43 protein-coding genes and 8 pseudogenes are annotated in these 51,828 nt (G+C 68.3%); 20 read left to right on the forward strand and 31 right to left on the reverse strand.

Annotated features, from left to right (window positions below; translation table 11 throughout):
• Nucleotides 1-63: 63 nt before the first annotated feature.
• Both ACTWQC_RS32755 and ACTWQC_RS32760 read right to left on the reverse strand, forming a co-directional pair.
• The gene (locus ACTWQC_RS32755; RefSeq protein ID WP_443319498.1) at nt 64-711 is read right to left on the reverse strand and encodes a hypothetical protein; all 648 of its coding nucleotides are present in this window, start codon (nt 709-711) and stop codon (nt 64-66) included.
• A 170-nt stretch (nt 712-881) separates the two neighbouring features.
• On the reverse strand, nt 882-1,286 hold the full coding sequence (locus ACTWQC_RS32760; RefSeq protein ID WP_443319499.1) for a hypothetical protein: 405 nt from the start codon (nt 1,284-1,286) through the stop codon (nt 882-884).
• 355 nt (nt 1,287-1,641) lie between these two features.
• Here ACTWQC_RS32760 and ACTWQC_RS32765 point away from each other — a divergent pair, with 355 nt between their 5' ends.
• The 3 genes from ACTWQC_RS32765 to ACTWQC_RS32775 all read left to right on the forward strand — a co-directional run bounded on the left by ACTWQC_RS32765 (nt 1,642) and on the right by ACTWQC_RS32775 (nt 5,301).
• On the forward strand, nt 1,642-2,568 hold the full coding sequence (locus ACTWQC_RS32765) for an SDR family oxidoreductase (RefSeq protein ID WP_443319500.1): 927 nt from the start codon (nt 1,642-1,644) through the stop codon (nt 2,566-2,568).
• Nucleotides 2,569-2,857: 289 nt separating this feature from the next.
• Complete coding sequence (locus tag ACTWQC_RS32770) at nt 2,858-4,729, forward strand: hypothetical protein (protein WP_443319501.1); 1,872 nt, start codon at nt 2,858-2,860, stop codon at nt 4,727-4,729.
• Entirely contained in the window at nt 4,711-5,301 is a 591-nt protein-coding gene (locus tag ACTWQC_RS32775; protein ID WP_443319502.1) for a hypothetical protein, read from the forward strand. Before ACTWQC_RS32770 ends, ACTWQC_RS32775 begins: the two co-directional genes overlap by 19 nt.
• On the opposite strand, the gene ACTWQC_RS32780 is transcribed toward ACTWQC_RS32775, so the two are convergent.
• From ACTWQC_RS32780 to ACTWQC_RS32800, 5 genes and pseudogenes are all read right to left on the reverse strand, one after another.
• Nucleotides 5,245-5,955, reverse strand: coding sequence for a Tn3 family transposase (locus ACTWQC_RS32780; RefSeq protein ID WP_443319503.1), 711 nt, complete (start codon nt 5,953-5,955; stop codon nt 5,245-5,247). The genes ACTWQC_RS32775 and ACTWQC_RS32780 overlap by 57 nt on opposite strands.
• A 1,075-nt stretch (nt 5,956-7,030) precedes the next feature.
• Entirely contained in the window at nt 7,031-7,297 is a 267-nt protein-coding gene (locus tag ACTWQC_RS32785) for an Hsp70 family protein (protein WP_443319504.1), read from the reverse strand.
• A 65-nt stretch (nt 7,298-7,362) separates the two neighbouring features.
• Complete coding sequence (locus ACTWQC_RS32790; protein WP_443319505.1) at nt 7,363-8,943, reverse strand: solute symporter family protein; 1,581 nt, start codon at nt 8,941-8,943, stop codon at nt 7,363-7,365.
• Nucleotides 8,940-9,563 carry a DUF485 domain-containing protein gene (locus ACTWQC_RS32795; protein ID WP_443319506.1) on the reverse strand — a complete coding sequence of 208 codons (624 nt, stop codon included), beginning with the start codon at nt 9,561-9,563 and terminating at the stop codon, nt 8,940-8,942. The genes ACTWQC_RS32790 and ACTWQC_RS32795 overlap by 4 nt, the downstream gene beginning before the upstream one ends.
• 587 nt (nt 9,564-10,150) lie before the next feature.
• Nucleotides 10,151-10,381: pseudogene (locus tag ACTWQC_RS32800) on the reverse strand (alpha-ketoglutarate transporter); the annotation flags it as partial.
• Between the two features lie 501 nt (nt 10,382-10,882).
• On the opposite strand from ACTWQC_RS32800, the gene ACTWQC_RS32805 reads away from it, so the two are divergent.
• The gene (locus tag ACTWQC_RS32805) at nt 10,883-11,839 is read left to right on the forward strand and encodes a TAXI family TRAP transporter solute-binding subunit (protein WP_443319507.1); all 957 of its coding nucleotides are present in this window, start codon (nt 10,883-10,885) and stop codon (nt 11,837-11,839) included.
• Between the two features lie 6 nt (nt 11,840-11,845).
• Here ACTWQC_RS32805 and ACTWQC_RS32810 read toward each other — a convergent pair whose 3' ends face one another.
• Entirely contained in the window at nt 11,846-13,300 is a 1,455-nt protein-coding gene (locus ACTWQC_RS32810; protein WP_443319508.1) for a sensor histidine kinase, read from the reverse strand.
• A gap of 9 nt (nt 13,301-13,309) precedes the next feature.
• On the reverse strand, nt 13,310-13,984 hold the full coding sequence (locus tag ACTWQC_RS32815; RefSeq protein ID WP_443319509.1) for a response regulator transcription factor: 675 nt from the start codon (nt 13,982-13,984) through the stop codon (nt 13,310-13,312).
• A 214-nt stretch (nt 13,985-14,198) separates the two neighbouring features.
• On the opposite strand from ACTWQC_RS32815, the gene ACTWQC_RS32820 reads away from it, so the two are divergent.
• From ACTWQC_RS32820 to ACTWQC_RS32835, 4 genes are all read left to right on the forward strand, one after another.
• The gene (locus ACTWQC_RS32820; RefSeq protein WP_443319510.1) at nt 14,199-16,301 is read left to right on the forward strand and encodes a TRAP transporter permease; all 2,103 of its coding nucleotides are present in this window, start codon (nt 14,199-14,201) and stop codon (nt 16,299-16,301) included.
• Nucleotides 16,298-17,302, forward strand: a complete 1,005-nt coding sequence (locus ACTWQC_RS32825) for a TAXI family TRAP transporter solute-binding subunit (RefSeq protein WP_443319511.1) — start codon at nt 16,298-16,300, stop codon at nt 17,300-17,302. Before ACTWQC_RS32820 ends, ACTWQC_RS32825 begins: the two co-directional genes overlap by 4 nt.
• 118 nt (nt 17,303-17,420) lie before the next feature.
• Nucleotides 17,421-17,855 carry an ATP-binding protein gene (locus tag ACTWQC_RS32830; RefSeq protein WP_443319512.1) on the forward strand — a complete coding sequence of 145 codons (435 nt, stop codon included), beginning with the start codon at nt 17,421-17,423 and terminating at the stop codon, nt 17,853-17,855.
• 57 nt (nt 17,856-17,912) lie between these two features.
• On the forward strand, nt 17,913-19,130 hold the full coding sequence (locus ACTWQC_RS32835; RefSeq protein WP_443319513.1) for a DUF475 domain-containing protein: 1,218 nt from the start codon (nt 17,913-17,915) through the stop codon (nt 19,128-19,130).
• Between the two features lie 999 nt (nt 19,131-20,129).
• On the opposite strand, the gene ACTWQC_RS32840 is transcribed toward ACTWQC_RS32835, so the two are convergent.
• The 4 genes and pseudogenes from ACTWQC_RS32840 to ACTWQC_RS32855 form a co-directional block, all read right to left on the reverse strand.
• On the reverse strand, nt 20,130-20,693 hold the full coding sequence (locus tag ACTWQC_RS32840) for a tyrosine-type recombinase/integrase (RefSeq protein ID WP_443319514.1): 564 nt from the start codon (nt 20,691-20,693) through the stop codon (nt 20,130-20,132).
• Nucleotides 20,694-20,790: 97 nt separating this feature from the next.
• Nucleotides 20,791-21,855 (reverse strand): integrase core domain-containing protein, encoded by a 1,065-nt coding sequence (locus ACTWQC_RS32845; protein WP_443319515.1) that lies wholly within the window; start codon nt 21,853-21,855, stop codon nt 20,791-20,793.
• Between the two features lie 837 nt (nt 21,856-22,692).
• Nucleotides 22,693-23,768 (reverse strand): annotated as a pseudogene (locus ACTWQC_RS32850) (IS630 family transposase).
• 281 nt (nt 23,769-24,049) lie between these two features.
• Nucleotides 24,050-26,704: a SpoIIE family protein phosphatase gene (locus ACTWQC_RS32855; protein WP_443319516.1), complete on the reverse strand. Its 2,655-nt coding sequence runs from the start codon at nt 26,702-26,704 to the stop codon at nt 24,050-24,052.
• Nucleotides 26,705-27,116: 412 nt separating this feature from the next.
• On the opposite strand from ACTWQC_RS32855, the pseudogene ACTWQC_RS32860 reads away from it, so the two are divergent.
• A pseudogene (locus ACTWQC_RS32860) lies at nt 27,117-27,332 on the forward strand (SpoIIE family protein phosphatase); the annotation flags it as partial.
• Nucleotides 27,333-27,662: 330 nt separating this feature from the next.
• Here ACTWQC_RS32860 and ACTWQC_RS32865 read toward each other — a convergent pair.
• Nucleotides 27,663-28,022, reverse strand: a pseudogene (locus ACTWQC_RS32865) (hypothetical protein); the annotation flags it as partial.
• A 173-nt stretch (nt 28,023-28,195) separates the two neighbouring features.
• Entirely contained in the window at nt 28,196-28,942 is a 747-nt protein-coding gene (locus ACTWQC_RS32870) for an MHYT domain-containing protein (RefSeq protein ID WP_443319536.1), read from the reverse strand.
• Nucleotides 28,943-29,760: 818 nt separating this feature from the next.
• Here ACTWQC_RS32870 and ACTWQC_RS32875 point away from each other — a divergent pair.
• Complete coding sequence (locus ACTWQC_RS32875) at nt 29,761-30,417, forward strand: SnoaL-like polyketide cyclase (RefSeq protein ID WP_443319517.1); 657 nt, start codon at nt 29,761-29,763, stop codon at nt 30,415-30,417.
• 356 nt (nt 30,418-30,773) lie between these two features.
• On the opposite strand, the pseudogene ACTWQC_RS32880 reads toward ACTWQC_RS32875, so the two are convergent.
• The 7 genes and pseudogenes from ACTWQC_RS32880 to ACTWQC_RS32910 form a co-directional block, all read right to left on the reverse strand.
• Nucleotides 30,774-31,865, reverse strand: a pseudogene (locus ACTWQC_RS32880) (ISL3 family transposase); the annotation flags it as partial.
• A gap of 82 nt (nt 31,866-31,947) precedes the next feature.
• On the reverse strand, nt 31,948-32,151 hold the full coding sequence (locus ACTWQC_RS32885; protein WP_443319518.1) for a hypothetical protein: 204 nt from the start codon (nt 32,149-32,151) through the stop codon (nt 31,948-31,950).
• Between the two features lie 322 nt (nt 32,152-32,473).
• A pseudogene (locus tag ACTWQC_RS32890) lies at nt 32,474-33,076 on the reverse strand (integrase core domain-containing protein).
• Between the two features lie 244 nt (nt 33,077-33,320).
• Nucleotides 33,321-33,716, reverse strand: a complete 396-nt coding sequence (locus tag ACTWQC_RS32895) for a universal stress protein (RefSeq protein WP_443319519.1) — start codon at nt 33,714-33,716, stop codon at nt 33,321-33,323.
• Nucleotides 33,717-33,774: 58 nt separating this feature from the next.
• Nucleotides 33,775-35,325: a tripartite tricarboxylate transporter permease gene (locus tag ACTWQC_RS32900; protein WP_443319520.1), complete on the reverse strand. Its 1,551-nt coding sequence runs from the start codon at nt 35,323-35,325 to the stop codon at nt 33,775-33,777.
• On the reverse strand, nt 35,322-35,906 hold the full coding sequence (locus ACTWQC_RS32905; RefSeq protein WP_443319521.1) for a tripartite tricarboxylate transporter TctB family protein: 585 nt from the start codon (nt 35,904-35,906) through the stop codon (nt 35,322-35,324). Before ACTWQC_RS32905 ends, ACTWQC_RS32900 begins: the two co-directional genes overlap by 4 nt.
• Before the next feature lie 97 nt (nt 35,907-36,003).
• The gene (locus ACTWQC_RS32910; RefSeq protein WP_443319522.1) at nt 36,004-37,032 is read right to left on the reverse strand and encodes a Bug family tripartite tricarboxylate transporter substrate binding protein; all 1,029 of its coding nucleotides are present in this window, start codon (nt 37,030-37,032) and stop codon (nt 36,004-36,006) included.
• Between the two features lie 186 nt (nt 37,033-37,218).
• Between ACTWQC_RS32910 and ACTWQC_RS32915 the strand changes: the two genes are divergently transcribed.
• The 4 genes from ACTWQC_RS32915 to ACTWQC_RS32930 all read left to right on the forward strand — a co-directional run bounded on the left by ACTWQC_RS32915 (nt 37,219) and on the right by ACTWQC_RS32930 (nt 40,965).
• Nucleotides 37,219-37,983, forward strand: coding sequence for an IclR family transcriptional regulator (locus tag ACTWQC_RS32915; RefSeq protein ID WP_443319523.1), 765 nt, complete (start codon nt 37,219-37,221; stop codon nt 37,981-37,983).
• 70 nt (nt 37,984-38,053) lie between these two features.
• Nucleotides 38,054-39,262, forward strand: a complete 1,209-nt coding sequence (locus ACTWQC_RS32920) for a CaiB/BaiF CoA transferase family protein (RefSeq protein WP_443319524.1) — start codon at nt 38,054-38,056, stop codon at nt 39,260-39,262.
• Complete coding sequence (locus ACTWQC_RS32925) at nt 39,259-40,134, forward strand: citryl-CoA lyase (protein ID WP_443319525.1); 876 nt, start codon at nt 39,259-39,261, stop codon at nt 40,132-40,134. Before ACTWQC_RS32920 ends, ACTWQC_RS32925 begins: the two co-directional genes overlap by 4 nt.
• A gap of 363 nt (nt 40,135-40,497) precedes the next feature.
• A complete protein-coding gene (locus ACTWQC_RS32930; protein WP_443319526.1) occupies nt 40,498-40,965 on the forward strand; it encodes an ATP-binding protein in 468 nt (155 codons plus the stop codon).
• Here ACTWQC_RS32930 and ACTWQC_RS32935 read toward each other — a convergent pair.
• The gene (locus tag ACTWQC_RS32935) at nt 40,928-41,974 is read right to left on the reverse strand and encodes a 2'-5' RNA ligase family protein (protein ID WP_443319527.1); all 1,047 of its coding nucleotides are present in this window, start codon (nt 41,972-41,974) and stop codon (nt 40,928-40,930) included. The genes ACTWQC_RS32930 and ACTWQC_RS32935 overlap by 38 nt on opposite strands.
• Nucleotides 41,975-42,403: 429 nt before the next feature.
• Between ACTWQC_RS32935 and ACTWQC_RS32940 the strand changes: the two genes are divergently transcribed.
• From ACTWQC_RS32940 to ACTWQC_RS32950, 3 genes are read left to right on the forward strand one after another with little or no spacing between them, the layout of a single operon-like run.
• Nucleotides 42,404-42,958, forward strand: a complete 555-nt coding sequence (locus ACTWQC_RS32940) for a Scr1 family TA system antitoxin-like transcriptional regulator (RefSeq protein ID WP_443319528.1) — start codon at nt 42,404-42,406, stop codon at nt 42,956-42,958.
• The gene (locus ACTWQC_RS32945) at nt 42,889-43,077 is read left to right on the forward strand and encodes a Scr1 family TA system antitoxin-like transcriptional regulator (protein WP_443319537.1); all 189 of its coding nucleotides are present in this window, start codon (nt 42,889-42,891) and stop codon (nt 43,075-43,077) included. Before ACTWQC_RS32940 ends, ACTWQC_RS32945 begins: the two co-directional genes overlap by 70 nt.
• Nucleotides 43,074-43,247 (forward strand): DUF397 domain-containing protein, encoded by a 174-nt coding sequence (locus ACTWQC_RS32950; protein WP_443319529.1) that lies wholly within the window; start codon nt 43,074-43,076, stop codon nt 43,245-43,247. Before ACTWQC_RS32945 ends, ACTWQC_RS32950 begins: the two co-directional genes overlap by 4 nt.
• Nucleotides 43,248-43,385: 138 nt before the next feature.
• Here ACTWQC_RS32950 and ACTWQC_RS32955 read toward each other — a convergent pair whose 3' ends face one another.
• From ACTWQC_RS32955 to ACTWQC_RS32985, 7 genes and pseudogenes are all read right to left on the reverse strand, one after another.
• Entirely contained in the window at nt 43,386-44,057 is a 672-nt protein-coding gene (locus ACTWQC_RS32955; protein WP_443319538.1) for an ATP-binding protein, read from the reverse strand.
• 51 nt (nt 44,058-44,108) lie between these two features.
• Nucleotides 44,109-44,288 (reverse strand): annotated as a pseudogene (locus ACTWQC_RS32960) (DUF5999 family protein); the annotation flags it as partial.
• A gap of 404 nt (nt 44,289-44,692) precedes the next feature.
• Nucleotides 44,693-45,076 (reverse strand): response regulator, encoded by a 384-nt coding sequence (locus ACTWQC_RS32965; protein WP_443319530.1) that lies wholly within the window; start codon nt 45,074-45,076, stop codon nt 44,693-44,695.
• Between the two features lie 121 nt (nt 45,077-45,197).
• Complete coding sequence (locus ACTWQC_RS32970) at nt 45,198-45,869, reverse strand: response regulator (RefSeq protein WP_443319531.1); 672 nt, start codon at nt 45,867-45,869, stop codon at nt 45,198-45,200.
• 11 nt (nt 45,870-45,880) lie between these two features.
• Nucleotides 45,881-48,460, reverse strand: coding sequence for a histidine kinase (locus tag ACTWQC_RS32975; RefSeq protein WP_443319532.1), 2,580 nt, complete (start codon nt 48,458-48,460; stop codon nt 45,881-45,883).
• Between the two features lie 4 nt (nt 48,461-48,464).
• Nucleotides 48,465-48,671 (reverse strand): hypothetical protein, encoded by a 207-nt coding sequence (locus tag ACTWQC_RS32980; protein WP_443319533.1) that lies wholly within the window; start codon nt 48,669-48,671, stop codon nt 48,465-48,467.
• A gap of 305 nt (nt 48,672-48,976) precedes the next feature.
• Nucleotides 48,977-49,354 (reverse strand): hypothetical protein, encoded by a 378-nt coding sequence (locus tag ACTWQC_RS32985; RefSeq protein WP_443319534.1) that lies wholly within the window; start codon nt 49,352-49,354, stop codon nt 48,977-48,979.
• 194 nt (nt 49,355-49,548) lie between these two features.
• Between ACTWQC_RS32985 and ACTWQC_RS32990 the strand changes: the two genes are divergently transcribed.
• From ACTWQC_RS32990 to ACTWQC_RS33000, 3 genes are read left to right on the forward strand one after another with little or no spacing between them, the layout of a single operon-like run.
• Nucleotides 49,549-50,091 (forward strand): SpnB-like Rossmann fold domain-containing protein, encoded by a 543-nt coding sequence (locus ACTWQC_RS32990; protein ID WP_443319535.1) that lies wholly within the window; start codon nt 49,549-49,551, stop codon nt 50,089-50,091.
• A 26-nt stretch (nt 50,092-50,117) separates the two neighbouring features.
• Entirely contained in the window at nt 50,118-50,501 is a 384-nt protein-coding gene (locus tag ACTWQC_RS32995) for a hypothetical protein (protein ID WP_443319540.1), read from the forward strand.
• 56 nt (nt 50,502-50,557) lie between these two features.
• Complete coding sequence (locus ACTWQC_RS33000; protein ID WP_443319539.1) at nt 50,558-50,734, forward strand: acyl carrier protein; 177 nt, start codon at nt 50,558-50,560, stop codon at nt 50,732-50,734.
• A gap of 307 nt (nt 50,735-51,041) precedes the next feature.
• On the opposite strand, the pseudogene ACTWQC_RS33005 reads toward ACTWQC_RS33000, so the two are convergent.
• Nucleotides 51,042-51,701: pseudogene (locus ACTWQC_RS33005) on the reverse strand (IS701 family transposase); the annotation flags it as partial.
• Between the last annotated feature and the right edge of the window lie 127 nt (nt 51,702-51,828).

Here is a 51,828-nt window from a genome sequence, read left to right on the forward strand (position 1 = left end):
CCCCCCCCCCCCCCCCCCCCCCCCCCCCCCCCCCCCCCCCCCCCCCCCCCCCGCCACCGGGTCTCAGATACGGGCCTCCTGCCGGTCGCCGCGGTGCCGGGCCAGCACCACGGCGACGACCGTCAGCCACAGCAGCGACAGGAACCTGCCGAGGGGCACGAGGTAGGTGAGGCTGCCGTCCTCAGGCAGCAGCATGACCACCGAGCCGAGCGCGAGCACACCCATGACCGCGCCCGTCCAGCCCAGCCACCTGGGCAGCAGCTTGGCGCGCATCAGGGCGATGCCACCGACCGCGACGACCGGGGCGAGGCTGACGACCACCATGGGGCCACCGAGCACGAAGGTGATCTGGTGCACCACGCGCAGCACCGGCGCCTCGGCGATGTTCTCCGGTCGCTGCGCGACCCACTGCAGAACCCCCGACAGCAGCAGTCCGAGTGCCGAGAACAGCCCTCCGGCCAGCGTCACCAGCGCCGCCTGGATCCGGCCGGTGCGGTGGATCACCGTGGCGAACCAGGCACTGAACCAGGCGAAGAGCAGCGCGGAGATGCTCAGTGCGGCGCCCGAGATCCGCGACACGCTGCCGTTGTCCTGGCGCCAGCGGACGATCAGTTCGGCGGTGTCGTCGGCGGCGGGATAGGTGGCGGTGGCCAGGGCACTGTGGAACATCAGGCCGAGGATGAAGAAGCCGAAGAACACGGCGATGCTCACAACTCCGCCATACCCGGCGGGGGCTGTTGCCGAGGGCCGCTGATCGGCGTGTACGAGGGGTGGGGCGGACATTCGCAGAACCTCCAGGGACAAGCGGTGGTCCGGGCGGGGTCAAGGGCCACCAGGGGGATGAGGGATGAGGGGATGAGGAGCAGGCGGCGGTAGCCGCATCAGGCTCGCTGGTGGATCCCGGCGGGGCGTTGGCCGGCGTACGTCGTCCACAGCGCGGCCGCTCCCGTAACCGCGGCCACCGCGATCGAGGCCATCTGGAGGGCGCTGCCCGCGAACGGCCCGATATCACCGGGAGCGGCCAGCCGGTCCCAGACCCCCGAGGAGACCAGGAACGCCGCAAGAAGCAGGTAGCCCGGCATCACGAGGCCGACGACGGACGTCCACCGCCACCGCGCGCCCAGCGTCACCAGAGCGGCCGAGCCGAGCAGCAGCACCGCGCCGGGCGGGATCAGCGGGAACTCCCCGACGCCGGACAGCTTTTGCACCGCGATTCCGGCGGCGCCAGCGGCCAGCGCGGCGGCGTTCAGCTTGCCCGTGAGCGGGAGGATCCTCTTGGTCTTCACGATGTCTCCAGTGATTCCGGGTGCGGATCTGACACAGGAGATCGTGCGTTCCGGGGCCCCGCCACGTCGTCAGCGCCAGCGCGGCACCTGACGTACGCAGATCCGCGTACGGAGGCGTCACCGATGTCCGCGCCAGCGTCGCGTGGGAGGGCAGCCGCACGGGCCGGCCTCGGGGGACGCGAAGCCGTCGTCGCTGTGTGCGGCATCCGGCTGGGCGGCTTCCGGTGGCGTCCGCAAGACGGGTGAAGAAACACGACACATGGTGTCGGGTATTGGGTTGAGCATGATGTCACCGGTCAGCGTCGATGACGGACGTGGACCGGGCCGTACAGACAGAAAAGACTCAAGGGGATTCATGCCCGACACATCGACACCGGACCTCCACGGAAAGATCGCGCTGGTCGCGGGGGCCACGCGGGGCGCCGGGCGCGGCATCGCCGTCCAACTCGGCGCGGCGGGCGCGACGGTCTACGTCACCGGCCGCACGACTCGGCAACGGCGCTCGGAGTACGACCGGCCCGAGACGATCGAGCAGACCGCGGAACTCGTCACCGCCGCGGGCGGAACCGGCATCGCCGTGCCGACCGACCACCTGGTGCCCGAACAGGTCCGTGCGCTGGCCGAGCGCATCGACGCCGAGCAGGGGCGGCTCGACGTGCTGGTCAACGATGTCTGGGGCGGCGAGCGGCTGTTCGCGTTCGACACGCCGGTCTGGGAGCACGACCTCGACAACGGACTGCGGCTGCTCCGGCTGGGCGTGGAGACCCACGCGATCACCAGCCACTTCGTGCTGCCGCTGCTGGTGCGGCAACCGGGCGGGCTCGTGGTCGAGATGACCGACGGGACGTCCGCGTACAACGGAACGCGCTACCGCAACTCGTACTTCTACGACCTGGTCAAGAACAGCGTGCTGCGCATGGCGTTCGTGCTCGCACACGAGCTGAAGCCGCGCGGCGGGACAGCGGTGGCGCTCACCCCGGGCTGGCTGCGCTCGGAGATGATGCTCGACAACTTCGGTGTCACCGAGGATAACTGGCGCGACGCGCTGGCCACGGTGCCGCACTTCTGCATTTCGGAGAGCCCGTCGTACGTCGGACGCGCAATCGCGGCGCTGGCCGGCGACGCCGACGTCGCGCGCTGGAACGGCCAGTCGCTGTCCAGCGGGCAACTCGCGCAGGAGTACGGCTTCACCGACCTCGACGGCTCGCGCCCGGACTGCTGGCGCTACTTGTTCGAGGTCGAGGACGCCGGCAAGCCGGCGGACGCGACCGGATATCGGTGACGGGCACCGCTCACGGGCCGCGGCGACAACGCCGCGGCCCGTGAGCGGGCCATCGGTCGGTCCGAGCGCTGACCTCCGCAGGCCCCGGAGAGGCCGATTTCGCCGAACAAGCAAAACCACCACGTGCTGCGAGAGCGGTGACGTGATCGTGGTGAGCGATGTGGAGAAGGCACCCGTGAGGCGTCAGGTGGGGATCAGAAAGACGAAGGCGAGTGAACCACCGCTGAAGTGTCGGGATGAGTCTGGCGAGAGTGAGTCGGCTCGGCATACCGATCTACATGGGAAGGCGTTGCGGGCCCTGCTCACGCAGCAGGCGTCCGAGGCCCGAACCGGCGACGCGCCGCCCGGCGTCGGTGAGGTGGGCGCCTTCGTGGACCACGCCGCGCTGGCGTCGGCCGCGGACCCCGACGCGTTGCTGAGCCTGCTGCGGGAGGCGGACTGGTCCGCCTTCGTATCCGAGCGGGATCTGCTGCCGCTGCGGGGGCGGTTGCAGGAATGGGAGCGGACGCACGGGGTCACCGAGGCACACCGATACGCCACCGACCGGATGCGCAGCCTCGGCTGCACCCGGCTGCAGCATCCGTTCCGCCACTTCACGGAGATCGAGGACTACGCGATCAGCCCCTGCGGACGCTACCTGGCGACTGGCAGCTGGTGCGGCGACGACTACCATCGCGGTGGTGTGCTGCAGATCTGGGAGATCGCCAGCGGCCGCTGCGTGAACGTACTCGACCGGATCGAAGGCGGGGTCGGCTGGCCCGGCCACGACGACACCATGCAGTGGTCGGCCGACAGCAGGCGTGTGGGGCTCGCGTACCACACCAACCAGATAGGCGTCTTCGATCCGTTCGACGACGCCACGCACACCTACCCCATAGCCAGCGCGTCGGTGACGGACGGTGGGAACCGGCCCCCGGACTGGGCTCTGGCCCCCGATGGCCGGAGCGCGTTCATCGACTCGGCGTCCTCCTGCGCGGTCAAGGGCTGCGTCGTCCCGCTGGAAGCGGGCGACCTGTTCTGGCTGCCCACGTACGCGCCGCCCCGGCACCCGTATCTGCTGACGGAAACGCTTCCCGCGGAGTTCGGGCAGGAGGGCGATGAGCTGTGGCCGGAGGACGTCAGCTGGTCACACGACGGCAGTTGGCTCCTCGTGTACGACGCGAAGCGCCGGCGAACCTTCGCGATCGACCTGCCCACCAAACAGATGTACTGGCTGACCAAGGAGGAACGAAAGGAGGCGGATGCGTGGCACGGCGCCTCGGCGGGTGGCGATACGGGACAAGTGCGGGTCTCGGTGGGCGGGACCGGTGTGACTTTCCATCGGTCCGACACCGGCGGCGTGCTGAGCCACTTCGAGTTCCTCCGCGAGCCATCGAAGCCCCGGTGCGTGGAACACGAGTTCGCGTTCGACGATCACCCCGTCAATTTCGCGCTGGACGACGACACCTGGTGCGCCGCCTTCGAAGAGGGGGTGGTCATCGCGCCTCCGGACCGCAGAGAAGACCTGGAAGCGGTCGTGGCCTGGTCGGTCGACCGGCGCTTCGCCTGGCCGGTGCGGTGGGGGCGGACTCACGATCGTGCCGGACGCGAAGGACGCCGCCGAGCTGCTCGGAGAACGCGGCCTCGGCACCTACGTACGGCAGTACGTCGAGCAGCGGACCCGGGACGCGGAGACGAACCCTCGGCGCCAGTCGACGGGTCCTGGCCACCCCCCCCAACACGGCGACGCTGCACGACCTGTTCGCGGCGGCGCGAGACTCCGTGTCCGAACTCAGGAGCAGCTCGAACCACCATGTCTGCAAGCACCTCCGCCACGCGGCACGGCTGCCGGGCCCGACGGGGGGAAGTGGGCGGCGCCGTGGACATGCTCGACGCCATCCCGGAGCCGGACCAGCGCGTCGCGGCCTTTGCCGACGTGGCGACGATCTCGCCCGGGCGGGACGGACCGACGAGGCGCGGGCGTTCTTCGCCGAGGTCGAGGCGGGCGCGGAGGCGGCCCTTGGACCGTACAACGTCGCGGACGTGGCGTCCTCGGTCGGCGGCGCGTACCAGGTCATGGGCGATACGGCCGCGGCCGACGTATGGTTCGCCCGCGCCCGTGACGCGATCGAACCGGAGGCCAACGCATGGCAGAACCGTCTCATGGTCAGCTGGGCGCTGACCGAGTGCGGGCGCGAGGACGAGGCGCGGGCGCTGTGGGCGCGCGGCGAGGAGGAGTGGCGGAAGACCCCCAGCACCTCCTACTCCGTGCCGTGGCTCCCCTATCTACTGGGCACCGGCCGGATCCACCTGGCAGAGGAGTTCCTCACAGCGTGTGACGTGGAATGGGACTGGTGGATGGATCCGGTGATCAGTGTCCTGGCCGACCTCGGTCGGACCGATCTGCTCCGCCTGGGCCAGTCCGATGTCCCGGAGGTGCTAGCGGAGTTGCGCTACGAGAAGGCCCTGCGGATGGCCGAGCAGCGCACGAGGCGGTCCCACCCGGCGAAGCCGAGCGAGGCCGACCTCGCGGCCCTCGCCAAAGCGCACGCCGAGCTGCTCAGGACCCCGCGGGCCCACCGCGAAAGGCCCACCGAGCTGCTCATCAAGCAGGCAGCGGAGTGCGGGCACCTCAGCGCGGTGCTGGACCTGCTCGGTAAGCTTCCTTCGCCCCGCGACTTCAACGGCCGGCCGTCGTCAGCGTTCTCCGCGTTGTGGCGCGCCGCCACGGGCCAGGACGTGGAGCCGTGGTGACACCCGTCTGACCCCGGCCCGACGCCTCTCCCCGGCCACTGCTCCAGGAGCCGGGGAGGGGGGCTCCGCGATTCGGGCGGCTTGGCCGCAGTCGGCGGTGGCCAGGTCCTGCTCAGCCAGCGGGGTGAAGTCGACGTCGAGCTTCGGGTCGTACGCCTCCGGCTCGATGCCGAGTTCGTGCGTTGAGTACTCGCCGAACCGCTTGATGTGCTCGGTCAGGTACGGCGAGACGTGCGCCAGGTCCTCGGCGGCGATCTCCCAGCCCTCCTCCAGCATCTGGCGGACGATCTCGGCGATGTCCAGGGCGTTGTGGAAGATCACCGCGTTCGTGAGCAGGGCGTTGAACTTCATCGCCTTCTCCTGCTCCACGGGGTCGTTGTCGGCGATGACGCCCTGGTTGCCTGAGCCGACCCACTGGGAGAACCGGTTGAACGACTCCACCTTGTTCGTCGCCGCCGTCACCCGCTGGCGCATTGGGGCGTCCGTCAGATACCGCAGCAGCTGCACGGTACGGATGACGCGGCCCACCTCGCGGAACGCGGTGTACGTGGCGTTCTTGTGCGACCCGGACCGCAGCCGTTTGAGCGGCGTCGCCGAGGAGGAGGCGGCCCAGGGGAGTTGGGTGTGGCTGACAACGCCTTGGCACGAGTGCACCAATTGTTCCGGTACTACCAGGTGCCTTGGGAGGCATGATCCGGATCTTTAGCGTGGAGGACCAGGTCGATTAACCGGCCAATCTGTGCAGTTCTTCGGCGACCAGAAAAACAAACTCGGCGCTGAGCCTCTCGACGCCCCGGGACTCAGTTGTGCGATTCAGGTGACGAAGCATGTCTTCGACCCGGCAAAGCCGGCGAAGGGCCGCAGGAACCAGATACGGCCGATCGGACGGGAACGGGTACCCCGATATCCTCAAGCTCAGCGTTGGCTTCTTCCTCCCATACTGCGAGCAGCGCCGGGGTCCACCTGATGCGCTGCCGGGGCAGGGCGATCGATGGAGTAATCGATGCATTTCTGCCAGTCGTAATGGGTTGAGCGGTTCGGCACCCAGGTCCGGTGCTGCGGTGGCCAAATGCACGGCAGAAAATGCCACCTGGGACCCAACCTGGAATACCAGCCTTGCACATGCAAGGCAGTGACCTCCGGGGAGCTCGTTAACCTCAAGATCGGCATTGTCCGGGTGGCCTTTGGCGAGCGGATGTGGTTCTTCGTTCCATCCCCAGTCCATGGTGACATCGTGACAGAGTCGGCTGGTATGAGCCGTACGAACCGGCCATGGGCGGTATCGACGCGGAGCCCGAGTATGCGCATCGCGGGGGTCACGCCACAGGGACCAAGGCCTCGTTTCCGCCCTTCAACGAGAAACGGTGCGTGCACCGGTATGTGCTGAATGATCACCTGGAGGCGGAGTAAGTGCGGGAGCGGCGTTGCCTGGACGGCTGCGCCGTTCCTTGCAGCTTCTCACCTGCCTCTCACATGCCTCTCACGGACTGGGAGTCACAAGGCGGCAGACGGTGTCATCCTCGTGGCAGTGAACAGGACCTGACCTGCGCTACCTGGACGCAGCAGCACTGGCGATAACAGGACGTCAGGCGGCGTCGACCGCTGGGGCGCAGGTTCAAATCCTGTCGTCCCGACCAGCGTTTTCGCAGGTCAGAGGCCGTTTTCCCGCTCGCGGGAAGGCGGCCTCCGAGGCCTGCCTCTCACAACTTCTCACATCCTCTGCACTTGATCACGTCAAGTGCGCAGGTAGCGGCGAAAGCCTCCGGCGATGCCCTGTTGGCGTGAGCCCCATGGATTGGCGTCTGGCTTGGGGCTTTGATGCAGTCCGGCTGCGAAGAGATCGCGAAAGGCTCGAAGCCCTGTGCAGTACGCCGTTGGCATCAACGTCGAGGCTGACTTCGATCCGCAGGCACCCTTTCGGAAGGGCGGATAGCGGCGACAGTTGGACTGAGCCGAGGACGGTGTTGTGGGCTGCGTTCTTATGTTCGCCCTCCAAGATGATGGCGCCCCGTGCCCTCGGCGCACATCGTCGAGAAAGTTCGGGTGATCCGGTCGACGAGGTCAGGAAGCCAGGGGTGCCGGATCCTCGGCGTGCCCGTCCGGCCCGCCGCCAGTGCCCTTCCGCGGGTCGAGGACCGATCCCAGCCAGCCGGCGAGGAACCCCACGGGAATGCTGACAAGGCCGGGGTTGCGCAGGGGGGAGATCGCGAAGTCGGCGTCCGGCAGCAGGGCCGTCGGATGGCCAGAAACCGCAGGGGACAGGGTCACTAGGAGCAGAACGGACAGCAGACCGCCGTAGATACTCCAGGATGCTCCTCGGGTCGTGAAGCCCCGCCACCACAGGTTGTAGAGAATGGCGGGCAGCACCGCCGATGCCGCGAGGGTGAACGAAACTTCGACCAGGAACGAGATGTTGAGGTGCTGGGCGAACATGGACAGCCCGATGGCGCCGCCACCGATGAGCAGCACAGCCCCCCGTGCCACGGCGAGTTCCTCCTTCTCCGAAGCCAGGCCCCGCTTGATCGTCGCTCCGTAGATGTCGTGGGCCAGCGAGGCCGCCGCGGTGAGGATGAGACCGGCCACAACCGCCACGATCGTGATGAAGGCAAGGCAGGCGATGGCAGTGAGCAGGGCCGGGCCGCCGAGGGAGCGGGCGAGCAGGAGCACGGCGGTCTTGCCGGATGGACTGTCCGAAGCGATGGTCGCTGTGCCGAGCAGGCCGGCCGCACCGAGCCCGATCACTACGGCCGCCAGGGAGAAGCAGACGATCAGAAGGCTGGCGAACTGCATCGATCGCCTTGCCTCGCGTGCGGTGGCCACGGTGCCGATCCGCATCAGCACATGGGGCAGGCCGGCGGCTCCGAGCAGCCTGGTGAGCTCCAGGCTCAGCGAATCCAGTTCGCTGGTGCCTTCGTTGGAGCCGATGCCGGGCCGCAGGAAGTCGTCACCGAACGCGCTGTGGTCAGCGGCGGCACTGAGCAGGGCTGCCGGGTTCCAGCCGTAGCGCGAGAGCACCGCGAGCATCAGGACGGCAGCGCCGGTCAGGAGCAGCACGGCCTTGACGCACTGCACCAGGGTCGCCGCCCGCATGCCGCCGCCGATGACGGAGAGAATCATCAGGACTCCGAGACAGGCCACGACGGTCCTCTGGGCGGTCGGCCCGTCCAGACCCAGGATGGGCGCGGCGAGCGCCCCGGCGCCGACGAGCTGCGCGATCAGATACAGCAGCGAGATGGTCAGAGTCGCCGTGCCGGCGGCCATGTGGGTGGGCCGCGGGCGCAGGCGGCGTGCGAGGGAGTCACCCACGGTGAACCGTGCGGAGCCGTGGTAGGCGTCGGTGACCACGAGCAGAAGAACGATCCAGGCAGCTGTGGAGGCCAGCACGTACAGGATGCCGTCGTAGCCCGTGAGCGAGATCAGTCCCGGATTGCCCAGCATGCCGGCGGCGGACATGTAGCAGCCGAAGACGGCCAACCCGTTGCCGATCCACGACAGTCGGCGATGGCCGAGGTAGAAGTTGCTGAGGCTGTCCAGGCCGACGGCAGCGAGGAAGAGGAACATCGTGCAGGCGACGAAGGTGGCGAAGATGGTGAAGATCGGGAAGGTGTCGCTGGGACGAGCCTCAGCAAGCAGGGTGATCAACGGTGGCTCTCCGGGTGCGGGAGGGAGGATCCGAGGCGCTCGGTCAGCGGATCGACAGCGGCCCTGGCGTAGCGCCCGTACCACACGGCGGCCCCGGCCGTGATGCCGAGCTGCACCAAGAGCAGGACGAGGCCGACGTTGAAGGGGCCGGCCACCGGCAGGCCCAGCAGGCCGTCGGCCTGCGTGGCAAGGACCGCGATGACCATGTCGACGGCGAGAACCGTGAGGGTGACGCGTACCGGGAGTCGGCGCGCTGTGCGCAGCTGCCGCACGGCCAGCTCCGACTGGCGGCTCGGGGAGGCGGCGGCAGCGGACGCGGCGGTGGCTGCCGATGGCGACGGGGCTCTACGGGCCTGCTGCTCGTCCCATGTCAGGACGGCGGCCATGTGCAGGGCCCAGGATCTTCGCTCTCCCGGATTCTCGCCGCCCGCTTCGGCCGCGAGCAGGGCCTCCCGGTATCGGGGAAGCAGAGATTCCGGCGCGTCGAGGGCCGCGTACGTCTGAATGATGGCCCGCCTCAGCTCCGCAGGGCTGTACAGCGAGCCATGCCGGAGTCCGCTGAGGTAGAGGGCGACGACGATAGGGGCGTCGTGGTCGGCCGACCGGTCGTGGGAGGACACGAGGTCTCCTTCTGACGGGTGGAAGGGAAGGGCGGAATGGCCGTATGGATCCGGCCGTGCGGGAATGGGCCTGCGACATCAGCGAATTGACGTGATGAATGTCAGGCGAGCGTGGCGGAGTTTGTCGGCCGAGCGTCCACGGGGGTTACCGTGTCCGAAAGCCGACCGGACGGGAAGTGGCGAAACCGCAACGACTGGGCGTACTTGCGTACGTTGCGTTCACCGCGACGCCTTCCTCATGCCGGCTTGCGGAGGACCTCCAGGCCGTCGATATCGGGCAGTCCGAGGTCGAGCAGTACACACGTCGGCCTGCCGGTAGCGGCCGAGGAGATCCTCGCCGCGGTGCACCCTGGTCGGGAGGTGACCGTGCTCGTACACGACTTCGGCCGGCGCGTCGGCCACACCGTCGTCGTCCTCGGCCGGCAGTACCCGCACGGTCACCCTCTCCGTGCCGGGATGTCCCCGCCGTGCCGCTCGGGTTCGGGGAGGTTCTCCTCCAGCGGCGAGCCGGCCGACGTCCTCGGCCTTCACCACCGCGCTGATCGAGGTGTAGGAGCTGATGGCCACATGCCCACGACGATCAGCTAGGTGGCCGAGGTCGAGTACTCGCCTCCCACCGACAAGCCTTGCAGCAACCGCCGACCGTGGCGGTCGGCGTAGCGCCCGAGAAGCCAGCCGCCAATGGGCCGCATCAGGAACCCGACGGCGAATACCGCGGCGGTGGGCAGGAGCTGCGTGGTCTGGTTTCCCGAGGGGAAGAACGCCGCGGCGTAGACGCTGAAGGCCGTGTACGCGTACCAGTCGTGCCACTCGATCAGGTCGCGGGGTCCTCATCTGTGTAGACATCCGAACTCCCTTGTCTGTGACCGGACCACAGTCACGGGGAGTGGACGGCCGATCAATATCGGCGACGGAGTTCTAACAGTCCCTTAGGACGATGGGTCATCGCTCGTTGTGGGCGCGCGCCCACCTCCTTCGGCACCGTCCTGCTGCCCGTCCTCCGCGCGTCCCACCCGTGGGATCACACGGCGGCCCGCGGCGGCCAGGCGTGCATGGCAAGCCGGCGACCGAACTGTTGCTCCAGGGCCGCACCGGCCATGCGACCAGCCCGCGGGCCGCGCGAAATCGCTCCGTCGCGGTGCTGATCGCCGGGGAGAAAACCGGAGACCGGCTACGCCGCCGCTGGTGCGAACGCTGCCGGTCCAGGGGTCGCCGGCGTCTTCCCGCGCGTTAGGCTGATCGAATCTGACCCGTCGGAGAGGGTTCCACAGCGCGGGTCCATGGCCGGTCCGCAGCTTGCCATGGCGAGGGAGGTCCCCATGCGGATGGCACGCGTGCTCGCCGCCGCCGCTGCCGCATTGCTGCTGCTGGCAGGGTGCGCCGGGAACGACGAGCCGCCCCGTCCATCCGGGGAGATCAAGGTGGCCGCCGGCAACCCGGGCGGCGTCTACGCGGACTACGGAGCCGGCTATGCCGACCTCATCGAGCGTCGGCTGCCCCGTGTGTCGGCCCCGGTCCTGCACACCGGTGGCAGCGTCGACAACCTTCGCCAGGTCGAGGCCAAGCAGGCGCAGGTCGGCTTCGCCCTCGCCGATTCCGCCGCGGACGCCGTCGCCGGGCGCCCGCCCTTCTCCGGACGCCTGCCCGTGGTGGCGCTCGCCGCCCTCTACGACAACTACGTGCAACTGGTGGTCCGCGCAGATAGCCCGGTCCGCAGTGTGGACGCACTGCGCGGGCGGCGGGTCTCGGTGGGTGCCGAGGGCTCCGGCACCGCTTTGATCGCCGAACGCATCCTGAAGGTCGCCGGGCTCTCTGCCGACGAGGACGTGACTGCTCAGCGACTGGATGTGCTCGGGTCGGCAGACGCCTTGGCCGCCGGGCGGATCGACGCTTTCTTCTGGAGCGGCGGCCTGCCGACGGGGGCGATCACCGAGCTCCGCCGGAGCACGCAGATCCGCCTGGTCGACCTCGGCGGTGTGGTCGGGGAGCTCTCCCGGTCCTACGGTGAGCTCTACACCGAGACCACCGTGCCCGCTGTGGTCTATGGGCCGCAGAGCGCGGTGACCACGGTGAGCGTGCCGAACTTCCTGGTGGTGCGGCGGGACATGCCGGAAGCGCAGGCGTACTGGCTGACCCGGCTGCTGTTCGATGGCCAGGCGGAACTCATCCGCGCCCACCCGGAGGCCCGTCGCCTCGACCGGCGCACGGCGATCTCCACCCATCCGCTGGATCTGCATCCGGGCGCCGCTCGCTGGTACCGCGAGTCGCATCCCTGACACCCGTCACGCAGGAGCGACCGGGAGCGCGGGGGCGGCGGGCAGCCGTATGGTGGCGGTGAATCCGTGAGGCTTCGCGCGTGCCAGGCGCAGCTCGCCGCCGCCCGCCTCTACCAGGGTCCGGGTGAGCGCGAGGCCGAGCCCCGTACCCCGTACGTTCTGGTGGCGCGCGCTGCGCCAGAACCTGCCCCCGGCCTGGGCCAACTCGTCCGGGGTCAGCCCGGGGCCCCGGTCTCGTACTGTCACCTCTACGACGCCGTCGGTTCTGCCCGTCGTGCCCCCTACGTCTCCTGAGCCACCGCTGTCGCTACCGTCACCGACGGGGGTGCGGGTGACCGACACGTCGACCGGTGTGCCGGCGCCGAACTTGAGCGCGTTGTCGAGCAGGGTGTCCAGGGCGTGGTCGAGGCAGTCGGGCAGGGACAGGGCCCACATCCCGTCGGGAACCTCCGTCGTGAGCGGAGCACCTGCGCTGGCGAAGGCCGCCCGCCAGGCGTCGACCCGGTGGGCCACCACGGCCGAGACGTCGACGGGCCCGCGTTCGGCCTCCGACGCCTCTGCCCTGGCCAGTCGCAGCAGCCCGTCGAGTATCTCGCCGAAACGGTCGGTCTCCTCCACGGCGTAATGCAGCTCGTCCAGACCACGCGGGTCGCTCACGAACTCCTCCAGGTTCTCCACCCGCAGCCGAAGTGCGGTCAGCGGGTTGCGCAGCTGGTGGGACGCCTGCGCCACGAACGCCCGCTGCTGCTCCTGGGCCGCGTGCATGCTGTCTGCCATGAGGTTGAATCGGTTGGCGAGGTGGCGCAGCTCCGGCGAGCCGACCCGCTCCGAGACACGGGTCTTCAGGCGCCCGAGGGCGACCTCGTCCGTGGCGCGGTCCAGCTCATGGACCGGGCGGAGCACCCATCGGACTACCGGCAACGCGACCGCCGTCACCACGACGGCCAGCGCGACGAAGCTGCCCAGCCCCACGAGTGTCAGATGGTCTGCGACCTCGGAACGCACCCGGTCGGTGGGGGAGACGATCAGCACGGCGCCCAGCACCCGACCGTCGCGCTTGACCGGCTCGGCCAGCACGAACGGGCGGCCCTCCCACGGCCACACCACGCCCGGTTGCTCAGGAGGCCGGTCGGCCAGGGCCCGCAGCAGCGCCGACCGCACCTGCGGCTCGTCCAGATCGACGGGGCGTGGGGCCACCACGGGCTCGCTGTCCGCGTCGATCACCACGACCCGGGAGTCGTGGAGACTCGAGTAGCGCTGGGCGGTGGCCTCCAGCCGGCCGATCCGCCCTGATTCCATGGCCGTGGCGGACATGTCGGCGAACCAGGCGCTGTCCTCCACCCGCCCGATGAACGAGTTCTGGACCGTGCGCTCCGCCGTCGCCCGGACCAGTGGCAGACTCAGCGCGACGATCAGGACTGCGACCAGGACGAAGACAATGACCAGAAGTCGGCGGCGCATCCGGCGTCCTCATCCGTCAGTCCCGGGCGCGGACAGGCGGTACCCGAAGCCGCGCACTGTCTGCACCAGAATGGCCGACTGCCCCAGCTTGCGCCGCATGGTGGCCACGTGTACGTCGAGGGTCCGCGACATTCCTTCGAACGTCGTCTGCCACACCTCCACCACGATGCGGTCCCGGGAGACCGCGGCGCCGCCCGCGCGTGCCAGCACGGCCAGGACATCGAACTCCTTGCGGGTGAGGGGCACGAGCCGCCCGTCCACGACGACGGTGCGCCGCCCGAGGTCGATCTCGAGGCCCTCGACCGCGAGGAGCTGGTCCTCTGGGGTGCGCCTGATCATGCAGCGGCGGAGCACCGCCTCGATCCGGGCGAGCAGCTCCGCGGTGCCGAACGGTTTCACCACGTAGTCATCAGCGCCGCTGCGCAGTCCCCGGACGCGGTCGGGCTCGCCTCCTCGCGCGGTCACCGCGATCACCGGGACGCCGGCCCGGGCGCGCAGCTCCCGGCATACCTCGATTCCGTCCCGGTCCGGCAGGCCCAAGTCGAGCAGAACGAGATCGACCGCGGGCGCGGCCAGGGCGTCCGCTGCGGTGGCGGCGCGCAGCACCTCGTACCCGTTGCGCCGCAGGGCACCCGTCAGTGCGCCGGCGACCCGGTGGTCGTCTTCGACAAGAAGTATCCGCACGCAGCCTCCCGGTCCGCGGATCCGCCGGGCCCTGCGTCCCTCGGCATGGATGCCCAGGCCGCGCGGGCCACAGGCGTCGTGACGAGCGTAGAAGTGATCCCCGTCACTCAACCCTAAACCTACGTTAAGGCGGCGGGACTCCGCTGTTGCCGGCTTGTAACGGCTGCCACGGTCATAGGCGAGAGCAACCGCAACGTCCCAGGAGATCGCCGAGATGACCATGGCAGCGACGCCGTCCGAGCCGAGGGAGCGCACGCCCGAGGAACTGGTCGCCGAGTTCGAGCAGGAACGGCCGGCCCGCAGACTGTCTCCCCCGTTGTCCGCGGCCGTGTCCGCGGTGTGCGTCGCGCTCTCGGTCTTCGCGCTCTATGTGGTCTTCTTCCCGCTGGCCAACGGCAGCCAGTACTACCTGACGGTCTTCCTCGCCGCGACGCTGCCGCTGGTCTTCCTGACCCACCGCGGAACGGTGCGCGTACCGGCACTGCTGCTGCGGTGGCACCGGGGCGGCGGTACGGCATCGGGCCAGGGGGCGGCTGCCCGCCCCGACAACCCCGGGTGGCTCGACTGGCTGCTCGCCGCGTCGGCGCTCGCCGTGTGCCTCTACCCGCTGCTGGAGTTCGACGCTTTCATCGAGCGGCGGCAGCTGCCCACGGCACTCGACGTGGTGGCCGGAGTCGCCGTGATCCTCCTGGTCCTGGAGGCGTGCCGCCGGACCACCGGCTGGGTGCTTCCGGCCTTCTGCGCGGCCTTCCTGCTCTACGCGTACTACGGCGGACTGCTGCCGTACGACTGGTCGCTGGCGCACGGCGGCTTCGACATCGACGCGATCGCGGCCCACTTCTTCATGAGCACCGACGGCCTCTACGGCGTGCCGCTGAACGTGGCCGGTACCTACATCATCCTGTTCACCATCTACGGCGCGGTCCTCGACATCTCAGGTGCCGGCAAGTTCTTCATCGACCTTTCCTTCGCGGCCTTCCGCGGCTCCCGCAGCGCCCCCGGTCGTACGGTGACCGCCGCAGGCTTCCTGCTCGGCACCGTCTCCGGTTCCGGCACCGCGACCGCGGTCAGCCTGGGCTCGGTCGCCTGGCCCATCCTGCGCCGGTCCGGCTACGGCAAGGAGCAGGGCGGCGGAGTGCTCGCGGCCGCCGGGATCGGCGCGATCCTCTCCCCGCCCACCCTGGGCGCCGCGGCGTTCATCATCGCCGAGTACCTGAGGGCCAGTTACCTCACCGTCCTGCTGTACGCCCTGGTGCCCACGCTCCTGTACTACCTGGGCATCGTCCTCGCGGTCGAGATCGACGCCCGCAAACACCAGGGACAGCCCGTGGTGGGGGAGGAGCGCACATCGGCGCTGCGGCTGCTGGGACGGTTCGGCTACCACTTCCTCTCCCTCTTCATGATCGTTGGCTTCATGGCGATGGGACTGCCCCCGTTCAAGGCGGTGGTCTACGCGACGGTCCTGCAGTTCCTGCTGTCGTTCCTCGATCCGCAGCACAGGATGACGCCACGAAGGCTTTGCGCAGCCCTCGCCGAGGGCAGCAGGTCGGTGCTCCCGGTGGTCGTCACCTGCGCCGCGGCGGGCATCATCGTCGCCGTCGTCTCCCAGACCGGCCTCGGCCTGAACCTCGCCTCGGTCATCGTCGACGCGGCCGGGGCCTTCGGCGACAACGCGACCGCCGAGCTGATCCTTACGGTCGTCTTCGCGGCGGTGTCGGTGTCCATCCTCGGGCTCGCGGTGCCGGTCACCGCGTCCTTCATCATCGCCGCGGTGATCATTGCGCCGGCCCTGCTCTCGCTCGGGGTCGCCACTCACGAGGCGTACATGTTCATCTTCTACTACGCCGTGCTGTCCGAGGTGAGCCCGCCGACGGCGATGGCGGCAGCGGCCGCCGCCGCCATCACCGGTGGCAGTCCGATGCGCACCATGGTGGCCACCTGGAAGTACTCCCTGCCGGCTTTCCTGGTGCCGTTCGCCTTCGTCCTCACCGACAACGGCGCCCAACTGCTCGGCACGGGGAGCCTGTCGGGCGTCGCATGGACCACCGCGGTCTCCGCCCTGGCAGTCGCCGCGCTGGCCGCGGCCACCGGAGGCCGGCTGCTCGGTCCGGCAGGCCCTGTGGTGCGTGGGCTGTGCGCGGTCGCCGCGCTCTGCCTCCTCTACCTCGAACCCGCCGCGATCACCGCTGGTTTCGTGGCACTCGCACTTGCCGTCGGCGCCCGCCTGGTGCGCCGCAGGCAGCAGACCCGAGCGGTTCCCACTGCGGGTCAGGACCGTGAAGCGGAAACCATCATGGAAGGACAGCTCCACTCATGAAGCACCGAATGCGCGCCCCGCGCCTCAACGTCGCCGTTGCCGCTGTTGTCATCGCCCTCTCCGCCACCGCCTGCGGCGGCGGGAAGCAGACCGCCGACGCGGCTGCGGGCAGCGGGAAGGGAGGTCGGCTGACCATCGCGACCGGCCCAACCACGGGCGTCTACTACCAAATCGGTGGCGGCCTCGCCGATCTGATCTCCGACGACATCGACGGTTACCGGGCCACCGCCACTACCACCGGCGCGTCCGTGCAGAACATCGAGGGTCTGGGGGCCGGCTCCTACGACCTCGCGTTCTCCCTGCTGGACACCGCCAGTGACGCTGTCGAGGGCAGGGAATCGTTCTCCCAGCCCCAGGAGATCGAGGCCCTGACCCGGCTCTACCCGAACTACACGCAGGTGCTGGTCCGGGCCGACTCGGACATCGAGTCCCTTGAGGAACTCAAAGGCAAGAGAGTCTCGATCGGGGCACCCGGTTCCGGAACCGAGGTGATCGCCAACCGGTTGCTCAAGGCCGCCGGCCTGGACCCCGCTCAGGACATCGAGGCCGAGCGCCTCGGCCTGCCGGAGTCCGTGGACGCGATGAAGGACGGCACCGTCGATGCGCTCTTCTGGTCCGGTGGACTGCCCAGCGGTGGCATCACCGACCTCACCACCAGCCTCAAGGGCAAGGTTCGCTTCCTGGACGTCACGCCCCAGCTTCCCGCCCTCACCAAGAAGTACGGCGACTTCTACCAGCGGGGTTCCATCCCAACGTCCGTGTACGGGCAGCCGAAGGCCGTTCCCACGATCGTCGTGCCCAACGTCCTGCTGGTGAAGAAGGGCTTCGACCCCGATCTCGCCGCGAAGATCGTCAACCTGATCTACGAGAAGAAGAGCGCTCTGGAGAAGGTGAACGCGGCCGCGGCGGAGATCGACCTCGACCACGCCGACGAGGCCGCCCCCGTCCCGCTGAACCCTGGCGCCGAGGAAGCGCTCAGGGCCCTGGTCAAGAAGCCGTGACGACATCCAGACGGAGAGGTAGGAGGTCCGGTGCAGCCGGCGCCGGGCATCCCCCTCCAGACCCGGACCGCCGAGCACTGCGCTCCACCCCGGACCGCCGCGCCAAGGGATGAACACGATGCAGATCCTGAGAACTCCCCTGGTCCACAACTTCCCCGTGGCTGCGGAGGATCAAGCGGTGCCGAAGGCCCGTCGGCTGGTCCTGCAGGTGGTCCGTGACTGGGGTCTGCCGCTGCCGGACGAGACGCTGGACGAAACCGCGCTGTTGTCCAGCGAGGTGATCGCCAACGCGGTGCGGCACGCCGCCGGGCCGTGCGACGTGACGGTGCGCTGGACGGGTCTCCGACTGCGGGTGGAAGTGACCGATACGGCTCCTCGGCTGCCCTCTCCGCGTACCCACGCGCTGTACGCGGAGAGCGGCCGGGGCCTGATGCTGGTCGCGTCGTTGGCTGCAGCCTGGGGCACCACGCCCACCGCTACGGGGAAGGTCGTCTGGTTCGAGATGACGCCCCCTGCGACGCCGACCGCGGCCCTCGATGAGCTGGCGTCGTGACGCCGACGCCTCAAGTCCCCAACCTGCGAACAGCTCCGTGCCACCAGAGGGATGACGATGATTCTGAGAACGTTCGGCTGGTCGTTCGCCATCACGGCGCTCGGTGTCGCCTTCGCCGCGTGGCAGTGGGGATGGGAAGCGTTCGGGCTCGTCCTGATCCTATCGATCCTCGAGATCTCGCTGTCCTTTGACAACGCGGTTGTCAACGCCGGCATCCTGAAGAAGCTGAACACCTTCTGGCAGAAGCTCTTCCTCTCCGTCGGCATCCTGATCGCGGTGTTCGGTATGCGACTGGTCTTCCCTCTCCTGATCGTCGCCATCAGCGCGAAGGTAAGTCCGATCGAGGCCGTCCAGCTCGCCATGGACAAGCCGGGGCAGTACGAGGCCCTGGTGACCGACGCCCACGCCGTGATCGCGGCGTTCGGCGGAATGTTCCTGCTGATGATCTTCCTGAACTTCATCTTCGAGGACCGCGACCACAAGTGGCTGGGCCGGCTGGAGCGCCCGCTGGCCAGGCTCGGTAACGTCGGCAGGCTGCCGGTCTGCATCGCGCTCATCGTCCTGCTGGTCTCCACGATGACCTTCGCCACCCAGGCCCATGTCAGCAGCGGCCATGCCGACAAGACGGCCCCCGTCCTGCTCTCCGGCGTCGCCGGCCTGATCACTTACCTCATCGTCGGCGGGCTCTCGAGCTCCTTCGAGAACAGGCTCGAGGAACCGGAAGGGGAAAAGTGGGAGCACGAGCCGGAGGAGCAAGCCGGGGCCGGAAGTAGGCCGGTCTCCGCCGTCGCCCTCGGTGGCAAGGCCGCCTTCTTTCTCTTCCTCTATCTGGAGGTCCTGGACGCCTCTTTCTCCTTCGACGGTGTCATCGGTGCCTTCGCCATCACCAACCACATCTTCTGGATGGCTCTGGGCCTGGGCATCGGCGCCATGTACGTGCGGTCACTGACGGTCTACCTGGTCCGCCAGGGCACCCTGGACGAGTACGTCTACCTCGAGCACGGCGCGCACTATGCCATCGGTGCCCTCGCCGTCATCCTGCTGATCACCATCCAGTACGAGATCAGCGAGATCATCACCGGACTCGTCGGTGTCTTCCTCATCGCGGCCTCCTTCCTCTCGTCCGTGCGGCATAACCGTGCCCACGGCGTGGAAGAGCACGAGGTCGATGCGGCCCTGGACACCTGGCGGGCCTGGTACGGATCCGAGCCACCACGGCCACTGCCTGGGCCGCGGCCACCGGACGGTCTCCACGATCCCGCACAACCCCGGTGATCACGCGGTGGCCGTGCCCGGCTCCGCCGCACGACGCGAAGCCGTACTGAGAGAACCTCACTGCCGCCCCGCAGTCTTCGGGCCCGCCGTCTCCTCCCCGCGGCGGGCCCGGATCGAGCCCGGGCGGGGGGCCTCGTATGCGGGCTGGGCAACCTACTCCCGATATTGCCCTGGTGCGGGGCGATCGCCGCACGCGCTGATCCTCGCTCTGTGTATTCCGCTGGCCGCCCGTGCCGGAGCGCTACGGGCGGCTACGCGCGGCCGACCGCAGTTCTGGGGCTTTTCTGAACGCCCCACCGCTCAGGGCTCCTTGGGCAGGGCCGAGCGCGGTCACGCGGGCGCCCAGGTCGTGCACCGAGGGGGTGAGACCTTTGCATGTACGCGGTGCGGACGCTCCGGGCAGTTGAGGTTGACCCGCGGCCGCTGTCGGTGCACTTCCTCCCAAGATCACGAGCGCCCGAGATCGGCTAGCGTCGGTCGCATCCACCAGGCCTCGCTCCGGATGCCGTGCAGCAAGGACTGTCGTGCCCCCGCTGGCCAACTCCGCTGGATTCATTCCACGAATGTGCGCCAAGACGGTACGTGCATCATGACTGGCCCGCGCGTGGCGCCTTCTCACCTCCTCTCACAGGTCTCTCACGGACTGGGTGTCACAAGGCGGCAGACGGTGTCATGCTGGTGGTAGTGAAACAGGACCTGACCTGCACCACCTGGACGCAGCAGGATTGGCGATAACAGGACGACACGCGGTGTCGACTGCTGGGGGTCAAGGGGTCGCAGGTTCAAATCCTGTCGTCCCGACGGTGTCGAAAGGCCCGCTGAGATGGGAGAGTTCCCAGCTCAGCGGGCCTTTCGCGATTCTGTCAGCGACTGCCAATCTCACGGCCCGTCAGGCGCTTGGGGACCACGTGGGGACGGCGCCGGAGAAGAAGTCCCTGATCAGACCCTGTTTCCTTGGGGACCAAGATCGTGATCGGTTTGCCACCTGTTGTTAGCTACCTACAACGACCGCAGTGACGTGGCCAGTGCCGCCGAGGGGGCGGGCGCGCCGGACGGGTGGGCGCTGAGGGACCTGCCGGCCTCGGCGACCGCCCGCAGATCCGGGTGGAGATACCGCTGCGTGGTCAACAGCGAGCCGTGACCCGCGATGACCCGCAGCACGTGGAGGGGGACGCCGGCGTCGGCCATCCAGGTTAGGCCGGTGTGGCGTAGGTCGTGGCGTCGGAGGTGTTCGTATCCGAGCAGGTTGACGACCTCGTCCCAGTGGGTGGCGTCGCGCAGCACGGCGGTGCTGATCCGACCGCCCCGAGGACCGGTGAACAATCGGGCATCCGGATTGGAGCCGGCGGCCAGGAGCCGCTCGGCGACCAGAGGCCGCACTTCCTCGATCAGAGGGATACGGCGCGTCATCTTCCCCTTGGTGCCCTTGTCGGCCAGACCACCGGGGGAGGGAGTCGTCTGACGGCGCACCGTCCAGATCCAGTTGACCGGGTCGATATCCTTGACGCGGACGCCGGACACTTCGCCGATGCGGGCAGCGGTGCAGGCGGCGAAGGTGACCACGTTGCCCCAGCCGATGTAGTGGCCGTGGGACCGCTGGACGAGCTGTACCGTGCCAAAACCCGGATCCGGCCTGTCGCCTGGCGTGATTCCTGGTCCCTCAGGCTGCTCGGTGGTACTCGTTGATGAGGCCGCCGAGGACTTTGTGTCGCTGGACCGCGGTGTCCAGCGGGATCACGGTGACCGGGTCGTGGTCGGGCGGGAGTTGATTGCGGCCCTGGTGTGGCCGATGGGTATTGAAGTGCCGGGCGTATGCGTCCAGGACGGTGACGGCATGCCGTTCCCGGTAGAGGAGGAGTCGGTCGGTGCACTCGTCGCGGACGCTGCGTACGAACCGCTCCGCGTACCCGTTCGCTGCGGGCAGACGAGGCGGGATCTTCACCACCTCCACGCCCTCGGAGGTAAAGACGGCGTCGAAGGCGGCCGTGAACTTCGTATCCCGGTCCCTGATCAGGTGGCGGAAGGATCCGATCCGGGTGCCGAAGTCGGCGAGGAGATTGCGGGCCTGCTGGGTAACCCAGTCGGCGGTGGGGTGGTCGGTGACGCCGAGAATGTGGACGTGTCGGGTACGGACCTCCATGACGAACAGGACATACAGCCGATGCAGGTTGATCGTGTCCAAGTGGAAGAAGTCGGTGGCCAGGAGCCCTTCGGCCTGCGTGCGCAGGAAGTTGCGCCAGGTCGGGTCGCCCTGTCGGCGCGGTGCCGGGCCCAGTCCCGCGCGGCTGAGGATGCGGCGGATCGTGCCGGCTCCCACTCGGTGACCCAGGCCGAGCAGTTCGCCCTGGATCCGTCGGTGTCCCCACCGCGGATTGTCCCGGGCCATGCGGATGACCAGAGCGCATGTCTCCTCGCCGACTGCTGGGCGTCCGCCACGCGGGGGATAGGTCCACTTCCGGGAGACCAGTCGACGGTGCCAGCGCAGCAATGTCCCCGGGGTGACCAGCCGCACTCGGCGCAGCTCGCGCGGCAGCAGCCGGGCCAGGACGGTGAGTACGGCGCGGTCCGGCCAGGACCAGCGCGGCTGCGGATGCTGCCGCCGCAGGACCGCGACCTCATGCCGCAACACGAGAAGCTCGACGGTCTTGCTCGCGTCGCTGCGCACGAGAAGTACGAGCCATCCAAAGACCTGACGCAAGGCCAGATAGAGCAGCCGGAAGAACATGAGCAATGATCCTGCCGGGACTCGGTCTCTACCGCGAACCTGCAGGTCAACTCATGCGGCCGCGTTCTGGCACGGTGCAGCCCTCGTAGGGCTCGCACCTGCGGCTTGGTCATGCACGGCTGTGACGACCACCGCGGACTCGCTGACCTGCGCTTTTCGACCGTGAGACGTAGGGAGGCCGTACCGTGTGTGCCCCAGGGGCGCACACGGTACGGCCGCTTGTCCAAGACGGAACACGGACTTGACCTGTGGCTTCGAGCGAAGCGCGAGCCGCAGGTTGGGCGCCCCCGGCGGGACGCCAAACAGAAGGTGGAAGGTCTGACCAGGGATTTCTCACCGGGCGACTGGTCATCGAAGGCCGGTTTGAGCTCCCTGCGCGGAGGACAGTCTGATGGCCGCTACGAAGCCGACGACGATTACTCACAGTCAGGCCAAGGTCAGGTTGGAGCGGCGGATTACTCTCCGTGCGGTAACCGTGATGATGACTGCGGTGGTCGGCCTGGCGTTCCTCTTAGGCTTCGGCAATGTGTGGACCTTGGCGATGCGATTGGGGGTGCCTCCGTGGGTGGCGCCGCTGGTGGCGCCGGCGGTGGACCTGTCGGTCATGGGCCTGCTGCTGGGAACTCGGTACCTCGCCCTGCATGGTGCGCGTCCTCAGCAGCTTCGTCCCGCCCGTCGACTCTTGGTCTTCTTCAGCACCATAACGTTGGCGCTGAATGTGACCGATCCGCTCATCGCCGGTCAGGTGGGCAAGGCAGCTTTCGACGCAGTCGGGCCGCTGCTGCTCATCGGTTGGGCCGAGGTTGGTCCGGGTTTGTTACAGGCCATTAGAGAGCTTCAAGCGCTGGGGTTATGGGCGAAGTCGAGTCCAGTTCTGGTGATGAAGGCGTCGATGAGCCCGTCGCGGTGCTGCATGCGTTTGAGTCGGGTCTTGACCAGCCTGGTCAGCTGGTCCAGGGAGCGCTTGGTGAGATTGGCCAGGGATGTCTTCAGGTGGGCCCATACGGCTTCGACTGGGTTGAGTTCGGGAGCGTAGGACGGCAGGTGGTAGACGTGCAGCCAGTCGCGGGCTGCGATCAGCTGCCTCATCCGCACGCTGCGGTGGGTGTTGAGGTTGTCCCACACCAACACGATCGGCCCTCCGAGTTGCTGGTGGGCGGCGTCCAGCAGCCTGGCGTAGTCGGTCTCGGCGAAGCCCTTACGGCCGTCGTGGCGGCTGCGCCATGGGCGGGTGCGGTAGTCCAGGGGGGTGTGCTGTCCGTGCTTGTGGCACACCAGCGCGGCCAGCGAGAGCCGGACCGTGCCAGCGGCGGTAACGCGGACGACGGGGGTGTGCCCCGCTTTCCCCAGGTGCGGCCCTTGGGCGGCCTCAGCCCTTGCCCGGCCTCGTCCTCGAAGCAGAGCCAGGCGCCCAGGTCCGCCGCCTTCTTTTATGGCGGGCCACTGCTCGGCCTTCCACTCGGCGATCTTCTCCTCGTCTCGCTCGGTGGCCCGCTGGGAGGGGACCTGCACGCTCCAGCCCATGCGGTGCAGCAGCAGGTCCACGCCGGCCAGGGTGTACTGCGCCCGGAAGCGTCGATGGATCAGCTCCGCGATCCGCGCCAGGTCCAGCGCTGGTCCTCCGCCCAGCCGTGCGCTGCCGGACCCGCCTGCAGCAGAGCTTCCAACTCCCGTAACTGGGTGCCCGTGAGCTTGCACGTCGCACCCCCCGGGCCCTTGGAGGCCAGGGCCTGCCGGCCTCCGGCCTTGAACGCCCGATGCCAGCGGTTTGCCGACATCCGCGAGACCCGTAAGCGCTGGGCCACCTCCCGCTCGGACGCACCCGCAGCGAACATGTCGGCAGCCTCGAACCGCACCCGCTCACGCCGAGCCCGTTCCTCGGCGGTCAGACCGCCCCCATCGGGATACCTCATGCTTCCGGCATAGCCAACAGGGCGTCAGATGTCAGCGGTGCAGCAGGGCGCATAACCCCAGCGCTTGAAGCTCTCTAGCCCGTTGGCCAGGGCGAGCAATCCAGCAACAGGCCCGGTCAATGTCGACGACCCACCGTTCCTCCCTGTGACGGTGCCCGGCATGCGACCTGTGATTGCGCGTGCCCTCGAGTGAGCTGTTGCGTCACCGGGGCGGTCAGGTCGATTCTGCTCGCCCCCCGACAGTGCCCAGACAGTGCCCAGCTCACGGGTATACTGCGGGTCTACGGCTGGGCAGGCAGCGGCTGTTCAGTCCAGATGCACTTGCCGTCGATGGTGTAGCGGGCGCCCCAGTGCTGGGAGAACGCGGCAACGAGCTGGAGTCCACGTCCGCCTTCGTCGGTTTCGGCGGCTCGGCGGATCCTGGGAGTCGCCTGGCTGCCGTCGAAGACCTCGCAGATCAGGGTCCGGCTGAGCAGCAGGCGCAGCTGGATGGGACCCTTGGCGTGCCGAACGACGTTGCCGACTAGTTCGCTGGCCAGCAGTTCCGTGGTCATCAACAGGTCGTCGAGGTGCCAGGCGGTGAGCTGCTCCCGGACATGCCTGCGCGCCAGGCCAGCGGCCACGGGCTCGGCGGGAAGCGGCCAGGACGCGATGTTCTGGGGAGCCAGCCGCTGAACGCGAGCGATGAGCAGGGCGGCGTCATCCGTGGTCAGCTCCTGGGCGGGCAGCAGCGTGGTGGTGAGGGCGTCGCACAACCGGTCGAGGTGTTCGCGTGCGTCACACGGATCGGGGCGTGGCGCCCGCCCGTCGCCGCTCGGGCCGACCGAGGACCCGGTGCGGAACGCGCCTGGGCCGACGGTGAGGCATCGGGCCACGGCGGCCATGCCACTGTCGATGTCGCGGGTGGCCGACTCGACCAGACCGTCGGTGTACAGCACAAGCAGGCTGTCTTCGGGCAGATGCAGCTGGATGGTGCTGAACGGAGGCTCAGCTGCGCCCAGGGGCGGGTCGGGGGGCAGGTCCGCGAAGAACACGGTGCCGTCGGGAAGGGCAATGGCGGGTGGGGGATGGCCCGCTGAGGCGAGGAAGCACAGGCCAGTGGTGGGGTCGTAGATGGCGTACAGGCAGGTGGCGTAGAGGTCGTCGCCGAGGTCGCTGACGAGGTCATTGAGGTGAGCAAGGATCTCGTCGGGCGGCAAGTCCAGGTCGGCCAGGGTGTGCACGGCGGTGCGCAGGCGTCCCATCGTGGCGGCCTCGGTCAGCCCGTGGCCCATGACATCGCCGATGACGAGGGCGACGCGGTCCGCCGACAGCGGGATGACGTCGTACCAGTCGCCGCCGATGCCAATGCCACTCCTGGCGGGCAGGTAGCGGGCTGCGGCAACGACGGCGGGCGTGGAGGGCAGTGCGCGCGGGAGCAGGCCACGCTGCAGCTCCTGGGCGCGGGCGTGCTCGGTGTCGTACAGGCGGGCTCGGGCCAGGGCCTGGCCGACCAGTCCGCTGAGCGCGGTGAGCAGGGCGCGCTCCTCGCCGGTGAAGTGGTGAGGCTCGTGGAACGAAATGGCGCAGCAGCCTATCGGATCCCCGGAAGCGATCAGAGGGAGGAACGCCCATGCCTGCTTCCCCGACGCAGCCGCCCTTTCGGCCATCCCCGGGTAGAGCGCGATGTACTCGGCCGGCGAGCCCATGAATATCGGCAGACGGGTGCGGAGCACGTCGTTGAACGGGGAGCTGTGGGCTTGCGGCGTCTCGGTGATGCCGCGGAGGAAGTCCGGCGAGTACCCCACAGACCCGACCACGTGCCGACGGCCGCTCTCGAACACCTCGACCACCAGACCTGCGGCATCGAAGGGCGGCAGCACATACTCCGCGACGACCTCGACCACGTCCCGTGCGGTCACCGCATAGGTCAGGGCGCTGGTCAGCTTGCCGATCGGGGCGGTTCGCTGAGCTGTGGCGCGTTCGGCAGCCGCGCGCTGCGCAACGCGGATCTTCGTCTCGGTGACATCGGTGACGTAAAGCGTCAGGCCATTGGGTACCGGGACCAGCCGTATGTGGTACCAGCGCTCATCGGTCGGCCACTGGACGTCGCAGCCCACCGGCGCACCGTCGGCGGCGGCCTGCCGACACCGGGCTTCCAGGCCGGGCACCCTGCCGGCAGGACCGTCCCACAGCACTCGCCCGAGCACGTCCTCTGCCGGCCCGAGGAGGCGCTCGGCCTCGACGTTGATGTACGAGGTCCGCCAGTCGCCGTCCACCACGAGGAACCCGTCACGCAGGTACCGCAGCGCATGGACGACAGGCTCCTGGGCGATCAGCGGGTAGGAGCCGGCCGGCTGCTCTCGCCACCACCGGCGGCTCACCCCGGCGGTGGTCGACTGCGGAACTCGTTGTGCTGCCCAGCGCGCCACTGCCGGCAGGAAGGCCCGCTGCCCGGCCGTCGGCTCACCCGAAGCCGTCAGTACGGACAGGGCCCCCAGCGGTGCGTCCGGGCCGGGTATGGGAACGGCTGCCACCATGGTGGCAGTCGGCAACGACAACGTTACGGATCGCGACGCAGCGGTGTCGTGGGTGTCGTCCGGTAGCGAACCCGCGGCATCGACCACGGGCATCCACGCAAAGGTGCCGTCGCGCACGGCATGGGTAGGCGCCCCGGAAGGTGCGTCCGCCCCGATCTCCTCCCACCCCTGGAATGCGGCCCGAGGGAGTCCGCTGACGACGGCCAGATGTAGGGGGCGACCACCTGACGGCCCGCACCAGTGCGCCATCCCCGCCAGTCCCGTGAGCTCGGCCACCGCCTGGTCCAGCGCGTACTGCAGGGCCTCACCGCCCGTGAGCCCGGTGCCGGCGGCCGCGAGCATGGACAACCGATGCTCCGCCGAGGACTCCGTGGAGGTCACCGGGCCTGCGGAGATCCGGCTTGGTTCTGGCACCATTGGCAATCCCTCACGCGACACAACATACATTTTTGCCCAAACGATATAAACCCTCGCAGCCGCAGCCGCAGCCGCAGCCGCAGCCGCAGCAGACCGCGACGGAACGCCGGCCCAGGGGTCTCGCACGCGATCACGCACACGCTATGGCGTGTGCCGACAGCAGGGGTCGGCTGACTTCTCTGCCAGTCGGCGTGAGGGAGTGCCGTTCCCCTTTTCCCCCGCGAGGTCCAGGCCCGGCTTTTCCCCCGCGAGGTCCAGGCCCGGCGTGACGGCCGGAGTGAGACTGTCCCGGATGCACGAGCGTCAACCACCGGCACAACCGGCGTCAGGGATGCCTTCGAAACCATTGCGTGCCATCGTCACTGCGGCCCGACGGGCTTCCGCTCCGGCGGTGTCTCCACGGACATGCTCCCCACCCGCGGTCGTGCTCCCCGGCGGCACCTTCGACTTCCTCGATGTCCCCGCCAGGCCCCGGCTGGGCGTCGGCGGCCTGCCCTTCGAGACCGCCGAGCTTGACCTGCCCGAGGGCAGCCTGCTGGCCCTCTACACCGACAGCCTCATCGAATCCCGCGATCACGACGTCGGCGTGGGCGTGGGTCTGCGCCGCGCGCTGGCCGAGCCCGCCTCCTGGAGACCGTCTCTTCGACGACGGCATCGTCCAGCCGTTGATCCGCTCCCCGTAGCGGTGGGCGAGGTCAGGCACGTTCACCGCTACGGCCAGCCACCCGGGCGCGGCGGCCGCGAGGGCCTCCAGCGCGGCCCGCACGCTCTGGCCGGCCAACTCCAGCCGGTTCAAATCCCGCACCGCGCTGATCACATGGGTCGAATCGGTGCGCTGCTTGCCCCCGGCCGCCACCAGTCCGGCGTCCTTGCAGTGCTCCAGGAGCCGGTCGAAGACCAGCCGCTCCATGCCGTGTTCGGCCAGCCGGGCCCGGAAACGGGATAGCACACCGTCGTCGAACCCAGTATCCGTCAGCTCCGCACCGATCGCGTACTTCCAGTCGATCGCCCGCACTGCCATCGCCGCGGCCTGCCGGTCGGTCAGGTTCTCCGCGAACTGCAATACGGTGACCAGCGACAACACCCCCCGGCGAGAGCCCCGGAGCACCCCGCACCCCGAACGCACCGGCAAATGGCTCGTCCACGAAGACCTCGCCGAGCCGGTTCCGCACCCGCATCGCCAGGCTTCCCTTCGGGAACGCCGCACACGCCACCGCAATGGTCTGCTCCGGGACCGGCGGCAGTCCCCCCCGGCTGTAACGACATCGCTCACCCTCCCCGCGGCCGCGTGACAGAAGACGGCCACAGAGACGATCATCCCGCGGCGGCAGGACACAGCCCCGAGAATTGCGCAGCAGAGTCGGCAACAGCCTGGCAGCTCACCGAGTTGGCCGACGTGATCGCAGTTGCTTACCGGGGCCGGTGATTACCAATCACTTCCGCGAGAGATGTCCATCCGGCCTGCCTTCAAACTGCTCGGTGCGTCCGACCTCAGTTCCCAAACGGCCCCTCCGGGCGGACCTCCGACGCCGAGTGCGCGTGGGCCGGAACCGCGTTGTCACCGCCTTCATGCACCGAGGTCATCAGGACGGCGAACCACACCAGGAGGATCTGAGTCACCAGACCGATGATCAACGGCGCGATCAATTTGGTGCCGACGACGCCGCCGCCGCTGACGTCTGTACCCGTGGTCGTCGCGTCGACGGCGAGCATGCCCGTGTAGTGCATACCGCTGATGGCGATCCCCATGACCGTCGCCGCGGCCACGGTCGCCGTCTTTCCGGCCACCCGGAGCGTTGCCCACAAGGCCGCGGTGGCTGCGATGACGGCAATGAGGACGGATAGCAGGACAACCTGCCCCGAATATCGGATGACCCCCGGGAATTGCAGGGATGCCATGCCGATGTAGTGCATGGCGGCCACTCCGAGCCCCGACACCAGTCCGCTGCCGAGTAGGGCGTACCACGATCTGCGCACACCGGCGGCGAGCATGCCGAGTCCTACGATGACCACCGCGACGATCAGACTCAGCGTCGTGAGCGTTACGTCGTACCGCAATTCGACCCCGTGGACCGAGAATCCGAGCATGGCGATGAAATGCATGCCCCAGATGCCCGATCCGAGGGTCAGGGCTCCCGCGGCCAGCCAGTTCCATCCCCTGCGCACACCTCGCGCGTGAAAGCGGCGGGCACAGGCGAGCCCGAGGGCGGAGCCCGTGCAGGCCGTCACATAGGCCATCACGGGATAGGCCGCGTTGGAGAACAGATGGTGCTGGACTATCACGACGAGTCCCCTTGGATGCCAACCACGTGTCTCGACACGGCAGGACAACGGCAGTTGGCCCTTGCCGATGCCGACTTCAGAAGTGCTCGGTGCCGAGCACGTTACGCACGGCACTCGCCGCGCTCTACCCGTTGGGCAACACCGTTAGCTCCTCGAAATCTGACAACGTTATCCATAAGAATTCACTCAATAATTCGACTGGAATCGTCCACGATTCTCCTGTCAAGGGTACGAAAATCCCGGACGCTCAGAGCGTCCGGTCAGCCGACGTGAGCCGTTCTGCACGGCGGAGAGGACCTTTGGGTCCCCCAGCACGACCAACCCGTCGGCGTGATGACGAGATCGGCGGTGCAGCTGTTGTCGGTGTATCCGTCGCTCCGAGATGTCGCCGACTGTCCGGCCAGAGCAGCGGACTCCAAACCCGCACGCCGCAGGTTCGAATCCTGCCGCCCCTGCCACACCTCGACAGCCACTTGGGGCGTCCACCTGGTCGGCAATGCGCGGCCCGTACGCTGAAGTGCCCGCGGACGGATAGCCCCGGTGGACGCGCAACCGGATGACGGACGTGACCAGCGCGCGTGGGCGGCCGCGCCTCAGGGAACCGGCAGTGACCTGACAGCCCATCGGCCCCGCGCACACACGCCAACTCTCAGACACACACCTAAAGCGTTGGCTAAAGTCACGCGGTCAGTAGTCGCGTACGGCAGGATCACCGGCAACCACGGGGCACTCGGCAACAGCACCTCACTTCCATGGTGAGAAAGGACGCATACGTGACGGAATCCCAGGTCACCCCCCTATGGCAGCAGGGCCGCGAAGCGGTCATCGCTGCCGCGGCTCCTTCCGACTGGCGTGACGGACCGCCGGACTACCATCTGTCGCACACGGTGATGCCTCACGAGCGGACCAGCCGTTTAGAGGCCGGTTCCCTCGAGGCGGTCGTCGAGAGCATCGTGCAGGTCTTCGAGATGGAGGTCTCGCACAAGGAAGATCCGCGGACATGGGTCTCCATGGTCACGGACCGATTCCGTACCCGGGTCAACGGCGGACCCTGGGCCAGTGCCAACGACATCGCCGAGCAGGGCAGTTACAACATCCTCATCGGTGACAGCGCCTTCTACCGCCGTGAGGAGGAGAGCTTCGAGTCCCAGCACGCGGTTTTCCACCGCGCCTTCCCTCAGGGCTTCTTCTGGGAGGTGCTCGACGTCCTCTCCCCGCCCCCCGTGGTCACGTTCAAGTGGCGGCACTGGGGCAGCTTCGAAGGCGCCTACAAGGGCTTCCAGCCGACCGGTGAGAAGATCGAGATGTTCGGCGTGAGCGTCGCCAAGGTCAGTGACGACCTCAAGCTGCTCGAGGTCGAGCACTTCTACGACCCCAACGCCTTCCTGGGCAGCCTGACAGGCGGCTGCCCGGTCGCACACACCACCTGACACACTGGCGGGCTCACCCGGATCCCGGCCAGGAGGGCCCGCCGGTGGCCACTCCTGCAGTCGCGGGTGAGGCAGGCGCCGACGGCTGGCCTCATGACTGACACTTCATCCGCTGCATTTCGTCAACCGTCCGTCTCCCGAAGCGCAAATTCCCGATTATTGTGGTGGACACCATCGCTGTGACCTGCGGCTTTCGCATGCTGTCCCTTCTGCGTCGAGGATCCCGCAATATGCGCTGCGGCACGATACCGAGTGCCGCCGACGGGACACGAGGCGTGCGCCGACCCCTCGAGCCGGCGGGGTGATCACCACGTATCTGGGCCCTGGCTCACATTCGGTGGTAGCGGAGGGTGACGTTATCCGAGGAGGATGCGGTGGCGTAGGAGAGTGAAGCCTGCTCTGCCGTGCATCTGCCGCGCGATCAGCTTGGTCTTGGTGTTGACGCCCTCGGTGGGTCCGTTGCTGTACGGGAGTGTGAGGGCGGCGATCACAGCGTCACGGTCTCGCTCCAGACCCCGGGTGAAGGCGTGCAGATGGGGCAGATCGGCTGCGCGGACCTGGGAGATCCAGTGCTCGAGCGCGTCGGCGTTTCCTGGCTGAGGCTTCAGGAGCTGGGCGAAGGTCCGGATGTGGGCGGCCAGTTGGGTCATCTCGGGGCAGGCGGCGGTGAGCCGGGCCAGGAGGTCGTGATGCTCGGCCTTGAGGTTGTCGGGCCTGGTGAGCAGCATCCGGGCGAGCCTGCGCGCAGAGATGTGGCTGCGGTCGGCGTCCGCGCGGCCTTGGTTGATGTACTTGTGCAGGAGGTTGAGACAGCCCGTGAAGCCGAGGGCCTTGATCTCTTCGAAGAGGTGCAGGACGGGGACGGCGGGGTCCTCGGCCCGGCGTTTGCGCAGATGCTCGCGGTAAGGGTCGACGAGGCCGGCACGGTATTTAGGGACACGCAGCATCCGCTCGGACTGATCGGCCCGGGCATAGCGCTTGACGGTGTTCAGTGCCAGTTGCAGACGGCGGGCGCATTCGAGCAGGCCCACGCCCTGGCCGAGAAGGTCGTGGACCTGGTGCCAGCGCTGAAGGGTGGTCTGTGCACGGGGCCCGCCGTACAGGGGCGCGTCCAGCACGGTGGCCCAGCAGCTACTGTGTGCCTTCACCTCACTCAGGGCGGCTTCGCACAGGTTGTGCCACAGATGCCGGCGATCAGCGACCTGTACCGCGTCGGGCAGGGCGCGGCGGATGGCCTCGGCATAGGTGGCCGAGCCGTCGCGGCACACGACCTCGACCCCCGGATGGGCACGCAGCCACGCCTCCAGGGTGTCGGCCGTGCGGTCGGGCACCACGTCGATCCGCTCATGGCTCTCGGCATCGATCACCACGGTGGCATAGCGGTGCCGCCGGCGCAGAGCGAAATCGTCGACGCCGATCACGCGGGCACCCGCCCAGTGGGCAACGCGATGCGCAACAGGGCGCGCAGCGCAGTGTGACGCGACAAGCCCACAGCGAGTTTCGCCAGCAAACGTGCCCCTGCCCGGCCCGCTAACTCCTTGACCACGCCTTGACTTGCCTGGTCAGACGGGCGGTGCGTCGCTGGTATCGCTCCAGTACCCCGGGCACCTGCTCGCGGAAGGTGTGGCGGCAGTCGCGCGTGGGACACACCAGGCGCCGCACCCGCACACGGACCACCACCCGCCGCCCGTCCACCGGCACGTCGGCCACGGTCCGCAGGTGATAGCCGTGCATACTCCCGGACAACGCCCCGCAGCCCGGGCACGGCACCGAATCCTCCCAGTCCGCGCCCGCACCAGGATCCGCTCCCCTTCGTCGACCACACCCTCGATGACCAGGGGCCCCAGCCCCGAAAACACCGTACTCACAAGCTCGTTGACATCTCTCATGTGAGTGGCAACGACACCGACGACGCTCCGTCACCACCGAATATGAGACAGGGCCTTTGACTGGACAGACCCCGATGGCGTCCGCAGTTCGTCTCCGACGCGGTTTTGGACGAGTCGGCCGTGCAGGTCGGCGCGGACGGCCTCGGCTGAAAGGGCGAGAGGCGGGCTCAGGTCTCGACTGAGCCCTGCGCTTGCCGAAAATGGCATCCGGCCAGGTCAGGCGGCATGCCGTACTCGTGGAGGATGCCGCTGAGGCGATCGCGCCGTCGTATGTCGAGGCGGGCTATGGCCTCGGGATTGGCAATCGGCGCTGGCAAGGGATCCAGCGGGCGGGCGTTTGCGATGCCCTGATGGGGCCGGTGGGAGTTGTAGAACTGCTCGAACTCCCGCAGGGTGTAAAGGAGGTGTCGCTCGTTCCAGACCAACGTCGGTCGAGGAGTTCGCGTCGGCATGTCTGCACCCATCGCTCCATGATGTTCTTCGCCGCTTGTGTTACCCAGGAGGCGGTTGGGTGTGCGGTGGCCCCAGGATCCGGATCCGCCGGTTGGCGTGCTCGATGACCGGGAATACGTGCAGCCGCGCTCCGGTCAGGGTGACACTTGATCGCTCAGGTCGAACCGCGACCTCTTCTTACCCATTTCTCGCTCCAGCACCGTGATCTGATGACGCAACGAGAGGATCTCGATGTCCTTATCCTGGTCGCTCATCGGCAGCAGGCGCAGCATGGCGAAGGCGTTCGTCACGCCCAGGCAGGCCAGTCGGAGCAGCACGGCCGATCATCATGCCGCGCTGATCGACAGCCGCGCGAGAGCGCTGGCCGGAGGGACCGCCGTCGAGATCCCGTACCCCGCGGACTGCCTCCCACCTGGGTGGATGAGGTTCTTGGCAAGCGCAGGGCCGAGCACTTCTCGTACTTCATGACCACGACCCTGCACAACCGCAGCCCCTCCACCGCGGTTCGAATCGGCCACGTCATTTCGCTCGCCGCGTGGCGCATGGGGGCGCAGGAGCCAGTCAGCCCTCCGCTTTGACCGCCAGGACGGGGCAATCCGCGTTGAGCAGGATCAGCTGGGCGGTGCTGCCGAGGAGGAATTTGCCGACGCGGCTCCGCCTGCGCAGCCCGATCACGATCAACTCGGCGGTCAGCTCTTCCCCAGTCGTCACGATCTCGTCAGCGGGTGACCGTCCCGCGTCCGGTTGGCGGATCTCATGCTCCACGCCGTTATCCTCTAGCCAGCGGCGCAGCCGGTCCAGATCGTCCTGCCGTGCGAGGGCCTTGTCGACGTAGGCGTCTTCGGCTGCGGCGTTGACCACGACGAGCCGCGCGCCGCGTCTGGAGGCCTCCCGGGCGGCCTCGTCCACCGCGGCTCGTCCTTCGGGGGTGGCTATGTAGCCGACGACAACGGTCATGGTGTCTCTCCTGTTTCGGACTTCTGGCGCTCGTTGGGCCTGTAGGGCCTGTCGGTGGTCAGTCTTCGTCGGCGAAGGCGAGCTTGTGCCGGTCGTCGGCGTTTTTGCCGCGCAGCCGGGCGAGTGTCTTTGGCAGGTAGGGCAGTACGAGGGCTACGGCGGCGGCGAGGAGGAGGCTGAGGGAGAGCGGGCGCGTCACGATGACCGAGAGGTCGCCGTTGGAGATCAGCAGCGTCCGCCGGAGTTGTTCTTCCATCATCGGGCCGAGGATGACGCCGAGGACGGCGGGTGCGATGGGGAAGTGGAATTGCCGCATGAAGAAGCCGACGATGCCGATGCCGTAGGCCAGCAGCACCTCGGTGAGGTTCGCGGATGCGGCATAGACGCCCAGTGTCGCGAAGACGAGGATGCCTGAGTACAGCAGGGGCCGCGGGACTTGGAGGACTTTCACCCACAGGCGGATGAGGGGCAGGTTGAGAGCCAGCAGCATGACGTTGCCGACGTAGAGCGAGGCGATCAGGGCCCAGACCAGCTCGGAGGAGGTGTCGAAGAGTTGGGGGCCGGGCTGGAGGTTGAAGATCTGGAAGGCCGCGAGCATGACGGCCGCTGTGGCGGATGTGGGGATGCCGAGGGTGAGCAGGGGTACCAGCACGCCGGAGAAGGAGGCGTTGTTGGCCGCCTCGGGACCGGCGACGCCTTCGATCGCGCCGCGGCCGAACTCCTCGCGGTGTTTGGAGCGGTGCTTTTCGTAGGTGTAGCTGAGGAAGGTGGGTACCTCGGCGCCCCCGGCCGGGAGTGTCCCGAAGGGGAAGCCGAGGGCCGCGCCCCGCAGCCAGGCGGGCCAGGACCTGGACCAGTCCTTCCTGCTGAGCCAGCCGGTCCTCGCACTGCCGTCTTCGAGGGGTGCGACCTCCTCCTTGTGGGTGCGCCCCTGCGCCAGCACGTGCAGCGTCTCGCCGATGGCGAACAGGCCGACGATGACGATGACGATGTTGACGCCGTCGTTGAGGAGGGGGACGCCGAAGGTGAACCGGGGTTGCCCGGTCAGCGAGTCCAGGCCGATGAGCCCGATGAACAGGCCGGTGACCAGTGACATCAGGCCGCGCAGCAGGGAGCGGCCGACGAGTGCGGTGACCGAGACCATGGCCAGGACGGTGAGTGCGAAGTAGTCGGGGGCCTGGAAGGTGACCGCGAGTTCGCCGATGGGGCGGGCGACGAAGGTGAGCAGGACGGTGGAGATCGTTCCGGCTACGAAGGAGCCGATCGCGGCGGTGGCGAGCGCGGCGCGGGCACGGCCGCGTCTGGCCATCTGGTGGCCCTCGATGGCCGTGGCCACGGACGCGGACTCTCCGGGGGTGTTGATGAGGATCGAGGTCGTCGATCCGCCGTACATGGCCCCGTAGTAGATGCCGGCGAACATGATGAAGGCGCCGGTGGGATCGGAGAAGTTGAAGGTGACGGGCAGCAGCAGGGCGATCGTGAGGGCCGGGCCGATGCCGGGCAGGACGCCGATGAACGTGCCGAGGGTGACGCCGAGTGCCGCGAGCAGGAGGTTCTGCGGCGCGAGTACCGTGCCGAATCCGTTGAGGAGGTCGCCTATGACGTTCACAGCGGGAGCACCCCTTCCGGGAGCCGGATGGACAGCACCTGAGTGAAGAACAGGTACGCGGTGAGCGACAGCGCGATCGCCACGGCCACGTCGCGGCGCCACTGGCGGCTGCCGAGGATCCTGGCCGCCGCCACCCAGAAGGCGGCGGTGGCCAGGACGTAGCCCAGGGGTGCGAGCGCGAACGCGTACCCGGCCAGCACGGCGACCAGCAGCGCGAGGCGGCGCGCGGGAGGCAGCGCGGCGGTGGCGGCAGAGGAGGTGGCGGCCGCCGTGGCCGTGACCGCCCGGCCGCGCTGCTGGTCGCCGTGGCGCTCCGGGAGGCGGAGCAGCTGCTGGATGAGATAGATGCCGCCGAGGAGCAGCCAGATGACCGCGACGGCAAGGGGCATCGCCCTCGGCCCCCGCAGGTCGAGGCCCTGTGGTCCGGGTATGGAAGAGGTCTGGACGAGGACGGTGACCCCGGCCGCGAGGAAGACCACGGCGACGATGGTCCTCGCGCGCGGGCCCGGTTCGCGGGTTTCGTCCACCTCCTCCGCCTCCTCTGCTTCCACCGGGTCCATGTGCTGTTGGTTGGCGGTCATGGTGCTCCTGTACAGCGGCTCGATCTCGGATCAGGTTCGGTGCGCGCGAGGCGGTGCCGGGGGAGGGGCATGGGGGGATTTCCTCCCCCGGCACCAGTCAGGTGGTGACGCCGAGGTCCTTGATGATGCCCTTCACCCGCGTCGTCTCGTCCTTGAAGATCGTTTCGGCCTCGTCGCCGGTGTGGTAGTAGTCGTCCCAGCCCTGCTGCTCGAGGACTCGCTGCCAGCCGGGGGTCTTGTGCATCGTGTCGATGACCTCGGTCACCGCGGTGCGTTCGGCGTCGCTGATACCGGGAGGGGCGACGATCGCCCGCCAGTTCATGAGCTCGACGTCGAACCCTTCGCCGGTGATGGTGGGGGCCGGGCGGCCCGCGACCTCGACCGGCTCGGCTCCCGAGGTGGCCAGGATCCGCATCTTGCCGGCGCTGACCTGTTCCTCGAACTCGCTCACGCCGGAGATCCCGGCGTCGATCTCCCCGGAGAGGATCGCCGCGGTGGCCTCACCGCCTCCCGCGTAGCCCGCGTACTTGACCTTGGACGGATCGACACCGGCCGCCTTGGCCAGCAGACCCGCGATGATGTGGTCGGTGCCGCCGACCGAGCCGCCGCCCCAGGTGACGGACTTCGGATCCTTCCTGAAGTCGGTCATCAGGTCCTTCAGCGTCCGGTACTTCGATGACGCCGGGACGACGATCGCCTCCGCCTCGGCCGTCAGCGTCGCGATGGGAGTGACCGCGCCCAGGTTCACCGGGGAGCTGCTCTGCTCGATGGCGCCGATCATGACCAGGCCGGTGGCCATCAGCTGGTGCGGATCGCCCTTGCTCTTGCCGGTGAACTGGGAGAGCCCGATCGTGCCGCCCGCGCCGGGGACGTTGAAGACCTCGACCGCCCGGTCGACCACCTTGTCGTCGCGGAGCACCTTCTGCATCGAACGGGCCGTGAGATCCCAGCCGCCGCCGGGGGCCGCGGGCACCATGATCTCGATATTGCGCTCCGGGTAGCCGTCGGCCGACTTGGAGCCGGCCGCGTCACCGCCCTGCTGGCTGCAAGCGGCCAGCACGGTGGCGAGTGCCACCGCTGCCGTCGCGGAGCCGAACCTGCGGCGTCTGCGTCTGCTGCCTTCCATGGAGTCCTCCTTGGACTAGGGCACTCGCCCACGCTGTGCGCCGCACCGTAGCAACGAACCATTGAACGGTCTAGATGAACCGCACAATGGATTTCGAAGCACCTTAGGGCCTAAATGCGGTCCGTATCGTGGTAACTTGATGCCGCACAGTGGTTTGGTGGTGTTCATGGCGATGGGAGGAGCTGCATGTCCAATGACCGCGGCGATGCGGGGGTGCGGAGCGTCACCCGCACGATCGACCTGCTGGAGCTGTTCGACGTGGAGCACCCGGCGCGCACGGTGCGCGAGCTGGCCGAGGCCACCGGCCTGCCGAAGACGACGGTCGTACGCTTGGTCGCGACTCTCGTCCAGCGGGATGTGCTGGCCCAGCGGCCGGACGGTTCGCTGACCCTCGGCGCGGGCTTTTTGCGCTGGGCCCGCGTGGCCGGCTCCGTGTGGGAACTGCCGGAGCAGGCGCAGGAGGTGATGCGCGCTCTGGCGGAGGACACCGGCGAGACCGTCAACCTCTACGTACGCCAAGGTATGTCACGGTTTGTCGTCGCCCAGCACGAGAGCACGGCGACGGTGCGCAACGTCGTACCGGTCGGCACGCGGATGCCGCTGTGGGCCGGCGCGGCGGGCAAGGTCCTGCTCGCCGGGTCTCCCGATCTCGTCAAGGAGGCCGCCGCCGCCTCGCCCTACGGTCCCGAGGCGGCCGACTCGCTGCGGGCGGCCGCCGAGGCGGCTGCCGAGCTGGGCTACGCCGTCACGCACGGGGAACGGGAGTTCGGCGCCTCTGGCGTCGCCGCACCCGTCACCAATGGCTCGGGCCGGATCGTCGCCGCGCTGGCGCTCGGCGGACCGACCTCACGGTTCACCGCCGAACGCGTCACGGGATTCATCACCGCGGTCACCGAGGCCGCCCGCCGCCTCTCCAACATCGGGCTCCCGGGCCTGGAGGCACTCGGATGACCAACGCACAGGCGGTCACCGGGATCGTCGGGACCTCGCCCCCCGGAACCCGCATCGGAAGGGAAAGCGCATGACGCTGCTGAGCGGTATCCGCGTGCTCGACCTCACCAATGTCCTGGCCGGACCATTCGCCGGGTACCAATTCGCCCTCCTGGGCGCGGACGTGGTCAAGATCGAGATCCCGGGGCAGGGGGACCTCGCCCGCAGACTCGGCGCCGACCCCGAACTGAGCGACCAGGGCCTGGGGGTGTCGTTCCTCTCGCAGAACGCGGCCAAGCGCTCGGTGACCGTGAACCTCAAACACCCGCGGGGCCAAGAGGTCTTCGAGCGGCTCGTGGCCTCGGCCGATGTGCTGCTGGAGAACTTCCGCCCGGGCGTCCTCGCCCGCCTCGGCTTCGACTGGGAGCGGCTCCGGACGGTAAACCCCGGCCTCGTCTACTGCGCCATCTCCGGCTTCGGCCACACCGGGCCGATGCGCGAACGTCCCGCCTACGACCAGATCATCCAGGGCCTGTCCGGAATGATGAGCGTGACAGGCACCGCGGATACGGCCCCGCTGCGCACCGGATTCCCCGTGTGCGACACCCTCGGCGGCTTCGCCGCCGCGTTCGCGACCGCCGCGGCCCTGGTCCGCCGCGAACGCACCGGCCAGGGCAGCCACCTCGACCTGTCCATGCTCGAAGCCGCGCTCTCGGCGATGGGATGGGTGGTCTCGGACTATCTCATCGCAGGCCGAGTACCCAGCCCCATGGGAAACGAGAACGTCACCTCGGCCCCGTCCGGCACCTTCCGCACCGCCGAAGGACAGCTCAACATCGCCGCGAACAAGCAGGAGCAGTACGAGACACTGTGCCGCGTCCTCGGCCGCCCCGAACTGCTCACCGACCCTCGCTTCACCACCCGCGAGCGGCGCAAGGCACACCGCCACGAGCTGCGCGAGGAACTGGAGAAGACCCTCGCCGAGCGCGGCGCCAGGCAATGGGACGAGCTGCTCCGGGACACCGGCATCCCCGTCGCCCCCGTGCTGACCGTCCCCGAAACCCTGAATCTCGACCACATCGCCGAGCGCGGCCTGGTGCACTCCATGCCGCTGCCCGGCACCGCCGGTACAGCGGACTGCCACGTACGCCTGCTGGGCAGCAGCTTCCACGTCGACGGCAAACCCGTCGGTCCCGCCACGAGACCGCCGCTGCTCGGCGAACACACGGACGCCGAGCTGAGGCACATCGGCTACACCGACACCGAGATCGGGCTGCTCCGGCAGGAGGGCGCAATATGAACGCCGCCCAGAGGACGGACCCCCTCGCCGCCGTCACCGACTGGTGGCAGACGTCGATCTCCGACATCGAGCCCGGTGTCATCCGGCTGCGCGGCTACCCCATCGAGCAGCTCATCGCAGAGATCTCGCTCCCGGAGATGGTGTGGCTGCTGCTGCGGGGGGACCTCCCCACCCGCGGTCAGGCACGCCTCCTGGAGGCGGCGCTGGTGGCAGCCGTCGACCACGGCCCGCAAGCACCCTCGATCGCCGCCGCCAGGATGGCCGCCACCTGCGGCGTGGGTCTGAACAACGCGGTAGCCACCGGCGTCAACCTGCTCGGAGACATCCACGGCGGAGCCGGCCAGCAGTGCATGCGACTGCTCACCGAGCTGCGCAGACGCCTCGACAAGGGCGAGCAACTGGACGCCGTGGTCGCGGAGTCTGTTGCCGAGCACCGGGCGAAGCACTCCTACCTCCCCGGCTTCGGCCACCGCTTCCACCCCCGCGACCCACGGCGGGACCCCCTGCTCGACCTGCTTGCGGACGCTGCCGAGGACGGCACGGTCAGCGGTCGCTACCTGCAAATCATCTGCGAGCTGGAACGGCAACTGGGCCGGGACCGGCCCCGCCCGGTCCCGGTGAACATCGACGGCGCCACCGCCACCGTCTACTGCGAGCTCGGATTCCCCACAGAGCTCGGACGCGGACTCTTCATCCTCTCCCGCTCCGTGGGAATCCTGGCGCACGCCTGGGAGGAGAACCAGGACGGACGGCGGATCAAGGGACCCATCCCACCGCCCCTGCTCCCCACGTACACGGGACACCCGCCGCGCGACCTTTCACCAGTCAGGCGCTGGCGAGATTCCACCGAACGCACGGCCGACCATGCGTGAGCCCGGCCCACCCCATCATCGGCCTGTACCCGGTCGGCGGCGATCAGCGGGTATTGGAAGCTGCCGCTCGTGTAGGCCTCGAGGAATACGTCCTCAACAGGTCGCAGTACATCGTGGGCTCGTTGTTCCAGATCGCCTGGTAGGTGCCCGACGGGAATCCGGAACGACGGTGGCCGAGGGCACATGGCGGCGGTACGCCGTTCATCCGCCGTTCCTCCGCCATCCCGAGGCGGGGAGAAAGGCGGAAGATCGGCGTCCGTACGGCGTACCGGCGCACTTCGCGCATCCCAAGGCTGGTGAAGCGCAACGGCCACCTACCGGGAGCGAGGCAAGGAAGTGTCCCCATCAGCGACCGACGACGTCATGACACACGAGCGCGGGAACGGACTCGTCCAGCACCGGTGGGTGAACCTGAGCAGGTACGAGGAGCCGCAGGTGCTCGCGCGTGCGCAAGTGCGTCAGGCCCTCAGGGGCCGAGCCTCCGATTCACGCATCGACGATGCAGTGCTCGTTGCCAGCGAGCTGGTGACCAACGCGCGGCAGCACACCGACAGCGGCCCCTCATGCATGAACCTGGACGTCTACCAGGACATCGCCGTGATGTTGATCCACGATCGTGGCAGGGACGCCGACACAGTCCGGCAGCGGATCTCGGCAGCTGGTCCGGGCGCCGAGATCCCGGAGAGCGGACGAGGTCTCTACCTCGTCGACGTCCTGGCCACGAAGTGGTTCGTCCGGCCGACCGCGGAGGGCAAGGCGGTTGTCGCGGTCATCGAGCTGGATGCCGCGGACACTACCCCGCCGACTCTCCAACAAGATCCGAGGTCCTGAGCGGAACGCTCGTCAACACGTCCCACCGGTATTCGCTGCCACAGCGCTGCAGCTCCACGTGGACCTCGGCGACATGGAGCTCAACCGCGGGCAGGGAACGTAGTGAGGCGATCGCCTCCGCCACGGGGGCTGCCGGGTGTCGCCGGTTGTTGTAGGCCAGGCTGAGATGCGGCCGGAAGACCGACGTCGGCTTCCTCGGAGCGATGCCCACACGTCGTCCCGCCTCCAGCAGCGCAGCATGGAGTCGTACGAGCGGCTCCCACGGGCCAACAGAGAGGCGTACGGCTCCGCGAGACCCGGCGAGCGGCATGGCCCGCAGGGAGAAGGCGCGCGGCAAGGCTTCCGCCGCGCTCTGGGCAAGTGCGTCCAACTGCGCAGGCGTCAGAGCATCCGGCGACCCGACGCGCGCGAGCGTGATGTGCAACCCGTCCAACGGCACGGCATCAAGGCCGAGAGGGCTGTGAGCTCCAGGCCCGGAGCTCGTCGTCATACTCGCGCACGACCGGGGCTGGTTCCGCCATCGCCGGGCCTGCTCACGGAGATCGTGGGATCGCTGCCACACCGACTTGATCGGTGAGTTTCCCGACAGGACGAGCGCTTCCCTGCTCAGAGCCATCGCGCGTTCAAGGTCCGGCGAACGCTGCTGCAGGAGGGCGGTGGAGACGTCGAGGCGGATCAGCGAGCGGCTCCACGAGGAGTCCGAGTGCTCGACGAGGTCGTCGATCTGCTGGGCATCCTTCAGAATCTGATCGACGTTGCGGAGCGAGACGTTGGCCGTGATCGCGTTCGCGAGCGTCCTGGCGTATCCATACGGTCCGAAGGAGATACAGGATGTGATCCCGGCCGGCACGTCGTGGAGGTCGGACAACTCAAGAGCCTGTCCGATGGCACGTTCGGCCCCTTGGCGGTCGCCGATCTTGGCGAGCGCGCGGGCCCGGCCGTTGGCCAGCAGCCGCACGGACTGGGCACTGCGCGGGGGCCCGATCGGCCGCTGCGGCAGCGCACGCATCGGCCTCGGCGTACCGTCCCGCGTAGTACAAGCCGAAGGACAGCGTGCCGCTCGCCCAGAGTTCGGTCTCGGTGTCGCCGATCTCCCGGCTGAGGTCGCGCGCCTCGGTGCAGTACGCCTCGGCGAACGCGAACTTGCCGATGTTGACCGCCATGTAGCCCAGCAGTCCTGCGGCTCGGGCAGCGAGGCGGAACAGCTCCTGCCGCGCGCCTGGTGGCTGCTGGCCGCCCAGAAGCGTGTGCGTCAACTGCCAGAGTAAGTGTGCCTGAGCCTTCGGCCCCTTTGGCCCGTCCCGCTCGTAGCGTCCGACGATGCCCTCCAGGGATGAGCCGATGAAGGCGAGCGTCGCCGCATCCACATTGCCTGCGGTGAGGTGCCGGGCACGGGCGACGATGTCCCCGACGCCAACTCGCGGCATGATTGAAGGAATTGCGCAAGGTCACGGGACTCACCCTCAGCGAGGTCGCGGAGCAGCTCGAGGTCAACCAAGGATCGTTGAGCCGTATCGAGAACGGCGAGCGCGGCACGACGCCCGTCCTCGCCAGGGCACTGCTGGACTGCTATGGCGTCGACGATGCCGCGGTCCGCGACGGCGTCTTCGATCTCGTCCGGGCCGACAAGGAGCAGCAGAAGTCCTGGTGGCGGAAGTACTCGACCGTCCTCACGGCTACCCGGTACGACGGCTATCTCGCTCTGGAGGCTGGCGCGGTCGCCTTGTCCAGCTACCAGCCGATGCTCGTGCCAGGTCTTTCGCAGACCGAGGACTACGCTCGCGCTGTCATCTCCCGGATGCGGATGGACCTGACGCCTGGGCAAGTCGAAGCGCTGGTCAAGGTCCGCATCGAACGACAGGACAGCCGCCTTGCCGGCGACCAGCCGGCCAAGCCCATCCGGGGCTGTACGGCCCGTTTGTCATCCTCGCCTTCCCCGACCCCACCCCGGACCTGGTGTGGTTGGAGAACCCCAAGAACTCCGTGTACCTAGAAGCACCCGACGACGCCGAGAACTACCGGGAGGTCTTCGATCACCTGAGGGCCTGTGCGCTCTCCCCGGCGGAGACGCGCCCTCGCATCGCGCAGATCATCAAGGAGCTTCACCGGTGAGCACGCCCGACGCCCTCTCACAGGACATCGATCTCTCCCATGCGTGCTGGCGAAAGAGCTCCTACAGCGGCGGAGCCAATGACTGCGTCGAGATGGCCGACCTCGGACCGTACGTAGTGGTCCGCGACTCCAAGAACAAGCACATGCGCTGGTGTTTGATCGGAGCGTGATGGCTGAGTTCCTCGCCGCGGTCGCGGCGTCTTCGGATTGCTGTACAGCGCTGCGATGCCGGCGCCCCCGGTAGCGGCAGCATCCCACTGCGTCTTGCGGTGACTCAGCTGGCGCAAAGAGTCTGAAGGCACCGCGCGTCAGTGGTCACCGTTGAACTTCCATGCGTTGTTCAGGGTGAACGTCACCCTGGTTCCGGTGAACTGGCTTGACTCAACTGCCCAGCAGTCGGCGAGGGCAGCGACCAGTTCCAACCCGCGACCGTGCTCGTCGTCCGCTGAGCAGCGTCGCAGTTCGACATCCAGAGGTGATCCGGCGGCCGGGTTGTGGACCTCCACGCGGAGCGCGTCCCCATCCCGCCACCACTCCACCCGCACGCTCCAGTCACCGTCCGTCCGGCCGTACGTGATCGCGTTGGTGACCAGCTCAGAGATCAACAAGAGGCAGTCGTCGATGGAGCAGGCGAGGTCATGACCCTTCAAGAGCTTCCGGAACCATCGCCGCGCACGTGCCGCCGACTCAGGCACGGGCTCGAGGACCATGAAGCCCAGCCGCTCCGGCGAGGCTTCCCCGCCGTGATCGTCTACTACCCGACCGAACGCGATATCGTGCGCAACGGAGAGCAGCCAGCTTCGCACCGAGCCGTCTCGGCTCACCAGTGCATGGGGGTGCCTCCGGGCTCGGATCAGGGTATCCCGGACGATGTCCTCTGCCGCGGTCCGGTCGTTGGTGAGGCGAGTGGCGTATGCGAGCAGCATCTCGCCGTAATCCTCGTAAAGAGTGCGTATCAGCGCCTCGCGGTGGTAGATCATGTCGCTGCCCGCATTTTTCTGCGGGGTGAACGACTGGGAGTCGGCGCTGCCACCGTGAGGGGTGGGGGGCACGACGCCCCGACCGTCGGGGAGCAGCTCTTCGTAGTCGGAGAACAACATGACGCCGTTGCACAGCAGGCTCCAGCCTTGCTCGTGGTGGGCGGCGACCACGCGAGCTGCGCTGCGATCGGGGGATGCGGCGGGTGGGCAGATCGGTACATGGCCGCACATGTCTGCCTCCAGTGGAAAGGCTCCGCGAGGGAGCTAAAGCTTGGTGTTGAGGCGTGGCGGCCAGGTGTCGGCCACCGTGGTGTCGGGGTAGGTCCGACGGCGCCGTGACCCACGGGACAGTTGCATACGAGGCTGGGAGTACCTGGCCTGGCGGTATGGCTGGTCGTTCATCGAATTGCCCTTCGGTGCCAAGTCCGAATTGGGGATACACACAACTGTGCTCCTGACCACAGGCGAACTCGTCGGACAGCTGACCGAATCGGAAGCCGAACTTCGGCAACAGGCACCGCGACCGCCATCGCCGTTCTGTATGCGACGTCTGTCGTACGTCGTGACGCGGCCGCGCATGCCCGCCACCGGTCGAGCCCGCCACCGGTCGAGCCCGACCCCGGTACTGGGGACCCTTACCTCGGGGTGGCGGCGCGCAGGGCCGCCAGGAGCAGCTCGGGGGAGCAGCCCTTGTCGAGGAACTGGTACGCACCGGCGTCGCGCGCAGGGCGACGAAGCCTGTCGTCGATGCTGATCGCGACGGCCGGGATGCCGAGCTCGCCGGTCAGGGTGTGCAGCAACCCGAGCCCGTCGCCCGCGTCCGGCAGCAGGACGTCCACGAGCGCCACGGTGGGAGCGCGCTCCCGCGCCACGGCCATGGCCGTGGCGGAACTGTCGGCCTCACCGACGACGTCGAAGTCGGCATGCGCGGAGAGGAACGTCCGCAAGGCGGAGCGCACGCGGGGGTCGTCGTCGGCGATCAGGACCCGTACGGGCCGACCGTGCGCACCACGGACCATCGGGGGGCCTCCGCTGGGAACCTGAACCTCGTATCCTCCTGGATCTCGAGTGAACGTTCGGGGGCGGCCACTGTCGATGGCGTATTGGCTTGGTTCGTCCGCGACACTTGTCGTACGACCGTTAGGGGCGGGCGACCAGCCCTTCCCGTACGGCCCACAGTGCGGCCTGGGTCCGGGAGGTCAGACCGAGCTTGGTCAGCACGTGGCTGACGTGGGTGCGTGCGGTGCGCTCGCTGATCACGAGTGATTCTGCGATGTCTCGATTGGACCGTCCCTGAGCCACCAGGACGAGGATCTCCCGCTCCCGCGGGGTGAGCGCCGTCGCCGTGTGTTGGGGTGTGATCATGCTACGGGTCAGCTGCCGGGCGACCACGGGGTCAAGGTGCACCTCTCCGCGGTGTGCCGCTAGGACGGCAGCACTTACCTCATCGGCATCGGCGTCCTTGAGCAGGTATCCGGCCGCACCGGCCTCCAACGCCAGGTGGACCCGCTCGGCCTCACTGAAGCTGGTGAGGGCCACCACCTCGACGTCCGGGTAGAGCTGTTTGATCGCCTTGGTGGCGGCTATGCCGTCGAGGCGGGGCATCAGCAGATCCATGAGTACAACGTCCGGCAGGTCGTCCCGGGCCGCCAGTACGCGGAGCTCATCGAGCGCGGCCTGCCCATCGGAGGCTTCGCCCAGGACGTCGATGTCGTCGAGCATGTCGAAAAACGCCCGCATGCCGCGCCGGACCACCGCATGGTCGTCGACCAGGAAGACCCGGATCGGTGACACGTCATCCTGCTGGACCATTGTTGCTGTTCCTAGCTTTCATTCCGGTCGGACCTCGTTCGGCGCAAGATACCGGGCAGCGCTGCCCGTACCGTGGTCGATCCGGGAGAACTGTTGATGGTGAGCCGACCGCCGAGGCTCTCTGTCCGCTCCCGCATGCTCTTCAGTCCGAGGTGGCCGGGACGTGGGACGTCCGGTTCGAAACCCACCCCGTCGTCGGTGACCTCGGCGACCAATGTGCCCGTCAGATCAGGGTCCTCATTGAGCCGGATATCGATGCGACTAGGTTGGGCGTGTTTGATGCTGTTGTACAGCGCCTCCTGGATTACGCGGAACAGCTCCACCTCGGCGCGTTCGTCGAGTGGCAGGTGTTCCTCCGAGGCATGCAGGTCTACCTGTACGCCCTCCCGGGACGCGACCGCGGCCGCATGGTTCCGTACGGCGGCCACCAGCCCTTTTTGATGCACGTCCGGCCGGAGTTGGAAGATCAACGCTCGCATCTCGGCGAGTGCGCCCTGGGTCAGGATCCGCAGTTGGGCAAGACTGCGGTACGCCGGGCCATGCGGGTCGCTGCCCTCCTGGCGCATCGCCAGCTCGATCGCGCGGGCGTGCAGAGTCATCGAAAACAGCGCCTGGGAGACCGAGTCGTGCAGCTCCCGGGCCAGCCGGTGACGCTCTTCGAGTGCCGCGATCTGCGACGCCTCGCCGATCATCTCCATCACCTCGTCGGTGCCAAGCTGCTCCTCCCCGGCCACCGAGGCGACCGCAAGCCGCGCGGACGCCGCGCCAATCGAACCAGCGAGCTGGGCTTCCGCGTGATGGACCAGCTCTGGGGCCGCTTCGGTTGTCAGTGAGTCGGGTCTCCTTCCAGGGTAGGAGCGCAATGCCCGCTGGGCGCCCTCCCGCCCGAGGAAGCGCTCCAGCAGGGTCTGCAGTTCGCCGACCTTGGCGCGGACCTGCCAGCGCCGCTCCCTGACAGGCTCTGCGAGGATTTCGACGAACTGCACCGCCTGCGCCCGCTCGGCGGCGTCCGGTCGGCCGGCGAGGGAGACTGCCACATACCCGCCGATGTTCAGGAGCGCACTCCAGAACATCGCATGGCTGATCGGGTCCATTCCCGCCAGGCCAAACAGCTGCTGCGGCCGGAGCAGCTCAATGCCGAGCGGGCCCTCACGCAAGAACGAGGCGGGCAGCAACCCGGCATCGGCGAAGCTCGGCAGCAGCAGGGTGTACGCCCACACGGCGAACCCCGCCACCAGGCCGACCAGCACGCCCCGGCGGGTACCGCCCTTCCAGAACAGGCCGCCCAGGATCGCGGGCGCGAACTGTGCTACAGCCGCGAACGACACCAGGCCGATCGACACCAACGCCGGCCCTTCGCCTGCGAGCCGGAAGTACGCGTACCCGAGCAGCAGGACCAGCACGATAGTCGCCCGACGAATGCCCAGCACCAGCCCGGCGAGGTCGTCTCGGTGCGCCAGCCGGGACTTGCCGCGCAGCAGCAGCGGCATCACGAGTGAGTTCGACACCATGGTACTGAGCGCGATCGTCTCGACGATGATCATGCCGGTGGCCGCGCTGAGGCCGCCGATGAAGACGAGCAGCGCGAGTGCCTGCTTGCCCTCGGCCATCGGCAGGGCCAGCACATAGGTGTCGGCGTCGACGGCCTCTCCGAACCGCAGAAGCCCACCAGCTGCGATCGGAAGCACGAAGACGTTGATCGCGAGCAGGTACAGCGGGAACAGCCACATCGCCCGTTTGAGGTGCCCCTCGTCGACGTTCTCGACAATGGTGATCTGCCACTGCCGGGGCAGCAACACGATCGCCAGCATGGACAGCACCGTGAGCCAGACCCACGTGCCGTAGCCGGTCTGCTCTCGCAGCGTGAACAGCGTGGTGAGGCCGGCGTCCGCCGCCTTGGAGAACAGGTCGTCGAACCCGCCGAACACCCAGAAGACCACAAAAAGCCCGGCCGCGAGGAAGGCCACGAGTTTGACCACGGACTCGAACGCGATGGCGGCGACCATGCCCTCGTGGCGTTCGGTGGTGTCCAGGTGACGGGTGCCGAAGAGGATGGTGAACGCGGCGAGTAGCAGCGCTGCATACAACGCGGTGTCCTGAAGCAGCGGGATATGGCCCAGCTCCGAGGTGGAGGTGATCTCGGGGTGCCGCCGAATGATCTCAAAGGAGTTGGAGACCGCCTTGAGCTGCAGCGAGATGTAGGGAACGATCCCGACCACAGCGATGATCGTCACCAGGCCACCCAACGCTGCGCTCTTGCCGTAGCGGGCGGAGACGAAGTCGGCCAGCGAGGTGATCCGGTGCCGGCGGCTGATCCGGATAATTCTGCGCAGCACCAGCCAGCCCAGCGCAAACATGAGCGTTGGCCCCAGGTAGATCGGCAGGAAGCCGACTCCAGCCGTGGCGGCCCGGCCCACGCTGCCGTAGTACGTCCACGAGGTGGCGTACACCGCAAGGGACAGCGCGTAGATCGTGCCGTTGTTGATCACGCTCCGACCAGCGTCTGCCCGCCGGTCACCGTAGAAGGCCACAGCGAAGAGCAGGCCGAGGTACACGACCGAAACAGCGACGATGACCCAGGTCTGGAGCACGGCACTACCCCGATCTGCCGCCTATGACGGCGACCAGAGCAATCACAATCGCCCAGACGAGAAAAAGGTAAACTCCGAGAACCGGGATGCCAAAGACCTGGTCCATGTGGTCGAACTGCGCCAACAACGGCGGAACGATCAGCAAGAACCCCAACGCCCCTATGGCCGCCAGGCGCCCGGTGAGCTGTTCGTCGTCTCGCGACTCCGCCACGGGCTGTCTCCTCATCCTCCATGTCACGCCTTGCGACCGCCCAGGTGCGCCCAGTGCCGGGGCGCGAATTGGCACCGCCATAACCAGAATGGCTGCGCTTTCGGTATACCCCTCGGTTACACGTTCCCAGCCACAAAACCCGCTCGTCAACAAACCGTCGGAAGGCATTGCGGTCCTGTGACAAGCGCAGTTGTTCCAGCGCGGCCTACCGTCCGCACCTTTGGCGCGCCATCCGTAGTAGTGCACCCCTTTTCCCTCTGCTCTGCTCGGACAAACTACGCCTCATGGAGCACACTGGCCTCGGCTCACCCGAGCAGCGGCACCGGCGCGACCGTATTGAAGGTCCGTGGCATCGCGATGGCGCCGGGGCCGTGGATGTCCGGTTCGACGACAGCCGGGTCGCCCTGTAGGGAAGTGCCATCGACCACGGCGATGAGGAATTCACGCATGATCTTTCGGGCGTCTGGAAAATCCGCGTCGATCTGGCTCAGCAGCCCGATCGGGCCGCTGAAATGGTGATTCAGCACCATGACGCTGGACAGCTCGGCGCCCGACGACGCCGGTGCGCTGTTCTGCTCGTTCCACTCCCCGTAGTTCCGCAGCAGTCGCAGGAAGTCCTGCTCCCCGACCCGGTCCCAGGGGATGGCGCACTGGCCGGGCAGGACCCTGACCGGCGGGGCCACCAGCAGCCGCGACGGATCGCTTCCGGTTCGGCCGGGTGTGCGGAACCAGTAGCGGGGATGAGGCCGAAGTTGCCGCCGCCTCCGCCGGTGTGGGCCCACCACAGGTCGTGGTTGGGATCGGACGGGTCCCGGGTCGCTATCACGCTGCGTGCCACGCCGTCGGCCCCGACGCACACCACCTCGACCGCGTACAGTTGATCCACCACCAGGCCGAGCTTGCGGGACAGCATGCCGTACTCGCCTCCGCGGACGTGCCCACCGACACCGACCGAGTAGGGGGTGAGCGTTTCGCCGATCTCGGGTGCGCGGCGCTGTGGGGTCTGGTCCACTCGGCCCAGGCCGAGAATCCCGACCGGATCGTATTGGTGGACGTGGAGGACACCGCCCTGTTCACCGACGCGGTCGCTGCCGTTCTCGCCTGCGAGGAGCCACAGGCCGCCCGCGACGGCAAGGTGCTGGCGCCCCGGCTTGAGGCGGTGGCTCCGGTGGCCGCCGCAGGACCGGTGCCTGATCCGGACGGGACGGTACTCGTGACCGGCGCGACCGACTTCGTACTCATACGCCACCTCATCGCTCGCGGCGCGCGCCACCTCACCGTGGTCGCGGGACTGCCGAGGGCCCGGACGTGCGAGCCGATGCCGGTATGGACGCCGGTGTCGACGTCGACGTCGTTTCGTGGGACAGCTCCGACCAGACGAGGCTCGCCGAGATCGTCGGAGGACTGTCCCGTCCGCTGACTGGCGTCGTCCACGCGGTGGGTGCGGTGGACACCGGAGTGCTCGGCTCGCTCACGCCGGACGCGCTCGATTCCGACGCGCTCGCCCAGTACCGCGCCACGCTGGGCCTGCCCGCGCAGGCGCTCGCGTGGGGTCAGGACGCGGCCGCGCGCCATCGCGGGACTGTCGCCCCCTGTCCGCGGACCGCGCGAGCGCGCCTGCTCGACGCGGCAGCCGGTGGTGCACCGTTCCTGCTGCCCATCGGGATCGACACCCGAGCGCTGGCCGAAGAGGGCCACACCGACCGGTTGCCGCGGATGCTGTCCAGCCTGATCCGTACCCGCAGCCAACCGGCAGCGGACGCCTCGACCGGCGACCGGCTCCGGGAGAGCCTGAGCGGTTTTCGGAGTCCGAAGCGGATCGCGTCCTGACGGATCTGGTCCGTACGCACCTGGCTGTCGCTCTCGGGCACGCCTCAGCCGCCGAGATCGATCCGTACCGGGCGTTTCGGGAGCTGGGCCTCGACTCGCTCCTCGCGGTCGAGCTGCGTAACCGGCTGAGCGCCGCCACCGGGCTGAGGCCTGCCCGCCAGCCTCCTGTTCGAGCAGCCGAACGCCGCGGCGCTGGCCACGCACCTGCGAACCGAACTGGCGCCGTCGCATGAGGCGCCCACCGTGTCCGTCTTCGCCGAACTGGACAGGCTCGAGGCGCTGCTGTCCGAGATCACCGCGGACGACGACGTACGGTCCGGCGTCGCGGAGCGCCTGCGGGAGGCGGGCTGACGAGCCGGACCGACGTGGTGGATCGCGGCCAGCTGCTGTCGGCGACCGATGAGGAGCTGTTCACCCTCATCGACGGGCTCGATGAGATTCCTGCACGGCGCCGACCAGTTCGATGCAGGCTTCTTCGGTATCGGCGCCGACGAGGCAGTCATGATCGAACCCCCAGTCGCTGCGGGGCGGCAACACCGGGTCGAGACCGCACTCGTTCTTCGCGCTCTGAAAGCACTCCTCGATCGCCCAGCGGGATCCGGCGATGGTGACCAGCTTCTCGACGGCGGTGCCGGCCGGAGCGTAGGCCATGTAGTAGGCGATCTCCTCCGGGCGGGCCAGGCTGCGGCGGGCTAGCACCCACCGGTCGTGGGCCGGGGTGTCACCGTCGAAGAAAGGCACGGCGGGCAGCATGGCCGCGGCCCAGTCGTAGACGCGCGGGCCTTTGGCGCCCTCGCCGCAGGAGATCCGCTGCCAGGCGTCGCCGGGTGCTTCGGCTATCAGCTGATCGATGCGCCAGATCCCGGCCAGCGACTTGATCTGTTGGGACTTCGGCACGGCCAGCACATAGCCGACCCCTGTCTCTTCCAGCATCCGGCGGAAGCGCCATTCCTGACCGTAGAGGCTGTCCGCTGTCACCCAGGCAATGGGGAGAGCCGAGGTCAACGCACGCGCGATCATGACCTTCGCCAGCTCTCCCTTGGTCGCAAACGCCCGCTCGTGGGGAACCTTGACCGCCCGACAGCGGTCCGCATCGTCCGTCCACGACTTCGGCAGATACAGCTCGCGGTCGATCAACGCCCGCCCCCGGGCCGAGGCATAGGCGAGAAAGGTGCCGATCTGGCAGTTCTCGGTGCGGCCGGGGGCCCGTAGCTGAATAACTGTCAGAGTGGATCTGCTGGGCGATCTTCGTGGGGTGGCAGGCGGGCTTTGAGCTGTTCCAGGGTGCGGGCGGGTGATCCGGGCAGCGGGGTGACGGCGACACGGT

It is taken from the genome of Streptomyces sp. 8N616 (assembly GCF_052246385.1).
GTDB lineage: Bacteria > Actinomycetota > Actinomycetes > Streptomycetales > Streptomycetaceae > Streptomyces.

What these genes read in the sequence shown, in the direction of transcription:
- ACTWQC_RS32855 (WP_443319516.1), bottom strand. Translation starts at nt 26,704, where the DNA reads ATGGTGCCAGAACCAAGCCGGATCTCCGCAGGCCCGGTGACCTCCACG.
- ACTWQC_RS32935 (WP_443319527.1), bottom strand. Translation starts at nt 41,974, where the DNA reads ATGCGTGCGCTGCCGCAGCGGCCGATCGGGCCCCCGCGCAGTGCCCAG.
- ACTWQC_RS32910 (WP_443319522.1), bottom strand. Translation starts at nt 37,032, where the DNA reads ATGGAAGGCAGCAGACGCAGACGCCGCAGGTTCGGCTCCGCGACGGCA.
- ACTWQC_RS32885 (WP_443319518.1), bottom strand. Translation starts at nt 32,151, where the DNA reads ATGCACGGCTATCACCTGCGGACCGTGGCCGACGTGCCGGTGGACGGG.
- ACTWQC_RS32765 (WP_443319500.1), top strand. Translation starts at nt 1,642, where the DNA reads ATGCCCGACACATCGACACCGGACCTCCACGGAAAGATCGCGCTGGTC.
- ACTWQC_RS32955 (WP_443319538.1), bottom strand. Translation starts at nt 44,057, where the DNA reads ATGATCTACCACCGCGAGGCGCTGATACGCACTCTTTACGAGGATTAC.
- ACTWQC_RS32825 (WP_443319511.1), top strand. Translation starts at nt 16,298, where the DNA reads ATGAAGCACCGAATGCGCGCCCCGCGCCTCAACGTCGCCGTTGCCGCT.
- ACTWQC_RS32970 (WP_443319531.1), bottom strand. Translation starts at nt 45,869, where the DNA reads ATGGTCCAGCAGGATGACGTGTCACCGATCCGGGTCTTCCTGGTCGAC.
- ACTWQC_RS32870 (WP_443319536.1), bottom strand. Translation starts at nt 28,942, where the DNA reads ATGGCCTATGTGACGGCCTGCACGGGCTCCGCCCTCGGGCTCGCCTGT.
- ACTWQC_RS32830 (WP_443319512.1), top strand. Translation starts at nt 17,421, where the DNA reads ATGCAGATCCTGAGAACTCCCCTGGTCCACAACTTCCCCGTGGCTGCG.
- ACTWQC_RS32965 (WP_443319530.1), bottom strand. Translation starts at nt 45,076, where the DNA reads ATGGTCCGTGGTGCGCACGGTCGGCCCGTACGGGTCCTGATCGCCGAC.
- ACTWQC_RS32895 (WP_443319519.1), bottom strand. Translation starts at nt 33,716, where the DNA reads ATGACCGTTGTCGTCGGCTACATAGCCACCCCCGAAGGACGAGCCGCG.
- ACTWQC_RS32930 (WP_443319526.1), top strand. Translation starts at nt 40,498, where the DNA reads ATGACACACGAGCGCGGGAACGGACTCGTCCAGCACCGGTGGGTGAAC.
- ACTWQC_RS32820 (WP_443319510.1), top strand. Translation starts at nt 14,199, where the DNA reads ATGACCATGGCAGCGACGCCGTCCGAGCCGAGGGAGCGCACGCCCGAG.
- ACTWQC_RS32835 (WP_443319513.1), top strand. Translation starts at nt 17,913, where the DNA reads ATGATTCTGAGAACGTTCGGCTGGTCGTTCGCCATCACGGCGCTCGGT.
- ACTWQC_RS32810 (WP_443319508.1), bottom strand. Translation starts at nt 13,300, where the DNA reads ATGCGCCGCCGACTTCTGGTCATTGTCTTCGTCCTGGTCGCAGTCCTG.
- ACTWQC_RS32925 (WP_443319525.1), top strand. Translation starts at nt 39,259, where the DNA reads ATGAACGCCGCCCAGAGGACGGACCCCCTCGCCGCCGTCACCGACTGG.
- ACTWQC_RS32775 (WP_443319502.1), top strand. Translation starts at nt 4,711, where the DNA reads ATGGTCAGCTGGGCGCTGACCGAGTGCGGGCGCGAGGACGAGGCGCGG.
- ACTWQC_RS32805 (WP_443319507.1), top strand. Translation starts at nt 10,883, where the DNA reads ATGCGGATGGCACGCGTGCTCGCCGCCGCCGCTGCCGCATTGCTGCTG.
- ACTWQC_RS32915 (WP_443319523.1), top strand. Translation starts at nt 37,219, where the DNA reads ATGTCCAATGACCGCGGCGATGCGGGGGTGCGGAGCGTCACCCGCACG.
- ACTWQC_RS32920 (WP_443319524.1), top strand. Translation starts at nt 38,054, where the DNA reads ATGACGCTGCTGAGCGGTATCCGCGTGCTCGACCTCACCAATGTCCTG.
- ACTWQC_RS32845 (WP_443319515.1), bottom strand. Translation starts at nt 21,855, where the DNA reads ATGTTCTTCCGGCTGCTCTATCTGGCCTTGCGTCAGGTCTTTGGATGG.
- ACTWQC_RS32905 (WP_443319521.1), bottom strand. Translation starts at nt 35,906, where the DNA reads ATGACCGCCAACCAACAGCACATGGACCCGGTGGAAGCAGAGGAGGCG.